The organism is Bradyrhizobium acaciae, from assembly GCF_020889785.1.
GTDB lineage: Bacteria > Pseudomonadota > Alphaproteobacteria > Rhizobiales > Xanthobacteraceae > Bradyrhizobium > Bradyrhizobium acaciae.
In genome coordinates this window covers 1-45155 of sequence record NZ_JACMYK010000056.1, presented here as the reverse complement: position 1 = coordinate 45155, position 45155 = coordinate 1, and the positions used below count along the sequence as shown (strand labels likewise).

43 protein-coding genes, 1 tRNA gene and 1 pseudogene are annotated in these 45155 nt (G+C 64.7%); 22 read left to right on the top strand and 23 right to left on the bottom strand.

The genetic code is table 11. The features are described 5' to 3' along the window. Together H8A92_RS21485 and dnaG are read right to left on the bottom strand one after the other, a co-directional pair. On the bottom strand, window positions 1-724 hold a 724-nt coding region (locus tag H8A92_RS21485; protein WP_274613440.1), incomplete at its 3' end, for an RNA polymerase sigma factor region1.1 domain-containing protein. Window positions 725-975: 251 nt separating this feature from the next. Beyond that, on the bottom strand, window positions 976-2988 hold the full coding sequence (dnaG, locus tag H8A92_RS21480; RefSeq protein WP_229197583.1) for a DNA primase: 2013 nt from the start codon (window positions 2986-2988) through the stop codon (window positions 976-978). 210 nt (window positions 2989-3198) lie between these two features. Here dnaG and H8A92_RS21475 point away from each other — a divergent pair, with 210 nt between their 5' ends. Beyond that, complete coding sequence (locus H8A92_RS21475; RefSeq protein WP_229197582.1) at window positions 3199-3753, top strand: chlorite dismutase family protein; 555 nt, start codon at window positions 3199-3201, stop codon at window positions 3751-3753. 107 nt (window positions 3754-3860) lie between these two features. On the opposite strand, the gene H8A92_RS21470 is transcribed toward H8A92_RS21475, so the two are convergent. From H8A92_RS21470 to H8A92_RS21460, 3 genes are all read right to left on the bottom strand, one after another. Beyond that, window positions 3861-4259 (bottom strand): gamma-glutamylcyclotransferase family protein, encoded by a 399-nt coding sequence (locus tag H8A92_RS21470; RefSeq protein WP_229197581.1) that lies wholly within the window; start codon window positions 4257-4259, stop codon window positions 3861-3863. Window positions 4260-4374: 115 nt separating this feature from the next. Beyond that, window positions 4375-5184 carry a transglutaminase-like domain-containing protein gene (locus H8A92_RS21465; protein WP_163153190.1) on the bottom strand — a complete coding sequence of 270 codons (810 nt, stop codon included), beginning with the start codon at window positions 5182-5184 and terminating at the stop codon, window positions 4375-4377. Window positions 5185-5186: 2 nt separating this feature from the next. Next, window positions 5187-6089 (bottom strand): transglutaminase family protein, encoded by a 903-nt coding sequence (locus H8A92_RS21460; protein WP_229197588.1) that lies wholly within the window; start codon window positions 6087-6089, stop codon window positions 5187-5189. Between the two features lie 104 nt (window positions 6090-6193). Between H8A92_RS21460 and H8A92_RS21455 the strand changes: the two genes are divergently transcribed. After that, window positions 6194-6991, top strand: a complete 798-nt coding sequence (locus H8A92_RS21455) for an N-formylglutamate amidohydrolase (protein WP_229197580.1) — start codon at window positions 6194-6196, stop codon at window positions 6989-6991. Window positions 6992-7043: 52 nt separating this feature from the next. Here H8A92_RS21455 and H8A92_RS21450 read toward each other — a convergent pair whose 3' ends face one another. The 3 genes from H8A92_RS21450 to H8A92_RS21440 all read right to left on the bottom strand — a co-directional run bounded on the left by H8A92_RS21450 (window position 7044) and on the right by H8A92_RS21440 (window position 9037). Continuing rightward, window positions 7044-7226: a hypothetical protein gene (locus tag H8A92_RS21450; protein ID WP_229197579.1), complete on the bottom strand. Its 183-nt coding sequence runs from the start codon at window positions 7224-7226 to the stop codon at window positions 7044-7046. Between the two features lie 7 nt (window positions 7227-7233). Continuing rightward, window positions 7234-8397 carry a PepSY-associated TM helix domain-containing protein gene (locus H8A92_RS21445; protein ID WP_274613437.1) on the bottom strand — a complete coding sequence of 388 codons (1164 nt, stop codon included), beginning with the start codon at window positions 8395-8397 and terminating at the stop codon, window positions 7234-7236. Window positions 8398-8803: 406 nt separating this feature from the next. Further along, on the bottom strand, window positions 8804-9037 hold the full coding sequence (locus tag H8A92_RS21440) for a DUF6894 family protein (RefSeq protein WP_050426421.1): 234 nt from the start codon (window positions 9035-9037) through the stop codon (window positions 8804-8806). Window positions 9038-9207: 170 nt separating this feature from the next. On the opposite strand from H8A92_RS21440, the gene H8A92_RS21435 reads away from it, so the two are divergent. Genes H8A92_RS21435 through H8A92_RS21425 form a run of 3 tightly spaced genes read left to right on the top strand, consistent with a single transcriptional unit; the run spans window position 9208 to window position 13468 of the window. After that, entirely contained in the window at window positions 9208-9870 is a 663-nt protein-coding gene (locus H8A92_RS21435) for a TetR/AcrR family transcriptional regulator (protein WP_274613436.1), read from the top strand. Then, window positions 9867-12548, top strand: coding sequence for a molybdopterin-dependent oxidoreductase (locus H8A92_RS21430; RefSeq protein ID WP_229197578.1), 2682 nt, complete (start codon window positions 9867-9869; stop codon window positions 12546-12548). Before H8A92_RS21435 ends, H8A92_RS21430 begins: the two co-directional genes overlap by 4 nt. Next, window positions 12545-13468 carry an FAD binding domain-containing protein gene (locus tag H8A92_RS21425; RefSeq protein WP_229197577.1) on the top strand — a complete coding sequence of 308 codons (924 nt, stop codon included), beginning with the start codon at window positions 12545-12547 and terminating at the stop codon, window positions 13466-13468. The genes H8A92_RS21430 and H8A92_RS21425 overlap by 4 nt, the downstream gene beginning before the upstream one ends. Window positions 13469-13475: 7 nt before the next feature. Here H8A92_RS21425 and H8A92_RS21420 read toward each other — a convergent pair whose 3' ends face one another. From H8A92_RS21420 to H8A92_RS21410, 3 genes are all read right to left on the bottom strand, one after another. Continuing rightward, entirely contained in the window at window positions 13476-14093 is a 618-nt protein-coding gene (locus H8A92_RS21420) for a LysE family translocator (protein WP_229197576.1), read from the bottom strand. 119 nt (window positions 14094-14212) lie between these two features. Next, window positions 14213-14755 (bottom strand): hypothetical protein, encoded by a 543-nt coding sequence (locus H8A92_RS21415; RefSeq protein ID WP_229197575.1) that lies wholly within the window; start codon window positions 14753-14755, stop codon window positions 14213-14215. A 7-nt stretch (window positions 14756-14762) separates the two neighbouring features. Beyond that, window positions 14763-16205, bottom strand: a complete 1443-nt coding sequence (locus H8A92_RS21410) for an LVIVD repeat-containing protein (RefSeq protein ID WP_229197574.1) — start codon at window positions 16203-16205, stop codon at window positions 14763-14765. 121 nt (window positions 16206-16326) lie between these two features. Between H8A92_RS21410 and H8A92_RS21405 the strand changes: the two genes are divergently transcribed. From H8A92_RS21405 to H8A92_RS21390, 4 genes are read left to right on the top strand one after another with little or no spacing between them, the layout of a single operon-like run. Next, window positions 16327-16641 carry an ArsR/SmtB family transcription factor gene (locus H8A92_RS21405; protein WP_229197573.1) on the top strand — a complete coding sequence of 105 codons (315 nt, stop codon included), beginning with the start codon at window positions 16327-16329 and terminating at the stop codon, window positions 16639-16641. Further along, window positions 16634-17098: an SRPBCC family protein gene (locus tag H8A92_RS21400; protein ID WP_229197572.1), complete on the top strand. Its 465-nt coding sequence runs from the start codon at window positions 16634-16636 to the stop codon at window positions 17096-17098. The genes H8A92_RS21405 and H8A92_RS21400 overlap by 8 nt, the downstream gene beginning before the upstream one ends. Further along, on the top strand, window positions 17091-17555 hold the full coding sequence (locus H8A92_RS21395; protein WP_229197571.1) for an SRPBCC family protein: 465 nt from the start codon (window positions 17091-17093) through the stop codon (window positions 17553-17555). The genes H8A92_RS21400 and H8A92_RS21395 overlap by 8 nt, the downstream gene beginning before the upstream one ends. A gap of 34 nt (window positions 17556-17589) precedes the next feature. Then, window positions 17590-18105 carry an SRPBCC family protein gene (locus H8A92_RS21390; protein WP_229197570.1) on the top strand — a complete coding sequence of 172 codons (516 nt, stop codon included), beginning with the start codon at window positions 17590-17592 and terminating at the stop codon, window positions 18103-18105. Window positions 18106-18107: 2 nt separating this feature from the next. On the opposite strand, the gene H8A92_RS21385 is transcribed toward H8A92_RS21390, so the two are convergent. From H8A92_RS21385 to H8A92_RS21360, 6 genes are all read right to left on the bottom strand, one after another. Next, window positions 18108-18911, bottom strand: coding sequence for a DUF2189 domain-containing protein (locus H8A92_RS21385; RefSeq protein ID WP_229197569.1), 804 nt, complete (start codon window positions 18909-18911; stop codon window positions 18108-18110). Window positions 18912-18993: 82 nt separating this feature from the next. After that, window positions 18994-20604 carry an acyl-CoA synthetase gene (locus H8A92_RS21380; RefSeq protein ID WP_229197568.1) on the bottom strand — a complete coding sequence of 537 codons (1611 nt, stop codon included), beginning with the start codon at window positions 20602-20604 and terminating at the stop codon, window positions 18994-18996. A gap of 57 nt (window positions 20605-20661) precedes the next feature. Next, window positions 20662-22182, bottom strand: a complete 1521-nt coding sequence (locus H8A92_RS21375; RefSeq protein ID WP_229197567.1) for an FAD-dependent oxidoreductase — start codon at window positions 22180-22182, stop codon at window positions 20662-20664. Between the two features lie 93 nt (window positions 22183-22275). Further along, window positions 22276-22743 carry a hypothetical protein gene (locus H8A92_RS21370; protein ID WP_229197566.1) on the bottom strand — a complete coding sequence of 156 codons (468 nt, stop codon included), beginning with the start codon at window positions 22741-22743 and terminating at the stop codon, window positions 22276-22278. 14 nt (window positions 22744-22757) lie between these two features. Further along, window positions 22758-23213: a GatB/YqeY domain-containing protein gene (locus H8A92_RS21365; RefSeq protein WP_229197565.1), complete on the bottom strand. Its 456-nt coding sequence runs from the start codon at window positions 23211-23213 to the stop codon at window positions 22758-22760. A gap of 157 nt (window positions 23214-23370) precedes the next feature. Further along, window positions 23371-24687: a serine hydrolase domain-containing protein gene (locus tag H8A92_RS21360; RefSeq protein WP_420831351.1), complete on the bottom strand. Its 1317-nt coding sequence runs from the start codon at window positions 24685-24687 to the stop codon at window positions 23371-23373. A gap of 98 nt (window positions 24688-24785) precedes the next feature. On the opposite strand from H8A92_RS21360, the gene H8A92_RS21355 reads away from it, so the two are divergent. After that, entirely contained in the window at window positions 24786-25733 is a 948-nt protein-coding gene (locus H8A92_RS21355) for a LysR family transcriptional regulator (protein WP_229197564.1), read from the top strand. 41 nt (window positions 25734-25774) lie between these two features. On the opposite strand, the gene H8A92_RS21350 is transcribed toward H8A92_RS21355, so the two are convergent. Beyond that, window positions 25775-26476: an alpha/beta fold hydrolase gene (locus tag H8A92_RS21350; RefSeq protein ID WP_229197563.1), complete on the bottom strand. Its 702-nt coding sequence runs from the start codon at window positions 26474-26476 to the stop codon at window positions 25775-25777. Between the two features lie 161 nt (window positions 26477-26637). Here H8A92_RS21350 and carA point away from each other — a divergent pair, with 161 nt between their 5' ends. From carA to H8A92_RS21335, 3 genes are all read left to right on the top strand, one after another. Next, a complete protein-coding gene (gene carA, locus H8A92_RS21345) occupies window positions 26638-27831 on the top strand; it encodes a glutamine-hydrolyzing carbamoyl-phosphate synthase small subunit (RefSeq protein WP_229197562.1) in 1194 nt (397 codons plus the stop codon). Between the two features lie 134 nt (window positions 27832-27965). Further along, window positions 27966-28463, top strand: coding sequence for a PaaI family thioesterase (locus H8A92_RS21340; protein ID WP_229197561.1), 498 nt, complete (start codon window positions 27966-27968; stop codon window positions 28461-28463). A 100-nt stretch (window positions 28464-28563) separates the two neighbouring features. Beyond that, complete coding sequence (locus tag H8A92_RS21335) at window positions 28564-29085, top strand: cupin domain-containing protein (RefSeq protein WP_229197560.1); 522 nt, start codon at window positions 28564-28566, stop codon at window positions 29083-29085. A gap of 116 nt (window positions 29086-29201) precedes the next feature. Here H8A92_RS21335 and H8A92_RS21330 read toward each other — a convergent pair. Then, window positions 29202-29740 (bottom strand): annotated as a pseudogene (locus H8A92_RS21330) (Dps family protein). Window positions 29741-29864: 124 nt separating this feature from the next. Here H8A92_RS21330 and H8A92_RS21325 point away from each other — a divergent pair. From H8A92_RS21325 to H8A92_RS21305, 5 genes are all read left to right on the top strand, one after another. Then, window positions 29865-30554: a class I SAM-dependent methyltransferase gene (locus H8A92_RS21325; RefSeq protein WP_163153166.1), complete on the top strand. Its 690-nt coding sequence runs from the start codon at window positions 29865-29867 to the stop codon at window positions 30552-30554. 77 nt (window positions 30555-30631) lie between these two features. Continuing rightward, window positions 30632-30707, top strand: a tRNA-OTHER gene (locus H8A92_RS21320). Window positions 30708-31013: 306 nt separating this feature from the next. Beyond that, window positions 31014-34478 (top strand): carbamoyl-phosphate synthase large subunit, encoded by a 3465-nt coding sequence (gene carB, locus H8A92_RS21315; RefSeq protein WP_229197559.1) that lies wholly within the window; start codon window positions 31014-31016, stop codon window positions 34476-34478. Between the two features lie 197 nt (window positions 34479-34675). Then, window positions 34676-35149: a transcription elongation factor GreA gene (gene greA / locus H8A92_RS21310; RefSeq protein ID WP_089025704.1), complete on the top strand. Its 474-nt coding sequence runs from the start codon at window positions 34676-34678 to the stop codon at window positions 35147-35149. 353 nt (window positions 35150-35502) lie between these two features. Further along, entirely contained in the window at window positions 35503-35898 is a 396-nt protein-coding gene (locus H8A92_RS21305) for a DoxX family protein (protein ID WP_163155164.1), read from the top strand. Between the two features lie 148 nt (window positions 35899-36046). On the opposite strand, the gene H8A92_RS21300 is transcribed toward H8A92_RS21305, so the two are convergent. Beyond that, window positions 36047-36526 (bottom strand): Lrp/AsnC family transcriptional regulator, encoded by a 480-nt coding sequence (locus H8A92_RS21300; protein WP_029081984.1) that lies wholly within the window; start codon window positions 36524-36526, stop codon window positions 36047-36049. Window positions 36527-36809: 283 nt separating this feature from the next. Here H8A92_RS21300 and trxB point away from each other — a divergent pair, with 283 nt between their 5' ends. From trxB to dapA, 3 genes are all read left to right on the top strand, one after another. Continuing rightward, window positions 36810-37775 (top strand): thioredoxin-disulfide reductase, encoded by a 966-nt coding sequence (gene trxB / locus H8A92_RS21295; protein WP_229197558.1) that lies wholly within the window; start codon window positions 36810-36812, stop codon window positions 37773-37775. Window positions 37776-37777: 2 nt separating this feature from the next. Beyond that, window positions 37778-38698 carry a LysR family transcriptional regulator gene (locus H8A92_RS21290; protein ID WP_029081982.1) on the top strand — a complete coding sequence of 307 codons (921 nt, stop codon included), beginning with the start codon at window positions 37778-37780 and terminating at the stop codon, window positions 38696-38698. A 528-nt stretch (window positions 38699-39226) separates the two neighbouring features. Further along, window positions 39227-40141: a 4-hydroxy-tetrahydrodipicolinate synthase gene (dapA, locus tag H8A92_RS21285; protein ID WP_229197557.1), complete on the top strand. Its 915-nt coding sequence runs from the start codon at window positions 39227-39229 to the stop codon at window positions 40139-40141. Between the two features lie 163 nt (window positions 40142-40304). Here dapA and H8A92_RS21280 read toward each other — a convergent pair whose 3' ends face one another. Further along, window positions 40305-42698, bottom strand: coding sequence for a heavy metal translocating P-type ATPase (locus H8A92_RS21280; protein ID WP_420831350.1), 2394 nt, complete (start codon window positions 42696-42698; stop codon window positions 40305-40307). A 65-nt stretch (window positions 42699-42763) separates the two neighbouring features. Here H8A92_RS21280 and H8A92_RS21275 point away from each other — a divergent pair, with 65 nt between their 5' ends. After that, entirely contained in the window at window positions 42764-43039 is a 276-nt protein-coding gene (locus H8A92_RS21275) for a metal-sensitive transcriptional regulator (protein ID WP_229197556.1), read from the top strand. A gap of 226 nt (window positions 43040-43265) precedes the next feature. Here the strand turns inward: H8A92_RS21275 and ychF are convergent, their stop codons facing one another. Continuing rightward, window positions 43266-44363, bottom strand: coding sequence for a redox-regulated ATPase YchF (ychF, locus tag H8A92_RS21270; RefSeq protein WP_229197555.1), 1098 nt, complete (start codon window positions 44361-44363; stop codon window positions 43266-43268). 59 nt (window positions 44364-44422) lie between these two features. Beyond that, window positions 44423-45037, bottom strand: coding sequence for an aminoacyl-tRNA hydrolase (gene pth / locus H8A92_RS21265; RefSeq protein ID WP_229197554.1), 615 nt, complete (start codon window positions 45035-45037; stop codon window positions 44423-44425). Window positions 45038-45155: the final 118 nt, after the last annotated feature.

Below are 45155 nucleotides of genomic sequence, written 5' to 3'. Positions count from 1 at the left end.
GCCGGCGCGCGGCCTGCACGTCACCGCCATTGCCTTCAGCGGCGGCGCCCTCGGCACCGTTGTTGCCGATCAGGTTCGGATTGATGCCGCCCTTCGACTCCGGGCCGGCATAGGTGGCTTCGAGATCGATGATGTCGCGGAGGAAGATCTTTCCTTCGTTGAGCTCGTCGCGCCAGATGATGATGGCCTGGAAGGTCAGCGGGCTTTCGCAGAGGCCCGCGATCATCGCCTCGCGGCCGGCCTCGATGCGCTTGGCGATCGCGATTTCGCCCTCGCGCGACAGCAGCTCGACGGTGCCCATCTCGCGCAGATACATGCGCACGGGATCGTCGGTGCGCTCGCCGGGCTCCGACTTCTTGACCTCGGTGACGGCCTTCTGCGTGACCTCGACGAGCTCGTTGTCGGTCTCGTCGTCGCCGTCGTCCTTCTCGTCCTCGCCTTCGCTATCGTCGGCTTCGGTGACGTTGATGCCCATGTCGGAGAGCATCGACATGATGTCTTCGATCTGTTCGGGCGACGTCGTGTCGGAAGGCAGCACTTCGTTGAGCTGATCGAAGGTCACGAAGCCGCGCTTCTTGGCCTGCTTGATCATCTTCTTCACCGCGGCATCCGACAGGTCGAGCAACGGCGACGGCGCGTCAGCGGCATCCTTCTCAGGAGCATCCGCTGCCTTGTCGTCTTTTTCCTTGTCCTTAACCTGCAGCGTCTTTGCCTTGGTGGCCATTCACTAAGCTCCCGAAACGCGGTCATGCAAAATGGCGCCACGCGCGCACTTCGCACAATTTCACCTGATCAACTCTCGACGCGCAAAGGGCGGCGCAATTTTCGCCACCCCTTTGAGCCGTCTCGACGGTTTCCATTCTGAAATAGCCGCGAGGCTATTAAGTTTCGCTTAACCCTGTTTTTGCAGCCAAACCATGGATTTGGCGAGTCTTTTTGCGGGTTCGGCCAGCGCCGTCCGCAGCATTTTTGTTATCAGACATTACGCTGGAACCGGCCCGATAATTCGCCGAACCCTTCAATCAGGGCTTCGGTCCCATCGGCTTCTGCCATCCGGGCCTGGATATCCTGCAACCATGCCAGATTGGCCTCGCTGGAGTCTTCAGCCAAGGCCGCTTCCGCATCTTTTCTTTCCCTAAGTAAGGCGTGGGTTTTCTGATGCAAGGCAACGAGTTGGCGCCAGGTCGATAAAACATCCTCGCGCGCGGCGCCGATCTGCGCCCCCCACACCGCCTGGGTTGTGATCGCCTTCTCAACCCGTTGAAGAATCTGCGATAATCCGCCCGCCTCGAGGTCGGCGCGCATCTTCTCGGCCTGCTCCTCGACGTCAGGGGAATGGTGATGGTCGTGGGCAAAGGCCGCGATAATGGCGGCCCTGAGCTTGTGCGCCTCGGGATGGGCAAGCTCAAGCGCGGCCACTTCCTCGAGATGGTCGTGCAGCAGCCAGGGGTGATTGATCAGGGATTGCAGGATCAGGGCCTCGCGGCGCGAGATCGCGCTGCGCTGGCCGCGCATGATCGGGCTGTTGGCGAGCTGAGGGCTCGCGGCCTGATAGGGACCCCGTGAAATCCCGGGGGTGGCGCCGCCCTTGGCGCCAAACCGGCCACCTTGGGCCGGCCCGCGGGGGACAAAGTGGCGGGGTGATTCGCCGCCACGGCCGCCGCCGAAATTGCCCCTGCCGTAGCCGCCACCGCGGCCGTAACCGCCGCGGCCGCCCTCCGGGGCGAAGTTGCGTTGCAGCCGCTCCTGCAAATCCTGCCGGTAATAGCGGCGCACCACCTCGTCGCGGATGCCGTTGGTCATCTCGCCGATCCGCGCCTCCAGCGCGGCGCGGCGCTCGGGCGTGTCGAAATTGCCGCCCTCGATCTCGCGCGACCAGATCATGTCGGCGAGCGGACGCGCCGCCGAGATCACCTCCTCGATCGCCCCGCGGCCGCCGGAGCGGGCGAGATCGTCGGGATCCTGGCCTTCCGGCAGCAGCGCGATACGCAGGCTCTTGCCCGGCTTGAGCTGCGGCAATGCAAGGTCGGCAGCACGATAGGCAGCCTTCTGCCCGGCGCGGTCGCCGTCGAAGCAGAGGATCGGCTCGTCCACCATCTTCCAGAGCAGGCCGAGCTGGTTCTCGGTCAGCGCGGTGCCGAGCGGCGCGACGGCGCCGGGAAAGCCCGATGTCACCATCGCAATGACATCGACATAGCCCTCGACGACGATCAGCTGCGCGCCGTCATGCGCGGCCTGGCGCGCGGTGAACAGGTTGTAGAGATTGTCGCCCTTGTGAAACAGCGTGGTTTCCGGCGAATTCAGGTACTTCGCGGGGACGTCCTTCTCCAGCGCGCGACCGCCGAACGCGATGACGCGACCGCGGCCGTCCGTGATCGGAAACATGACGCGGTCGCGGAAGCGATCGAACGGCACCGGCTTGTCCTCGCCGGACACCAGAAGCCCCGCCTCCACCATGTCCTCGGTCGAGATGCCTAACGCGCCCAGATGCTCCTTCAGCGCGAAGCGATCCGGCGGTGCGTAGCCCATCCGGAACTGGAGCTGGGTCGCCGGCGAGATGCTGCGGTCGGCGAGATAGCCGCGCGCCTTGGCACCGTTGCGCGAGGCCAGCGTGTCGGCGAAGAATTTTGTCGCCAGTTCCATCACGTCATGCAGGGTGCGGCGATGCTGCTCGTGCCGCGCCGCATCGGGCGTCACGGCCGGCAGCGACACGCCCGCCATCGCCGCCAGGCGTTCCACCGCCTCGGGGAAGGTCACGCCCTCGGTCTTCATCAGGAAGTCGAAGATGTTGCCGTTCAGCCCGGAGGAGAAGTCGAACCAGGCCTGCTTCTGGTCGTTGACGAAAAACGACGGCGTCTTCTCCTGCTGGAACGGTGACAGACCCTTCCACTCCCGCCCGGCCTTCTTGAGCTTGACGCGCCTGCCCACGACTTCCGAGACCGGAAGCCGGGCGCGCAGTTCATCAAGGAATTCGGGCGTGAAACGCATCAGTTAGGATTCTGGGCTCGGGCGGCGAATCGCGGACAACCGGTTAGCCATATAGCGGCACGACCAAGCATGCCGAACAATGTGGGGCTTTTCCGGGCTATTCACAGGCCCGGTCTGTCATGGCTCCGTCGAGCGGGCTACCCCCGAATCCACGGTGGAGAGCTTGCGCGGCAAGCTTGCTCCCTTCCCGCTTCCGGGATTGGATAGGCCATGTTCACGACGTTCCGAGGCGGACAGAGCGGTGGCTGGCAGGTCACGTCCATCACGCGGGTGAAGGGCGAGACGCTGCCGAAGGTTGCCGCGCTGTCGATCGTTGCGAGCGAGGCGATCGCGCTGCCGCTGCTGCCGGCGCAGACCTCCTGGCGGCTTGCCGGCGTTGCCAGCCATCTGCGCTACACCGAGAAGGAGGAGCGCGAGAAACTCGCCGCCGTGCAGGCCGGGCTCGGCCGCAGCGAGGCAACGCACGCGGCGCTGATCCCGATCCGGAAATCGGCGGCCTGGTGGGAGCTGACGCAGGAGGAGCGCCGCAAGATCTTCGAGGACAAGTCGCACCACATCGCCGGCACCCTGAAATTCCTCCCCGCCATCGCCCGCCAGCTGTTTCACGCCCGCGACCTCGGCATGCCCTTCGACTTCCTGACCTGGTTCGAATTCGCGCCAGACCATGCCAGCCTGTTCGACGAGCTGGTCGCCATGCTGCGCGCGACCGAGGAATGGAGCTTCGTCGAGCGCGAGGTCGACATCCGCGTCGAGCGGGAAGTGTGATGTCCCTTTCGTCATGGCCGGGCTTGACCCGGCCATCCATCAAAGGAAGGACGCTTTGCGAAGCGAGATGGATGCCCGGGTCAAGCCCGGGCACGACAAAGTGTGCTTTAGTGCTCCAGAAACTTTCCTGACACGATCCGCGGCAGTTCGGTGACCGGCCAGTTGTAGAGATAGGTCCACGCCTGGCTCGCGCTGCCGTCGGCGCGCGTGACCTCGCGCAGTTCGCGGAGATATTCGGTCGGCGGCGGAAAGCCTTCACCGCAGGCTTCGTACATGTCGAATTCACGCAGCATGGCCTCGCGCTCGCGCAGGCGGAACAATTCGCCATGCACGATGTCGGCGGGATCGTCCGACACGACGAGGCCCGGATAGTGCTTCACGAGGTAGAGCCGGCCACGACACTGCGCCGGCCCGAGGAATTCGGCGTTGCCTGCGAGCAGTTTCGCCATCGGATGGTCGAAACCGCGCATCAGCGTGCCGTAGACGAAGAGGAGGTCGGAGGTCATGGGAATTTGTACAGCCGTCATTGCGAGGAGCGAAGCGACGATGCAATCCATACTTCGGTTCGCCCCTGCGGCTCAATGGATTGCTTCGCTTCGTTCGCAATGACGAGGAACCAGTTCAGGCCACCACCTCATCCGTCACCACGACGAACTTCGCCAGCGTCATGCGGCCGAAGCTCGTGGTGAGCGCAACGTCGGCAGCGTCGCGGCCGGTCGCCATCAGGATGCGGCCGATCCGCGGCGTGTTGTGGCGGGCATCGAAGGTGTACCACTGACCCGACAGATAGACCTCGAACCAGCCGGAAAAGTCCATCGGCGCGGGATCCGGCGGCACGCCGATATCGCCGAGATAGCCGGTGCAGTAGCGCGCCGGAATGCCCATGCAGCGGCAGAAGGTGAGCGCCAGATGCGCGAAGTCGCGGCAAACGCCGGTGCGGCTTTCATAGACGTCGTGCGCCGACTTCATGTGATGGGCATGCTGGTAGCCGAACGTCACATGGTGATGCACGAAATCGGTGATCGCCTGCACCCGCGCCCAGCCGGGCTGCGAGTTGCCGAACAGCGACCAGGCGATGTCGGTCAGCTTGTCGGTCTCGCAATAGCGGCTCGGCATCAGATAGAGCAGCATGTCATCGGGCAACTGCTCGACCGGCAGCTGCTGCGCCGCCGGATTGACGATGTCGGGCAATCCGGAATCGCGCACCAGCGCGTTGCCGCGGAAAGTGACGCCGCCGGCTGGCGCAACCAGACGCCCACAGACGTTGCCAAAGCCGTCGCGATAGAGGCCGATCGGGACATCCGGCTCGGTCGAAATGCTCTCGGTGCCGACGATGTCGGCGTAGCGCGAGGGATGGATCGACAGCATGATCACCATCGGGGTCGGCTGCGCCGCCGTGTATGTGATCTCGAAGCCGACCCTGATCTGCATCGTCAGGCCGTCTCCCGCTCCGCCACGCTCTCGCCGACCGAGACGACCTTGATGTCGACATCCATCGCGAGATAAGCATCCGCGGCGCCGAGATAGACGCCATGCAGCGGAACCGCCTGGCGCGGATCGCGCGCGACCGCGACGCGAATCAGATCGCGGGTGCCGACGATGCCGTTGGTCGGATCGAACTCGATCCAGCCTGCGCTCGGCAGATAGACCTGCACCCAGGCGTGGGTCGAGCCGCCACCGACATAGCCATGCGCGCTGCCGGGGGGCATCGCGAGATAGCCGGAGACGAAGCGCGCGGCGATTCCGAGCCGGCGCAGCGCCTCGATCATGAACAGCGCATAGTCGCGGCAGGTGCCGGACTTCGTGCGCAGCGTATCGAGCGGATGCTGGGTGCCCTGCTCATAACGCTTGCGATAGCTGAACGCCTCGCGAATGCCATGGGTCATTTCGCTGAGGATCTTGAAAGTCAGCGTCGGCGCCTCGACATCGAGGAAGCTCCGCGCCCAAGCCGACAGCTCGCCGTTCGGGTCGCCATATTGCGGCGTGATGAACTGCTGCAGGTCGGGGAATTCCTCATCGTCGTAGAGAAACGGATAAAAGTAGGCAGGATCGTCCGGCGTCAGCGCGAACGTATCGGCCGGATTGTGCTCCACCGTCGCGGTCGAGACAAAGGACAGCGTGTCGGCGCGCTCGTCGAAGGCGGCGATCGCCACGCTGTTGCCGAACACATCGTGGATCCAGCGCAGCGACATCGGCTGCGGATCGATCACAAGCGCGCTGTCGAGCACGCGCAGATCGTGGCCGTCGCGGGGGCGCAGCATGATGCGGTGTTCGCCGAACGCCACCGGGCGCGCGTAGCGATAAACGGTCTTGTGATGGATGGTCAGGAGCGGCATCTTCAAACAATCATCGTGATTTCGGACCGTATAATCTATAGAGAAAGCTGCTCGATTCCAAACCAGCATGCCGCTTGAATAGGCAAAGTTGAGGAAAAAGGCCCTTGAATTACGGCGGCGGTCCATCGTTTCTGCTCGCAAGCACCGATGTTTCACCGGTTCTTGAACGTAACCCTGCCGGCGGCTCGCCGTTCCTATTCACCTGCGACCACTACGGCCGGCTGATTCCCTCGCCGCTCGGCGATCTCGGCCTGCCCGAAACCGAGTTCGAGCGGCACATCGCCTGGGACATCGGTATCGCCGGCGTCGCAACCCAGCTCTCCGACCTGCTCGGCGCGCATCTGATCGCGCAGCGCTACTCGCGGCTCGTGATCGACTGCAACCGTCCACCCCATGTCGCAAGCTCGGTGCCGCTGATCAGCGAAGCCACCACGGTGCCGGGCAATGAAGGCCTGTCGCGCGAAGCCGCCGAGATGCGGCGCGCGCAGATCTTCGATCCCTATCATCAGCGCATCGAAGAGGTCATCGACGAACGTGCGCGGCAAGGCATGCCGACGGTGCTGGTGTCGCTGCACAGCTTCACACCGATCTATGCCGGCATCACCCGCCCCTGGCACATCGGCACACTCTACCACCGCGACACGATGCTGCCGCCGCGGCTGCTGAAGCATCTGCGCAGCGAAGGCGATCTCGTGGTCGGCGACAACGAGCCTTATGCGGTCAGCGACGAGACCGACTACACGATCCCCGTGCATGGCGAGAAACGCGGCCTGATGAATTCGGGCATCGAGATCCGCCAGGACCTGATCTCCGACCAGGCCGGCGAGACGGCGTGGGCCGAGCGGCTGGCGCGCATCCTCGGCGAGATCGAGACGACCTTGCGCGCAGAAGCGCTGATCTAGGGCATACGACGGCCTCCGCTTCACCTCGCCCCGCGTGCGGGGAAAGGCAGCGTCAGTTCGGCCGGCGCCGCCAGATGAAAAGCAGATAGAGCAGCACCGGCAGGCCGAGCGCCACCCAGGACACGGCATCCCACCAGCCGTCGCCGACCAGCGCGCTGATCAATCCCACCGTGCTCACGATCGCAATGACGAGCGGAGCGGCGAATATCCGGGTCAATGAACGATGTACGACCATGCCGATGTCACGACGTGAGTGCGGGGTTGTCGATGGAGGCGGCGTTGGCGATGGCGCGCTCCTGGCTCACGCCCGTTCTGCGGCGGCGCATCCACAAATACACGCCGGTCACCAGGATGAAGATGGTGAGGATGTCGAGCAGCGCCCAGACGATCTTGAGCGGCATGCCGCCGTAATCGCCGAAATGCAGCGGCTGCGAGACATACAGTGTCGACACATACCAGGGCATGTCGCGGCTGTCGGTCAGCGTGCCGGTTTCGGCATCGATCAATGCAGGCTTCAGCAGCCGCGAGGTCAGAGGCGTATCGCCGTGCAGGAACACCGCGTAATGGCTCTTGCTGCTGAACAGAGTTCCCGGGAAGGCGACGAAGCTCGGCGTCATTCCGGGCACCGCGTGCCTCGCCACTTCAACCGCGTCGTTCAGCGAGGTCAGCTTCGAGGGCACCGGCCGGTCCTTGTACTGCGCGGTCATCTCGGCGAGCTGGCCGAATTGCCACATCTTGAGCACGAGATCGGCCCAGGTGTTGATGACGCCGGTGAAGCCGACAACGAGTGTCCAGGCGACCAGCAGGATGCCTGCGAGATTGTGGACGTCGAGCCAGCGCACGGCACGTGTCCGTTGGGCGCGGTAGGCGCCGAAACGCAGCTTCCGCATCGACGGCGCATAGACCACGATGCCGGAAATGATCGCGACGCAGAACAGGATCCCCATCAAGCCGAGAAACAGCTTTCCGGGTAGCCCCGCGAACATGTCGGTGTGCAGCTTCAGCATGATGTAGGTGAAGCGGCCGGTCACGTCGGGGGAATCGAGATAGGCGCCGGTATGCGTATCCATTCGGATAAGCAGGTTGTTGGTCGGATCTGCATCGATCGTCGGACCGACGCTGACCCACATCGCGCCGGGCTCGTCACGATCCCAGATCAGGAAGTGCGGCACCTTGCCCGGCGCCTGAGCGAGCGCGCTGGCGAGCAGATGGTCGAGATTGGCCGGAGGCGTGCCTGCCGGCGCCTCGGCCGGTTTGACCTGGTTGTGCAGGAGATCATCGATCTCGTCGTGGAAGATCAGCGGCAGGCCGGTGATGCACAACAGCAGCATGAACAATGTGCAGATCAGGCTGGTCCATTTATGGACGGCGCCCCATCGCCGCAGGGATTTGGTCGTCGCAGTCAACTTCGCTACCTGATTTCAGAGACTCCATTGTTGCCGTCACTAACACGGTGAAAGATGCGCGCGGCCGCACAGCGCTTAGAACCCGTCCAGCCTTGGACGTATCGTTGCGCGTGTTGCGATCACGCAACGAGCGGCTGCGGGAACTGCGACGATGCGCCTCGGCTGCAGCAGAATTCTTAGGGCCGTTCTAAATGGAATCGCGGCGATCGGGTCTGCGTCAACCAGCCGGTGCGGCCTGAACGGGATGCTTCGCATGCCATCTGGGGCCCGGCCCGCGCATATAGTGCAGCTCGGGCCGGTAGGGATCGCGAACTCGCTCGATGAAATTCCGCCAGCCGGTCGCGATCGCATTCATGCAACGGCGAGGTGATGACAATGGCGGCTGCAATGACGGCATGGCTCGCCCTCAGTGCGCTTTGCCGAGCACGAATGCGAAGGGCAGGATCACGATCTCCTCGCCGTCCTCGTCGCTGACATGCACAGCCCAGTCGCGCCAGTCTTCCAGACTGACCGTTGCGACCAGCGAGCGCATCATGGAGGTCGCCGCCTCGCAGGCCTCGGTGAGGCTCGTCACCGAGGTGCCGCGGCGATCCATCAGCACCCCGCGCGTATTCGAGCAATGGAAGTAGACCTGTGTCATCTCCGTGTCCTCGCAAGCTCCGGGCGAGCAGGCTCGCCACTGCACGACGAAGCTTTACGCAGCCTGCGCACGACCATCCGTGATGCGGCTCACACAGGCGCGGGCGGGGCGGCGACCCGCCTCACCAAATCGCGATTTGACAGTTCTCCTGAATTTGTCAAAATCGTCAAATGGGACCAAAAACCCGCATTCTCGATGCCACCATGCTGGTGTTCCGCCGGCACGGCTTTCGCCGCTCCTCGATCGAGCAGGTCGCCGAGGCGGCCGGCCTGACGCGGCAGGCGCTCTATCACCATTTCGAGTCCAAGGAAGCGCTGTTTCGCGCCGTGATCGAGCGCATCCATGAATCCGCGATCGCGGCGGAGGAGACGGCCGTTGCCGAGGCGGAAACCGCGGGCGGCAATCTCGGCGACATTCTTGCCGCGGGGATGACCGCGCGGATGTCGACCATGATCGCCTCGCTGGACGGCTCGCCGCACCTCGAGGAATTGTATTCCGAACACCTCGTGCACGCCCGCGACCTCTACCAGACCTATGCCGCGCGCTACGCGGAGCGCATGGTCGCGACCATCGCGCGGATCGAGCGCAAGCAGCAGCTTGCGCTGCCGCAGGGCCTCTCGCCGGTCGAATTCGCGCGGCTGGTCGAAATGTCGATGTACGCAGCGAAGTCGCAGTATCCGGCGATGCAGCCGGCCGATGCGTTCCTGAAGGACATGGCGATCATGGTGCGGACCCTCTGCGCCGGCGCACTACCGAAATCCGAGAAGCCGTCCGTCAAGAAGGCAGCGCCCCCGAGAAAGCCGACACGCAGGACAGCTGGAGGACAGCCATGACCACGACGACCATCAACGGCCGCGTCGAATCCTTGCCCGACGATCCCGATGCGCTCCTGATCGACATCGTGCGCGACCAGCTCAAGCTCACCGGCACCAAGCTCGTGTGCGGCGCCGGCGTCTGCGGCGCCTGCACCGTGCTGGTCGACGGCGCGCCGGTCGCAAGCTGCCTGATGCCGGCGCAAGCCGCCGCCGGCAAGGCCGTGACGACGGTGGAAGGCATCGGCGCGGCGCAGCTGCATCCGGTACAGAAGGCGTTCATGGCACATGACGCCCTGCAATGCGGCTTCTGCACGCCGGGCTTCATCGTGGAAGCGACCGCGTTCTGCGACCAATGGCGCGCGACCAAGGGGACGGCGGTGCCTTCACGCGAGGAGATCGGCGCGGCACTGTCGGGCCATCTCTGCCGCTGCGGCGCCTATGACGGAATTTTCCGCGCGGTGGCGGACGCCTGCGCCGGCCGTTTCGACGTCGACAACGTCGCAGCCCCTCGCATCGAGGCGCGCGACAAGGTGACGGGCGCGGCGAAATACACCGTCGACATCAACCATGATGGCCAGCTCGAAGGCCTGATCCTGCGCTCGCGCGACGCGCATGCGCGCATCACCATGCTCGATCTCGCGCCGGCCCGCGCCCTGGCCGGCGCCGTCGCAGTATCGCTACTCGGCGACGACAAGATCGTGCGTTACGTCGGCGAGCCGATTGCGGCGGTCGCAGCGAGCGATCGCAAGTCCGCACTGGCTGCGCTGGCCGCGATCAAGGTAAGCAGCGAAAAGCTGCCCGCGGTGGTCGGGCTCGACGCCGGACGCAAGGACGGCGCGCCCGTGGTGTTCGACAAAGCGAGCCGCAAGCGCGCCGGCAACGTCTCGGAGGCGGCCGGCGGACCGGCGCCCTGGAAGCAGAACATCCGCGGGCCCACCGCGGTGTTCTCGACCCGCGCCAAGAAAGCCCGCAGCTGGGTGGATGAGGCACGCCAGGCGAACAACCGGCTGCTGGTCGAAGCAACCTTCCGAACCGCCACGCAACAGCATGCATGCCTCGAGCCGCACGCCGCGGTGGCGCGCTTCGACGGCGACCGGCTGACCCTGCACGCCTCGACCCAGCAGGTGTTCCACCTGAAGGAGCAGATCGCGAAACGCTACAAGATCGATCACGACAAGGTCCGCGTGATCGCCGACCACGTCGGCGGCGGCTTCGGATCGAAGGCCAGCCTCGGCACCGAGACGATCGCAGCCATTGAGCTCGCGCGCGAGGCGAAAGCGCCGGTGCGCGTCGCCTATGATCGGCAAGAGGAGCTCTCGGTCGCAGGTTACCGGCCGGCCGCCGAGCTGAAGGTCGCGCTGCTCGCTTCCGACCAGGGCGGCCTGAAAGCGCTCTCCGTCACCGCGCATGCCGATACGGGGGCCGCCACCAACTCGACCATCGCGGGGCTGGCGCGGCTGATCTATCCGGCCGAGGCGAAGGACCTTTCGGATTTCGACGTCATCAGCAATCTGCCGCCCGGCGCCGCCTTCCGCGGCCCCGGCGGTCCACCGATGGCGTTCGCGGTCGAGCAATCGATCGACGAGGCCGCGCTGCGGCTCAGGGTCGATCCGATCGCCCTGCGCAAGCGCTGGGATCCCGATCCCAACCGCCAGCGGCTCTACGACTGGGCGTCAGGGCTCGATATCTGGCGCAATCGCAAACCGCAGCAAAACGGGCGCTATCGCCGAGGCATCGGGGTCGCGACCGGTTACTGGCTCTATCTCTGGCAGCCCAACGTGAAGGTCGAGGTCGCGGTCAAAGGCGGCCGCATCGTCGCCAGCACCGCGACGCAGGACATCGGCACCGGCACCCGCAGCGTGCTGGCGGACACCATCGCGCGCGAGTTCGATCTCGAACCGTCTGACATCGATGTGCGGATCGGCGATTCCTCGCTGCCCGAAGGGCCCGGCTCGGGAGGCAGCCGCGTCACGGCTTCGGTGATGCCGCCGACGCTGCAGGCGGTGCGGAAACTGAAGGCCGCGATCCTCGAACAGGCCACGCGAAAACCCGCGCCCGGCTCGAACGCGCCCTGGCGCGAGCTGATCGCGCGCTCGCCCGACATCGCGGTGACGGAGGCGCGCGGCGAAGACGGCAAGAACACCGCGCCCGGCATTCGCTCGCCGCTGCGCGAAGTCGGCCTGATCGGCATGGTGTTCGGCTGGATGATGCGGCGCTTCTCGAATATCGCGGTCGGCGCCGGCGTGCCGAGTTCGGTGCAGGTGATCGAGGTCGAAGTCGACACCTGGCTCGGCCATGTCCGCGTGCTCAACGTGCATACCGGGATTGCGGTCGGCAAGATCGCTTCGCCCGCCCTGGCGCGGAGCCAGGCTTGCGGCGCGGTGATCCAGGGCCTCGGCTACGCGCTCTACGAGGCGCGTGAACTCGATCCGAACAGCGGCGACGTCCTGACCGCCGGGATGGAGGATTATCGCATCCCCGGCATTGCCGACACGCCCGAGATCAATGTGCATTTCGACGAAGCCGGCTTCGACCACGTGCTCGGCAACAGCGTCGGGATCGGCGAGGCATCGACGGTGCCGACCTCGGCCGCCGTCGCCAACGCGATCTACGACGCGATCGGCGTCCGCCTTACTGAAATTCCAATCCGGCCCGACCGCATCGTCGCCGCGCTGAAGGGGAGGACCGCCGCATGAGCGTCGCAACCGGAGAGGTCATCACCGCGCCCGAATTCCGCGCCGCCGGCACCGACCTGTCGGAACGCCGCCGCAGCGGCCTGTCATGCGGATCGATCATCGATCTCACCGCAAGTCCCGATACGATCGGTATCGCGTGGAGCACGGATGGCGCGGCACGCATCGGCGCCTTGACCGCAATCGCCGCGGTCGCATCGGATGCGCGGCTCGCCCAGGCGTATCCCGGCATCACTGCCGCCGCGCAGGGCCTCGCCACGCCGCAGATCCGGCACATGGCGACCATCGGCGGCAATCTCGCACAGCGCTCGCGCTGCTGGTACTTCCGCAATCCGCAGATCGCCTGCCTCAAGAAGGGTGGCTCCGACTGTCCGGCGCGATCGGGCAACCATCTCTACCACGTCGCGTTCGATCTCGGCCCCTGCGTGGCACCGCATCCGTCGACGATCGCGATGGCGCTGATGGCCTATGATGCCAAGGTCACCACGGACCGGCGCAGCGGATTGTCGATCTCCGACCTGCTCGGCGACGGCAGCAACGGCGCAACCGACAATTTGCTCGCGTCCGGCGAACGGATCGAACGGATCGAGCTCCCCGCTCCGCTTGCCGGCGAGCGCGCGCTGTACAAACGCGCCATCAGCCGCTCCTATGCGGAATGGCCGCTGGTCGAGATCTGCGTGCGGGCCATGGTAACCGGCGGCATATTCCAGCAGGTCCGCATCACGGCGGGCGGCATCGCCCCGGTGCCGCTGCGCCTTGCGGCAAGTGAGGCGGCGCTGAAGGGTGAGCCAGCCAATGCGGCGACTATCGCGCAAGCCGCCGAGCTGGCGACATCGGGGGCAAAACCGCTGCCGATGACCGGCTACAAGCTCGAGCTGCTGACGGGCCTGGTGCGCGACGTGGTGGAGCGGATCGTCGTGTAGCTGAGCCTCACCGCGCCCGCGTCAACGCCAGCCAGATGCCGCCGCCGATCATGAAGCCGCCGGAGACGCGCGACATCAGCCGCGTCCGCTCCTTGGAGAAGAATTTTCGGGCGCGACCTGCGGCCAGCGCGTAGGCGGCGTCGGTCAGCACGGCGGTCGCCATGAAGGTAACGCCGAGCAGCGCCACCTGCGGCAGGTGCGGCTTGTCCATGTCCATGAACTGCGGGATGAAGGCGCCGAAGAACACCAGCACCTTCGGGTTCGAGAGCAGCACCAGAAAGCCTTGCAGGAAGAAGCCGCCGCGCGGCGGCGGCGGCTTGTCGTCGGTGCCGACACCTTCGACCGGCGAGCGAATCAGCTTGATGCCGAGCCAGACCAGATAGGCGGCGCCGGCGAAGCGCACCCAATTGAACCAGTAACCCATGGTGGCCATCAGCGAGGTCAGGCCGACCGCGACAATGCCGATCACGATCGCAAGCCCGACCTGCGCGCCCAGCACATTGGTCAGCGCGGCGCGCGTGCCGTAGCGCAGCCCGTTCGCGATCACCATCGTGACGATCGGACCAGGCAACAGCGCCAGCGCAATGCAGGCGGCGACGAAGGCGAAATAGGCTTGCAGGGACATGATCGAAATCCGGCTTGAGCGTTCGTCATGGCCGGGCTCGTCCCGGCCATCCACGTCTTATGGTAGCGCACTGGATCATAAAGACGTGGATGCCCGGGACAAGCCCGGGCATGACGGACCTATCGATCATTTAGAGCGGACCTCATCCACCGCTCGATCACTCGCGACCCCAGAAACGTCAGCACCATCGGCTGCACCTTTGCAGCCTCTCCCCTGCCCTGCGCCGCCACCGCCATCAGATCGCAGCGATGCGACACTGCGATCCCGATCGCTGTACGCATGCCGCCGCGCATCTCGACTTCATAAGCCCTGATCCGTCCCGGCATGCCGGCGACATCAATGACATCGCCCGCCTTCAGCGGCGCAAAGCGCGGGGTGATCATGTCGACATCGGAAACCCGATCGACCTCGTCATCATCGGCGACGCCGCCGTCGCAGTTGCAGAAGCCGAGCTTCGGCCTGAGATAGACCTCGACATCAATGCCGCACTCCGCAGCGCCGCAACGGAAGGCACGGCCGGCCGGCCAGCCGTCGCGCGGGAACGGCCAGGCGATTTCGTGCCACTGCGCGGCGCGCGGCGGCGCCATCTCGTAGCCGGCCACGGCCGACAGGCCGCCGAGCGCCAGGAACATCGCCGCGATGACCGGCCACGAGCGCATCATCGCGTGCTCACGGCAGGCCGGCAACGGCACGCGCCGCGCCGGTCAGTTCGAGAATATGCAGCCCGGTGTTGGCGCGATCGACCGCGTAGATGTAGCCGCGATCGTCGGTCTCGACATTGTTGGTCTGGATCGCGATCTTGCAGCGGTCACGGCCGTCGATCGTGACACAGCGCTTGTCGGTCGCCGCCGTGATGGAGGGAATGAAGTAGCCGACTTCCTTGGGGTGATAGGGATCGCGGATATCGAGCGCGCGGACACCGGCGTTGAAGAAGGCGATGAAGGCCAGTTTCTTGTAGTAGACCGGCGCCATGCTCTCATTCGACGAATGCGAGCCGAACCGGCCGCCGCGCTCGCAGAATGAGCCGGAGGCCTCGGGCACGGTGTAGCTCGAGATCATCATCGGCCGCGTCTCGGTGGTGACATCGGCGAACCACACCATCTGCCGCGCCTCGCCGCATTCGTTGAGGATCGCCTCGTCGACGATCATCACGATGTCGCGGCTCTTGCCGTCCTTGTCGTGAACGAACTCCGCGATCGGCATGCCCGGCATCGGAAACACCGTGTGCGCGCCGTTCATCGCCGACAGCGGCATCCGCGCGATCTCCGGGAATGTCAGATTGTCCGGCGTCGGCTCCTTCGGCCCGTTCAAGAGCTTGTCGCGGTCGACGATCTGCAGGAAGCCGCCCTTGTTGGTGCCGTAGCCGAAATAGACGCGGTTGCCCTTCGGCCCGGTCGAGATCGGCCCGTGCAGCTCGGTCGGCACCGCGCCGGTCGCGCCCGGCTCCTGCCCCGGCAGGCCGAAATCCCTGATCTTCACAGGATGGGCGGGATCGGAGAGATCGTAGATCTGCGTCATGCGCCGGGTGCGCCAATCCGGTGCGCCCGATACCAGGAAGGCGATGCCGGTGCTGCACTCCCAGAAATTCTTGTGCGTGTCCTTCAACCCGCCGATCCGGGTGACGAGCACGGGATTGGCGGGATCGGCCACGTTCCAGATCTCATGCGCTTCGCTGCCGAAGGTGCGCAGCATGTAGACCGTGTTGCGGTCGCCCTTCGGCAGATCCTTGCCGTCACAGATCCGCACCATCTGCGCGCCGCCGGATTCATACTTGCCTTCCTGTCCGGGAATGTGCCGCAGATATCTGGGATGCGCGGGATCGGTGACGTCGACGATCGAGGTGCCGTTCGGCTCGGCTTTGCCGGTCATCGGATTGACGGGATCGGGAATGTCGTCGGTGCCGCCGTGATGGCCGATATAGGCGATCCAGCGGTCGCCCTGATGATGAATGGTCGGCTGATAGGCGCTGCGCGCCTGCAGATCGTTGGTTCCAACCAGCCGCATGTTGGACGCTTCGGGCGGGTCGCCGATCTTCGGCTGCTGGGCGCTCGCACCATTTGCGAGCAGGACGAGAAGAAACGTGCAGCAAACTGCCGTAACGCGACCACCCATGCGCACCACCCCATGTTCCGCGCCAATCTGCGTTGGCTGCACGGAACGCTAGCACGGCGATGCCGGTGCTCCAAACACACGCTCTTGACATGCAACCATCTGGTTGCCTATTATCCGACCCATGGATGAAGTCTTCAAAGCTCTCGCGGATGCCTCACGGCGGACGCTGCTTGACCGGCTTCACGAACAGAACGGGCAGACGCTCGGTGAGCTCTGCGACGGCCTCGACATGACGCGTCAGGCCGTCACCAAGCACCTTGGGATTCTCGAGGAGGCCAACCTCGTCACCACGATCAGGCATGGCCGCGAGAAGCTGCATTACCTCAACCCGGTTCCGATCCATCAGATCGGCGAGCGGTGGATCAGGAAGTTCGAGCGCGGGAAACTCGCCGCGCTCAGCGAATTGAAACGACAATTGGAGAAGCGTGATGAGTAAGCCGGACTACGTCTACGTCACCTATATCGAGACCACGGCCGAGAAGCTGTGGCACGCGCTGACATCGAGCGAGTTCACCGAGCGCTTCTGGTTCGGCTATCGCGCCAGCTCCGAGTGGAAGGTCGGCTCGCTTTATCATTTCGCCAAGAACGGCAGCCGCGCCGTGCAAGGCGAGGTGCTGATCGCCGATCCGCCGAACAGGCTCGCCTATAGTTGGGACGTCGTGAAGGAAGGCGTCGAGCGCGAGCAGGTCTCGCGCGTGACGTTCGACATCGAACCCCACGGCGGGGTCGTCAAGCTGACTGTGACGCACGACAACCTCGGTCCGAAGACGCTGCGCGACATCTCCGGCGGCTGGCCGATGGTCATCGCCAGCCTGAAGAGCTTCCTCGAGACCGGGCGCGAACTGCCGGCCGACCTGCTCACCAGCGGCGCCAGGGAGGCCTCCCATGCCTAAGCCCGAATTCGTCTACGTCACCTACATCGAGACCACGCCGGAGAAGCTGTGGGATGCCCTGACATCGAGCGAGTTCACGCAGCAATACTGGTTCGACACCGAGCTCAGGTCGAACTGGACCGTCGGCGCGCCGGTGGCGCTGGTGATGAACGGCAAGGTCACCGACACCGGCGAGATCCTCGAGTTCGACCGGCCGCGCCGCCTCGCCTACAGCTTCAAGCACCAACTGGATACCGAGATGGGCAAGGAGCCGCCGACCAGAGTCGTCTTCACGATCGAGCCCGTCGGCAACGTGGTCAAGCTGACCGTCACGCATGACGGCTTCGGCGTCGGCAGCAAGCTGTATGAGGGCATCGCCAAGGGCTGGCCTGCGATCCTGTCCGGACTCAAGAGCCTGCTCGAGACCGGCAAGGCATTCAAGATTCCGGTCGAAGCGCTCGGCGTCGACTGCCACTAGAGCCATGAAAATCTATCGACGGACGCGAACAGACATGAACATCGAGAAATTCAAGCCGGCGATCGTCTATGCGATCTACATCGCCTCGACACCCGAGAAGGTGTGGCAGGCGCTGACGAACGCCGAATTCAGCCGGCAGTATTTCTCCGGCAACGCGGTCGAGGTCGATCTCCGGGTCGGTGGCGCCTACATCGTACGCACGCCCAACGGCGCGCTGCACATCTCCGGCGAGGTGATCGAGTGCGATCCCCGGAAGCGGCTGACCGTCACCTTCAACGTCAACTGGCCGCAGCTCGTCGAAAAGCTCGGACCGACGCTCGTCACTTACGAGATCGAGCCAGCCGGCGACGGCGTGAAGCTGACGATGTTGCAGTCGCATGACCGCCCGATCAGCGACGACATCCTGTCCGGCGGCAGGACCGGCTGGCCGGCGATCCTCTCCAGCCTGAAGAGCCTGCTGGAGACCGGCAAAGCCATGGTGATCCCGATGGAGCCGCCGCTGCGCATGCTGGCCGCGCTGAGGGAATTGGGAATCCCGATGCCAACATAGATTTACTCCCTTCGCAGCATCGGGTCGGCAAAGGAGCCGAGCGGGACCACGATGCGGCGGTAGAGATGCCAGGTCGTGTGCCCCAGCACCGGAATTGTCACGAGAAGGCCGAGGAAATAGGGGATCGCCGAGACGATCAACAGCACGACGATCACCGCCGCCCATCCGATCATGGGCAGCGGGCTCGTCACGACCGCGCGCACGCTCGTGATCATAGCGGTGACGAAGTCGACCTCGCGATCCAGCAGCAGCGGGAACGAAATCACCGTCAGCGAGAAGAGGATCAGAGACAACGCCGCCCCGTCGACATTGCCGATCGCCAGGAACAGCAGGCCCTCATTGGTGGTCAATACCACTGTGATGAACTCGCGAAGGCTGGAAAAGGATACGTTGAGCCCGAGCAGGAGCGCGAGCAGCAGCCTCACCTGGTACATCCAGATCACGAACACGAACAGCGTGACGAACGCCATCCAGCCGATTTCGCCCCGCGAGCGCAGCTTCGACCAGATCGCACCGAGCGAGATCGGCTCGCCCGTTTCGCGACGCCTGCTGACCTCGTACAGACCGATCGCGACGAACGGGCCGATCAAGGCAAACCCTGCTGCGAGCGGATAGGCCAGATAGACCATGCCGAGCGCGGTCAGGCAGAGCAGGATCGCATTGCCGCCGAGCATGTAGATCGCGCCGAACATCAATCCATAGAGCGGCACCGCCTGGAAATCGCGCAACCCCTGCCCCAGTGCCTCCGCGATATCAGCCACGCGGATCTTGCGCACCACCGGATCGAACTTGCCAGAGACCGACATCAGCCTTGCCGCGAATGAATGAGCGGGCATCGATGCAGGCGACAGCGAGGCCCGCATTGACACGGATCAATGTCAGTGCCGGCTAGCCCAGCGCCCTTAGCTCCCGCCGCAGCACCTTGCCGGTCGCCGTCATCGGCAGGCTGTCGGCGAACTGCACGAAACGCGGATATTCGTGGGCGGCGAGCTGGACCTTGACGAACTCCTGGATCTCGCGCGCCAAGGCGTCGCTCGGCGCATGGCCGGGGCGCAGCACGATCCAGGCCTTGATCGATTCGGTGCGGATCGGATCGGGGATGCCGACCACCGCCGACATCGCGACCGCCGGATGCTTCATCAACGTGTGCTCGATCTCGGACGGGCCGACGCGATAGCCGGCGGTGGTGATGACATCGTCCTCGCGGCTGACGTACCAGAAATAGCCGTCCTCATCCTGCACGCCGAGATCGCCGGTCAAAAGGAATTCGCCGGCATACTTCTTCGCGGTGGCCTCGGGATTGCGCCAGTACTCGAGCATGGTGCAAGGGCACGGCTGGCGCACGCCGATGATGCCGCGCTGTCCGCGCGGCAGCTCCTCGCCCTTGTCGTTGACGATGCGGACGTCGAAGCCCGGCGTGGCCCGGCCCATCGAGCCCGGCCGGATCGGAAACAGGTTGGAGTTAGAGCCGATCACGAGATTGCATTCGGTCTGGCCGAACACCTCATGGGCATCGATGCCGAAGGTCTCGCGCACCCAGCCGAGCAATTCGCCGCCGAGCGACTCGCCGCCGGTGAAGATGCTGCGCAGCTTGACGCCTGAGTTCTTCACATCGGCCTGCCGCATCAGCTTCAGCGCGGTCGGCGGCAGGAACACGTTGCGGATGCCGAGCTCGGCCATCATCTGCATTGCCGCCTGCGGCTCGAACTTGCGGGCGCGGTGACCGACCATCGGAATGCCGTGGTACCAGAACGCGAACAGGCCGTTGATCAGGCCGCCGATCCAGGCCCAATCGGCCGGCGTCCACATCAGATCGCCCGGCCTGGGAAGGAAGTTGTGGCACATCTCGACATTGGGCAGGTGGCCGAGCACGACGCGATGCGCATGCAGCGCGCCTTTTGGATTACCGGTGGTGCCGGAGGTGTAGATGATCAGCGCGGGATCGTCGGCCGACGTATCGACCGTGGCAAATTCCGGAGACGCCGATTTGATCGCGCCCCAGAACGGCTTGGTACCGGCCGGCGTCTTCTCGCCGACGATATAGACGTTCTTCAAGTCGGGCAGGCGATCGCGGATCTTCGCGATCTTCTCCCAGCCGGCCTCGTCGGTGATGACGGCCTTGGCGGCCGAGTTGGACAGGCGGAATTCGAGCGCGTCCTCGCCGAACAGCGCGAACAGCGGGATCGAGATCATCCCTGCCCGGAACGCCGCAAGATGCGCGACCGGCAATTCGAGCGATTGCGACAGGAACACCGCGACGCGGTCACCGCGCACCAGGCCGTCGGCGGTCAGGACATTGGCGAAGCGGCGCGAGGCATCCGCGACCTCGTCGAACGAGGTCCGCGTGGTGCCGCCATCCTCGTCGACATAGATCAGCGCAAGCCGGCCGGTGCCGTCGGCATGGCGGTCGCAGCACGCGTTGGCCATGTTGAAGCGCGCCGGAATGTCCCAGCGGAAGTTGCGGTAGAGCTCGTCGTAGGTCTTGGCTTCCTGAAGCATGGCCGCAGATTAGAGCATTGCCGTCAGACCACAAACCCCTGCCTGAGGCGAAAGCGGTCAGGCCGCCGCCCGCTGCATCGCGACCTCGGCCTTGAGGCTTTGGAGGTCGCGATAGATCGACGCGACCGCAAGCACGCGCCCGCCGCGCTTGTAGCGGAGCATGCAATCCCTGCCGGCAATGCTGCCGTCCACCGCGATCTCATCCCACTGCTCGGCGTGGCCGACATAATTGATCGGCACGTCGTAATGCTGGCTCCAGAAGAACGGCACCGCATCGAACACCTCGCGATGCCCAAGCATATTCCGCGCGACGGTCTGGCCCTGGCGCTCGGCCACCACCCAATGCTCGACCCGGATGTTCTCGCCGCTGTGCGGATCGGGCCAGCGCGCAATGTCGCCGGCTGCGTAGATGCCGGGCTCGCTGGTCTCGAGATAGGCGTCCACCTTCACCCCGCGATCGATCGCGAGCCCGGCCCCTTCCGCCAGCGCCAGGCGCGGCTTCACGCCGACACCGAGCACGACGAAATCGGCGTCGAGCACGGGCCCGCTCTTCAGGTGCGCGCGCTTGCCTTCGATCGCGGTTACGGTGTCACCGAGATGGAAGACCACGCCATGCTCCTCGTGCAGCGCACGGACGAAATCGCCCATCACAGGCCCAAGCACGCGCTCCAGCGGCCGCTGCTCCAGCCCGACCACGTGAACCCCGATCTCCCGGGCGCGCAACGAGGCCGCAACTTCGAGCCCGATGAAGCTTGCACCGATCACAACCGCGCGGCGCGCGCCGTCGGCCGAGGCGATGATCGCCCGGCAATCGTCGAAGGTGCGCAACACATGGACGTGGGGCTGGTCCGCCCCCGGGATCGGCAGCCGCGCCGGCTCCGCGCCGGTCGCCAGCAGCAGTCGGTCATAGCGGAGCGCTTCGCCGCCGGCGAGTACGACATTGCGCCGGCCGGTGTCGATCGACTTGACCTCGGTCTTGAGTCTCAGATCGATCGCCGCGTCCGTGTAGAAATTATCCGGCTTCAGCGGCAGCCAGTCTTCCGGCGCGCTGCCGGCGAGGAAGTCCTTTGACAGGTTCGGCCGATCCACCGGCGGCGCGTCCTCGCCGCTCAGCATCACGATGCTGCCGCGATAGTCCTGCCGTCGCAGCATCTCGGCGGCGGCAAAGCCCGCCGCGCCGCCGCCGACAATCACGATCCTGCCGGGCGCATCGACCGGGCCTTTGACGCGTGGCTTCGGCTGCTCGCGCTTCTCACGCACGATGATGCGATCGCCCTCGCGCTCGACCTTCCAGACCGAGAGCGGATTGAAGGCGGGCGCGGCGACCGCTTCGCCGGTGCGAATGTCGAAGCAGGCGTGATGCCACGGACAATGGACCGTCTCGCCCTCGACCAGGCCGTCGGCAAGCGGGCCGTGGTAGTGGCTGCAATGTGCGTCGATCGCGAAGATATCCGCCCCCGAACGCACCAGCAGCACGTCCTCGTCACCGACATGGCCGAGCAACATCGTGCCCGGGAATTCGGCGAGTGCGATACCTTGTGTCAGATCCGGACCGGAAGGAGCTTGCTGATCGGCCATGGCCTGTCTCCAGTTTATCCAGAACCTCATCCCGAGAGCGCCGCCTGCGCGCAGCCTTGCACGGGTCCTCGGCGTCTCCTAGGCAGACTGATCTCAGCTGCCCTGCATATAGCGGACCGGGTTCTCCTGATCCGCCTTGAAGATATCGGCGGCCTCGGCGAACAGCGCCGTCACCGCAGACGCCTTCAGATCAACAAACGTCTCGAAGCTGAAATTGTTGCCGCCCGCCCGCAATTCGCCGAGCGTGCCGGCGTAGCAGGACACCAGCGGCTTGCCGCCGCGGGTCACGGCGACATAGACGCTGATGTAGTTCTTCTGCAGCGCCAGCCCGATCACGGGCCAGACCGCCGTCTTGCCGGACTTGATGGCGTAGCGAAACTGGCCGTAGCCGATCATGTTCATGCGCATGCCGGCCTCACCGGCCGGCGAGCCCGCATGGAAGTGGCGCTTGAGCGACGGTGCCGTCTTTCGCATCACCGCATGCACTTGTTCGAGATCCGCGGTGCGGGCCGGATCAAAGGCGAGGTAAGCTTCCAGACTGTCCGCGGCGACACGAAACATGGAAGCCTCCGCTGCTATCCCGCCAGCGCCGCCTTCACGAGGCCGCTGGCCTTGCCGAAATCCATCTGGCCGGCATATTTCGCCTTCAGGGCGCCGATCACCTTGCCCATGTCCTTGATCCCGGCCGCATTGGTCTCGGCGATAACAGCCGCGATCGCGGCCTTCACGTCGTCATCCGACATTTGCTTCGGCAGGTAAGCGGTGATCACGGCGATCTCCGCGCGCTCCTGGTCGGCCAGCTCGGCGCGGCCGCCCTTGTCGTAGAGCTCGACCGATTCCTGGCGCTGCTTGATCATCTTCTGCAAGAGGCCGAGCAGATCGGCATCCGAGAGTGGCGGCTTGCCCTGCCCGCGCGCGTCGATGTCGGCGTTCTTGATGGTCGAATTGACCATGCGCAGCGTGGAGAGCTTGCGCTCATCCTTCGCCTTCATCGCTTCCTTGACCGCAGTGTTGATGTCGTCGCGCAGCATCCTGATATCCTCTCGTCTCACAGGATGCTGATCTAAGCCCTTCGCCCGGCCAGAACAACAGCTAAGCCCCGGTTCAGGCCTCCCCAGAACCGGGGCCCGGGCCGGCCTCCGGCCGGCATTGGCGCCGGCGCGCGGTCCGCCGGCGAACCGGGCAACGTCACTGCATCAGATGCCTGGCCAGCGCATCGAATGCCGGCAGCGTCGTCGGATCGTTGAACGCGTTGGCCGCGAGCGGGTGCGAGCCGAAGCGGGCAATCACCATCCCGGCCCTGGGATCGACGTAAATCGCCTGGCCGTTGACGCCACGCGCCATGAAGGCGCCGTGCTCATTGTGGCTAACCCACCACATGTCGCGGTAGCTCCAGCCCGGAAGCGTCTTGTAGCCGGCCTTCTCGAAATCGGATTTCCTGCCGCCATTGCGGATATCGTCGACGACGGCCTTCGGCACGATCTGTTGGCCGTTGTAGGCGCCGTCAAGCCGCATCATCTCGCCAAAACGTGCCAGATCCCGGACGGTCGCATTCAGCCCGCCACCGGCGAATTCCGTTCCCTCGCTGTCGATCAGCATGTAGGCATCCTGCTCCATGCCGAGTTTCTGCCAGATGCGCTCGGAAAGCAGTTCGCCTACGGTCTTGCCGGACCCCCGACGGATCAGCCAGCCGAGCACGTCGCTGTTGACGGTCTTGTAGGCGAATGCCTCGCCGTGCTGACCTTCCTTCTTCAACGTCTTGAGGAAGCCGTAGAAGCTGGTCGGCCCGCTATAGCCGGGCGGCCGCGGCACGAGACCGCCGGCTCGCACATGGTCGAATATCTCGGCCTTGGGATCGGCGTAGTTCTCGGAATATTTGACGCCGACAGTCATATCCAGGACCTGCCGCACGGTCGCATCGCCGTAGGCGGTGTCCTTGAGCTCCGGAATATATTGCGAAACCAGCGCCTTTTCGTCGAGCTTGCCCTCGGCAACCAAGGTGGCGCCGAGCGTGCCGAAGAAGGACTTGGTCACCGACATCGCGATGTGCGTGGCATGCGGGCTCATCACGCCGAAATAGCGCTCGTAGACGATCTTGCCCCTGTGGAGCACGACGATCGCGTCGGTGTAGTTGGCCGCGAGCGATTCCGCCCACGTCATGGTCCCGGATTGGCCGAACGGCTGAAAGGTCACGGCGTCGATGTCGGACCGTTCGGCGCGCGGCAGCGGCGATGCGGCACCGTCGCCGCGCCAGACGTTGCTCGTCGGCAAAAAACGGCGGAAATTCGTGAACGACCAGCGCGTCTGCGGAAAGCTGAAGTGCGAGCCGTTGGAAAACTGGATGAGCTTGTCTGCGGGCGGCGGCGAGCCGATCATCCATCCCATCTTCACGGGATCGGAATCTGCGGCACTCAGCGGCGGCTGCTGTTGCGCCAGCGCGGCGTCGGTGCCGAGCCCCATCGTCGCGGCCATCACAATGCCGACCATCGTTGAACGTCCGGTCATCGAAACTCCCTCCCTGGATGAGTTGGTTTCGCCCGCGGTAGCGCTCGGGCTCGATATATGTCAAATTCATAATATTACTCATCATATGAGTATATTTCATGCCGACGCTCCGACAGATTCAGATGGTTCGCGCCCTGGCCGAGCACCGTCATTTCACGCGCGCCGCGAACGTCCTCGGCGTGACGCAATCCGCCCTGACCAAGAGTGTGCAGGCGCTGGAGGACGAACTCGGGGTACGCCTATTCGATCGCGGCGCCGGCACGCTGGAGCCAACCATGTTCGGCGCGATCGTGCTGGCACAGGGCCGGACAGTCATGCAGGAGATGTCCGAGTTGGTCAGGGAGATCGATCTCGCACGAGGCCTCGAAACCGGCGGGATCACGGTCAGCGCAAGCGTGTTTCCGGCGGAGTTGTGGGCGCCGCAGGCGCTGGGGCGGCTGGCGGGAGCGCACCCCAAGCTCAAATGCGTGCTGCGCACACTCGACAGCAAGCGGGCGGTCGACGATGTATCGGAGGGACTATCCGACATCGCCATTGCCGACGCTGCGGAGGCCGAGGGACGAGACAATCTGGACAGCGAGATTCTGGCCACGACACCGATGTCCCTGTTCTGCCGGAGTACGCATCCGCTGGCGCGGCGTCGTGGCGTCAAACCGGAAGACTTCCTCGGTTATCCATTCGCCGGCCCGCCGCTCTCCAGAGCGCTTGCCCGCCGCAATCTCGGAAAGTTCGGCAAGATCGCGTTGAGCGTCTCGCCGGACCAAGAGCTTATGCCGCGCGTTTCGGTCGGAAGCTTCTCGGCAATGGTGCAGGCGGTGCTTCACAGCGATGCGGTCGGCTGGGCGCCCGACGCGCTGCTCGCTCGCCATACCGAGGACAGCGGCCTCACGGTGCTCAGGATCCGGGACCTGGCCATTAGCGCGACCTTCGCATTGTATGCGCGGCGCCATCGCACGCTGTCGCCCGCGACGGTCGAATTCATCAAGCTCGTGCGGGCCATGCAGCCATCAGGGGCGGCGCCGACAACCTCTCGGCTGGTACCGTGACGCGGCCGGCATGCGCCCGCTATCCACTCAGTGCCGGCTCCTTAATTCCGCAGCCACTCAACCAGCGCATCGGCGCAGGCCACAGGCTGCTCCAGCTGCGGCAGGTGACCGCAATCGGCGAGCACCACGAGCTTTGCCCCGGGAATGCCGTTGGCCATCTCGTCGGACAATGAATTCGGAACGGTGTTGTCGGCATCTGACGTCAGCACCAGGGTCGGGCACTTGATCCAGGCCATGCTCGGCCGCGAATCCGGCCGGCTGAGCACCGCGTTCTGCTGGCGGATGAAGGCCTCGGCGCCGACGTCCTCGCTCATATCATAAACAACCTGGCGCAGGCCTGCATCGCCCTGTCGCGACGGATGCACGAAGCCCGGAAACAGCTCGTCGACCACGCTGCGATATTGACCACTCTTGGCGCGCTCGATCATGCCGCGGCGGCGTGCGGTTGCCTCGGGCGTGTCGGCCCGCGCCTGGGTGCTCATCAGCGCCAGTTTCGCGACCCGCTCGGGCGCCTGCCGCATGATCTCGAAGGCGATGTAGCCGCCCATCGAATGCCCGGCGAGCGCAAAACGCGGCGGCGCCTCGGCCAGGATCCGGCGGGCGATCGCCCCCATATTGTCGTCCCTGACATGGTTGGCGACCGTGACCGGCCCGCATCGCCACAGCGCCGGGATGACCGGGGCGAAAATCCGCGGCGAGCAGATGACGCCCGGGACGAGCAGGATCGGCATCGAATTGTCCATGCGGGAGCTCCGGACCGGGTCATTTTCGGCAAGCAAACGGCCGCTTCAAGGAACTTTAGATTAAAAGGCCGTTCCGGCCTGTCAAATCGACCGGGATTGCCGTGTGAATCCGTACCCTTTCGCTTTGACGCCGCAGGGTGCGGCGACTATTTAAAGGGCTCATGACAACCCCCGAAAACGCTCCCGCCTGGCCGGACCACAAACCGACCGCGCTCCTTGTGCTCGCCGATGGTACCGTGCTGGAAGGCTTCGGTCTCGGCGCGGAAGGCCACGCCGTCGGCGAGGTCTGCTTCAACACCGCGATGACCGGCTATGAGGAGATCCTCACCGATCCGTCCTATGCCGGCCAGATCATCACCTTCACCTTCCCGCATATCGGCAATGTCGGTACCAACGAGGAAGACATCGAGACGGTGAACATGGCCGCGACGCCAGGCGCGCGCGGCGTGATCCTGCGCTCGGCGATCACGGATCCGTCGAACTACCGCGCCACCCGCCACCTCGACCAATGGTTGAGGGCACGCGGCATCATCGGCCTTTCCGGGATCGACACCCGCGCGCTGACCGCGCTGATCCGCTCCAAGGGCATGCCCAACGCAGTGATCGCGCACGCGAAAAGCGGTGAGTTCGACCTGCACGGCCTGAAGGAAGAGGCCCGCGAATGGCCCGGCCTCGAGGGCATGGACCTGGTGCCGATGGTCACCTCCGGTCAGCGTTTCACCTGGGATGAGACGCCCTGGGCGTGGGGCACGGGCTTCGGCCGGCAGACCGCGCCGGAATTCAACGTGGTCGCGATCGACTACGGCATCAAGCGCAACATCCTGCGCCTGCTCGCCGGCGTCGGCGCCAAGGTGACCGTGGTGCCGGCAACGACCGCGGCCGAGGACATCCTGGCGATGAAGCCCGACGGCGTATTCCTGTCGAACGGCCCCGGCGACCCCGCCGCCACCGGCAAATATGCCGTGCCCGTCATCCAGGAGGTGATCGCTTCGGGGACGCCGACCTTCGGCATCTGCCTCGGCCATCAGATGCTCGGCCTCGCCGTCGGCGCCAAGACCATGAAGATGCATCAGGGCCATCACGGCGCCAATCATCCGGTCAAGGACGAGACCACCGGCAAGGTCGAGATCACCTCGATGAACCACGGCTTTGCGGTGGACCAGGCGACACTGCCCGCCGGCGCGACCCAGACCCATATCTCGCTGTTCGACGGCTCCAATTGCGGTATCGCGCTCGACGGCAAACCGGTGTTCTCGGTGCAGTACCACCCCGAGGCCTCGCCCGGCCCGCGCGACTCGCACTATCTGTTCCAGCGCTTCGCCGACCTGATGCGGCAGAAGAAGAGCGCGGCCTAACACTCCGTCATTGCGAGGAAGCTCGTGACAAAATTGCAAAAGCAATTTTGCACTGAAGCGACGAAGCAATCCATCTATCCCCGCATGGAGCGATGGATTGCTTCGCTCCACTCGCAATGACGGAGATTTTACCAATGACCGACAGCGCCGCCCCGAAACCCACCTACGGCGTCTCCTCGCTGGCGGTGATGGCGTCGATGCCGGGGCTCGACTTCGTGCGCGGCATCTTCGCCCGCACCCTGCCGGAGCCGCCGATCATGGAGACGGTCGAACCGTTCGACTGCTCAGCCGAGACCGGCCATGTGGTGATCCACAGCATCCCCGGCCTGCGACACTACAACCCGATCGGCTCCGTGCATGGCGGCTACGCCGCGATCCTGCTGGATTCCGCGATGGGGCTCGCGGTGCAGACCACGCTGCCGAAGGGTTTCGGCTATACCACGCTGGAGTTCAAGATCTCCTTCGTCCGCGGCATGAGCCAGGACACCGGCACGATCCGCACCGAAGGCCACGTCCTCAACGCCGGCCGCCGTGTTGCAACCGCCGAAGCACGCATCACCGACGACAAGGGCAAGCTGCTCGCGCATGCGACCACCACCTGCCTGGTGTTCGAGCTGCCCAAAGGAACCTGATGAGGACGAGCTGGAGCTCGACCGTTTCAGGAGGAACGCGGCACGCTGACAACGGGTTGCTGCACGGATAATCTTTCGTTCACACGCGCCGGAGGGTCACATGTCCGCAGTCAAAGCCGGGGCCGAGCCGCTTGCCATCGTCTTCGAGGACGACGGGCTGGTGCCGAACAATCCGATGCCGTTCCTGGTTTACAAGGGCACGGTCGATGTCGGCAAAAATCCCGAGGCCACGATCGAGCAGTTGTTCGGCAAGCATGGCTGGGGCGCGATGTGGCGCAACGGCGTCTACGACTTCCCGCATTACCACGCCACCGTGCACGAGGTGCTTGGCGTCGCCCGCGGCAGCGCGCGCGTGCAATTCGGCGGCGAGCACGGGCGAGCACTCGAGATCACGGCCGGCGACGTCGCGATCCTGCCGGCCGGCACCGGGCATCAATGCCTCTCGGCGAGCGACGATTTTTCCGTGGTCGGCGCCTATCCGCCGGGTCCGCCGATGGACCTGCAACGGCCGACGCCGGAGAACTACGTCAAGGCGCTGAAGACGATCCCGCTGGTCGCGATCCCGGCGACCGATCCGGTGATGGGCAAAGACGGGCCTCTGGTGCGGCTGTGGAAGCGCTGACGTTCTGGCGTGCTGCCTCTTTCCCTTCTCCCCTCGTGGGACAAGGTGGCTCGCATCGACAGATGCGAGCCGATCCCATCGAAGCCCCCCTCTTCCACAAGGGGAGAGGGTGAAATTCAGGCCGCGTTGCTGCCTTCCTGGCGGCTGGCCTCGAACAGGAACCAGGTGCGGCGCTCGGTTTCATCGATGAAGGTTTCGAGCAGGCCGGCAGTGCCGGAATCCTCATGGTCGTCGGCGAGCTTGTGCGCCTTGCGCATCGCAGCCGCGATGTGCTTGTTGTCTTCCATCAACTCGCGCAGCATTTCGCGCGGCGGGACATAGTCCTCGTCATTGTCCTTGATGGTCTGACGCTTGGCGATGTCGCCGATCGACCTCAGCGTCGCGCCGCCGAGCTTGCGCACCCGTTCGGCGATCTGGTCGGTGGTCGCGAAGATCGCGTCCGACTGTTCGTCCAGCAGCAATGGTAATCATGGAAGTGCCGGCCGCTGACATGCCAATGAAAATTCTTGGTCTTCAAATAAAGCGCAAAGGCATCGGCCAGAAGCGTGTTGAGCGAGGCCGAGATCGTCTCCACCGCAGCCTGCGGCAGATCGCTCGGCGTGTCGAGATCGGGCGAGATCTTGTCGGTCCTGGTGTCACTCTTGGCTTTGCTCACGGTAAACCTTCCTGTTAGGAACCCCGTATTTCGGCGCATTGAACATTGGCCGCCGGACCGCTAACGCATCATCAGCCCACCCGTTCCTGAGGCCAGGAACACGTTCTGCCGGATACCAAACGCGATGGATGAATGGATCGATTATTACGATTCCACACATACGATTTATGCGAGCCGACTGCACCGCGACCTGCATTTCCAGGTCATCGCAAACGACATCATCGGCTACATCACCTCGCCTGACGCCGTGGTGCTCGACTATGCGTGCGGCGAGGCGTTGTCGGCGGCGAAGGTCGCCAATGCCTGCACCCAGCTCTATCTGGCGGAGCCCGCGCCCGGCGTACGTGGCCGCCTGGTCGCGCGCTTTGCACCCGATACCAGGATCCGCGTCCGCTCGCTCGATGATCTGAAGCACATGGACGCCGACTCGATCGACCTCGTGGTGATGAATTCGGTGGCGCAATACATGACGCCGCAGGAGCTCGACAACGCATTCGACGTGATCCATCGCCTGCTGAAACCCTCGGGCCGTTTCGTGCTCGGCGATATCCTGCGGCCCGAAGTCGGCATGATCAGGGACGTCATCGCACTGCTGCGCTTTGCGGCGGCCCACGGCTTCCTGCGCGATGCGCTGGTCGGGCTCGCCTCGACGGCATTGTCCGATTACCGGCAGCTGCGCACCAAGATCGGATTACAGCGCTACCGCGAGGACGAGATGATCAAAAAGCTCGGCGCCGCCGGCTTCAGCGCCACGCGCGCGCCGCGCAACATCGGGCACAATCCGTGGCGGATGACATTCGTGGCGCACCATTGATCAGGGGTTGTACAAGATATTAGGGTTAACCAAAAGTAAACGTGGCGGACGCTGAAATAATCAGCAATGATCCACTCGGCCCGGTGGCGGAAGCGTCGACGCGGCAGTGGTGCAACACTGTTTATCCTGGTTCAAATCCAGGCCGGGCCTCCAGCCTTCGCTGCCCACGCAGCTTCGGCTCGGCAAGCCGTCTCGTAGCGAATGCTGCCGCGGCGTAGCCCGCAGGGCGAAGCCGGGCCCGGCCAACCACATCCCCGCCCCTGAGCACCCCCAAACCAAGCATACGCCGAATGCGGATTTTCCCCCAGAATCACGGTTGATTGGGTGTTTTTGGGGGTTTCGCGGGTGCGGAAACTGGTCTAAAGACCACCCGCGCGCGAGGGATCGCGCTCCTAGGCCCGAGGGACGCGCGACCAGCGCGCCCTTTTTTTGTGCCCAAATTCCAGTCCGCGAGAGCTGATGCCCAAAAGAACCGACATCTCCACCATCCTGATCATCGGCGCCGGTCCCATCGTGATCGGCCAAGCCTGCGAATTCGACTATTCCGGCACGCAGGCGGTGAAGGCTCTGAAGGAGGAGGGTTACCGCGTCGTCCTCGTCAATTCCAATCCGGCCACCATCATGACCGATCCGGAACTGGCGGACGCGACCTATATCGAACCGATCACACCCGAAATCGTCGGCAAGATCATCGAGAAGGAGCGCAACGTCATGCCGGGCGGCTTTGCGCTGTTGCCGACCATGGGGGGCCAGACCGCGCTGAACTGCGCGCTGTCGTTGCGCCGTCAGGGCACGCTCGACAAGTTCGACGTCGAGATGATCGGCGCAACCGCTGACGCCATCGACAAGGCCGAGGACCGCCAGCTGTTCCGCGAGGCCATGACCAAGATCGGGCTCGAGACGCCGAAATCGCGGCTCGCCAACGCCTCGGCGCTGAAGAAAACCTACCGCGACAAATACCTCGCTGAACGCGAGAAACTGTCCGGCGCTGCGCTGGAGGAACTCGAGCGGCAGTGGACGCTCGGCGAGAACGACCGCCGCAAACGCTATCAGGAGCACGCCTTCGGCGAGGCGCTGATGGCGCTGTCCGAGATCGGCCTGCCCGCGATCATCCGTCCCTCCTTCACCATGGGCGGCACCGGCGGCGGCATTGCCTACAACAAGGAAGAATTCCTCGACATCATCGAGCGCGGGCTCGACGCCTCTCCGACCAACGAGGTGCTGATCGAGGAAAGCGTGCTCGGCTGGAAAGAGTACGAGATGGAGGTGGTGCGCGATAAGAAGGACAATTGCATCATCATCTGCTCGATCGAGAACCTCGATCCGATGGGCGTGCACACCGGCGATTCCATCACCATCGCGCCGGCGCTGACCTTGACCGACAAGGAATACCAGGTCATGCGCGATGCCTCGCTGGCGGTGCTGCGCGAGATCGGGGTAGAGACCGGCGGCTCCAACGTCCAGTTCGGCATCAACCCGGTCGACGGCCGCATGGTCGTGATCGAGATGAATCCGCGCGTGTCGCGTTCCTCGGCACTGGCGTCGAAGGCCACCGGCTTCCCGATCGCCAAGGTCGCGGCCAAGCTCGCGGTCGGCTACACGCTCGACGAAATCGCCAACGACATTACCGGCGGCGCCACCCCCGCCTCGTTCGAGCCGACCATCGATTACGTCGTCACCAAGATTCCGCGCTTTGCGTTCGAGAAATTCCCCGGCGCCTCCTCCACGCTGACGACCTCGATGAAGTCGGTCGGCGAAGTGATGGCGATCGGCCGCACCTTCCAGGAAAGCCTGCAGAAGGCCCTGCGCGGGCTCGAGACCGGGCTGACCGGCCTCGACGAGATCGAGATCGAAGGGCTCGGCCGCGGCGACGACAAGAACGCGATCCGCGCTGCGCTCGGCACGCCGACGCCGAACCGCATCCTGCAGGTCGCGCAGGCGATGCGGCTCGGCTGGACCGACGAGGAGATCTTCAACTCCTGCAAGATCGACCCCTGGTTCCTCGCGGAGATGCGCGCCATCGTCGAGATGGAGGACAAGGTCCGCAACAACGGCCTGCCGCCGAATGCGTTCGGAATGCGGACGCTGAAGGCGATGGGCTTCTCCGATGCACGGCTCGCCGTGCTGACGGAGAGCACCGAGGCCGACGTTACCGCCAAGCGCCATGCGCTCGGGGTGCGCCCGGTGTTCAAGCGCATCGACACCTGCGCGGCGGAGTTCGCTTCGCCCACCGCCTACATGTATTCGACCTATGAGCGGCCGTTCGCCGGCGAGCTCGCCGACGAGAGCGCGCCGTCGGACCGCAAGAAGGTGATCATTCTCGGCGGCGGGCCGAACCGGATCGGTCAGGGCATCGAGTTCGACTATTGCTGCTGCCACGCCTGCTTCGCGCTCGAGGACGCCGGCTACGAAACCATCATGGTCAACTGCAATCCGGAGACGGTGTCGACCGACTACGACACCGCCAATCGGCTGTATTTCGAGCCGCTCACCGCCGAGGACGTGCTGGAGATCATCGCGACCGAGCGCAAGAACGGCACCCTGCACGGCGTGATCGTGCAGTTCGGCGGCCAGACGCCGCTGAAGCTTGCTCGCGCGCTCGAAGCCGCCGACGTGCCGATCCTCGGCACCTCGCCTGACGCGATCGACCTCGCCGAGGACCGCGACCGCTTCAAGCGCGTGCTCGACAAGCTCCGTCTCAAGCAGCCGAAGAACGGCATCGCCTATTCGGTCGAGCAGGCCCGCCTGGTCGCCGCCGATCTCGATTTGCCGCTGGTGGTGCGTCCGTCCTACGTGCTCGGCGGCCGCGCGATGCAGATCATCCGCGAGGAGACCCAGCTCAACGACTACCTGCTGGGAACGCTGCCTGAGCTCGTGCCCGCCGACGTCAAGGCACGCTATCCGAACGACAAGACCGGGCAGATCAACACCGTGCTCGGCAAGAACCCGCTGCTGTTCGACCGCTATCTGTCCGATGCGACCGAAGTCGACGTCGACTGCCTCTGCGACGGCAAGGACACCTTCATCGTCGGCATCATGGAGCACATCGAGGAGGCCGGCATCCACTCCGGCGACTCCGCCTGCTCGCTGCCGCCGCATTCGCTCGACGCGCAGACCATCGAGGAACTGGAGCGGCAGACCCGCGAGCTTGCGCTCGGCCTCGACGTGGTCGGCCTGATGAATGTGCAATACGCCATCAAGGACGGCGAGATCTACGTGCTCGAGGTCAACCCGCGCGCGTCACGCACCGTGCCGTTCGTCGCCAAGGTGATCGGCACCCCGGTCGCCAAGATCGCGGCGCGGATCATGGCCGGCGAGAAGCTCGCCGACTTCAAGCTGAAGAAGAAGAAGCTCGACCATGTCGGCGTGAAGGAATCGGTGTTCCCGTTCGCCCGCTTCCCCGGCGTCGACACCGTGCTCGGGCCGGAGATGCGTTCGACCGGCGAAGTGATGGGCCTCGACCGCTCCTTCGAGGTGGCGTTCGCCAAGAGCCAGCTCGGCGGCGGCACGCGCGTGCCGCGGCAGGGCACGGTGTTCGTCTCGGTGCGCGGCGACGACAAGATGCGCATCGCGGATGCGGTGCGGCTGTTGCACTCGCTCGGCTTCAAGGTGATGGCAACCTCGGGGACGCAGCGCTATCTCAGCGACAACGGCGTGCCGACGGAAAAGGTCAACAAGGTGCTCGAAGGCCGTCCGCACATCGTCGACGCCATCACCAATGGCGACGTCCAGCTGGTCTTCAATACCACCGAAGGTCCGCAGGCACTGGCCGACAGCCGTTCGCTGCGGCGGGCTGCCCTCTTGCATAAAGTGCCATATTACACCACTCTTTCAGGCGCGGTGGCGGCCGCACGGGGGATCCGGGCCTATCGGGACGGGGACCTTGAGGTCCGCACGCTTCAGAGTTACTTTTCCGAAAACTGACCGCTGCCTGGGCTAAAGGCCCGGCGCGGTCAATTAGCCGAATGGCTGGAACTCACCGCGCGCTTGGATGTTGTCACGGCCCTTAGCGGGGCCGAAAATCACTGGGCTTCCGGGCGCGCTTGCGTCCTGATTCCTGCGTTAGCTGAACTGGATATTCGTGCACGGCTGCCGGGCGCGCACGATGAAGGACGAAGATGATGGATAAGGTTCCGATGACCGCGGGCGGATACGCCGCGCTGACGGACGAGTTGAAGCGACGCCAGTCGGAGGATCGTCCGCGCATCATCGAACACATTGCGGAAGCGCGCTCGCATGGCGATCTCTCGGAGAACGCCGAGTATCACGCCGCCAAGGAAGAGCAGTCGCACAATGAAGGCCGCATCGCCGAGCTCGAGGACAAGCTCGCGCGCGCCGACATCATCGACATTTCGAAACTGTCCGGCGACACCATCAAGTTCGGCGCGACCGTGACGCTGATCGACGAGGACACCGAGAAGAAGGCGGTGTGGCAGATCGTCGGCGAGGTCGAGGCCGACGCCAAGAAGGGCCGCATCTCCATCACCTCGCCGCTGGCGCGCGCGCTGATCGGCAAGAAGAAGGGCACCACCGTCGAGGTGATGGCGCCGGGCGGCGCCAAGGCCTACGAGATCACCAAGGTCGAGTGGCGGTAGTTACTTCCATGTGACTGGTGCAAAAAGGCCGCGTCCTGCACGCGGCTTTTTTTGTGCCCGCGTTTTCCCCGCGTCTGACAGCAATGTGAGTGGAGAGCGGGTACGCGGCATACTAGTGAGGCCGTGACATGTTTATGCAGTATAATCATGTCGGGGGACGGCACTCGGGTCGGATGATTGCGTCGCAACATGCATCGCTGCGCGTCACCGTGTCACCGTCGCATTCCTTCGCGACGGCCATCGCGCGAGGAATGATTCCGGACGCAAGGTGTTGACATCACACTCGGGTGGCGGACACCGTGTGTTTCTGCATCGTGCAACGTTCCAGCATGTCAAACAGGGGGTAAATGACAATGGACCAGACACTATCCAAGCTTCAGCCGCTGGCGCTCAGCCTGTTTCGATTCATCACAGGGCTGCTGCTGTTTCAGTTCGGCGTCGCCAAGCTTTTCAAATTCCCGCCCGGAACGATGTTCGAAAAAGTCGAACTGTTCTCATTGATCGGAGCAGCCGGCACGCTCGAACTGATCCTGGGCGGGCTGCTGATGATCGGCCTCTTCTCGCGGATCGTGGCCTTCATCCTGGCGGGCGAAATGGCCTTCGCCTACTTCATGGGCCATTTCCCCAAAGGGTTCTATCCGCTGCTCAACAACGGCAGCCTTGCAATCGCATTCTGCTTTGCTTGCCTGTATCTCGCGACCTCGGGCCCGGGCCCGATCAGCGTCGATGCTGCAATGGGCAAGAGGTAACGACTCCAAGCGAGCCTCACCTAACGGACAACAACGACGTCATTCCGGTCTGGTGCGCAAGCGCCAGACCTCAGATGCGCGCATCGGGGAATCTCGAGATTCCGGATTCGATGCCGACGCATCGCTCCGGAATGACGGGCTCCGCCCGTCAGCCCGCAGCCTTCAGTCCGAGCGGCACCGCGGCTTCATATTTCGAATTGTGCAGCACCAGCGACGTCCTGACATTGCGCACATGCGGCGCGGCCGTCAGATGGGTGACGAAGTCCTGGAACGTCGCCATGTCAGGGGCGACGCATTTGAGGATGAAATCGACCTCGCCCGACAACATCCAGCATTCTCGCACCAGCGGCTCGGCGCGCACGAAATTCTCGAAGGCACGCAGGTCGGCGTCGGCCTGGCTCGACAGGTGCACCGAGGCGAACACCGTGACGTCGTAGCCGAGGCGGCGCGGATCGAGCAGGCCGCGGTATCCCTGGATGTAGCCTTCCTCTTCCAGCGCCCGGACCCTGCGCAGGCAGGGCGGCGGCGAGATCCCGACGCGTTTGGCGAGTTCCACATTGGTGATTCGGCCATCGGCCTGGATCTCGGCGAGGATTTTGAGGTCGATCTCGTCAAGGTTCTTCGACACGCGACTACAGTTCCCTGGGGTTTGGAAGGTTCGGCAAGTTCTGCCGGCAACTCTCATAGCCCAGCCAGCCGGCATTGCGCAATTTTATTGCGCGTGCAGCGCACGATTTCGCGAATGTGACTTCAGTTCCGGGGAAAAATCGCTGCCATGGATTGCAATTCTTGCATAGCTATCCAGATATCCTAGACTTGGATTTGACACTTTTGGCGCCGCCGTGACCTGCTTCCGGGGCGCTTCCCGCACAAGTCCTTGATCAAAATCCCCAAAAGAGAGGGATCTCAAAATGCCCGCGCCTACCCATGCCAAGGTCGTCATCATCGGGTCCGGCCCCGCCGGTTACACCGCAGCGATCTACGCGGCGCGCGCGATGCTCGAACCGATCCTGATCCAGGGCATTCAGCCGGGCGGGCAGCTCACCATCACCACCGACGTGGAGAACTATCCCGGCTTCGCCGACGTGATCCAGGGCCCCTGGCTGATGGAGCAGATGGAGAAGCAGGCGGCCCATGTCGGCACCAAGATCGTCACCGATCTCGTCACCAAGCTGGAACTCGGCCAGCGGCCGTTCCGCCTGACCTGCGATTCCGGCGACGTCTATCTCGCCGAGTCGGTCATCCTCGCCACCGGCGCCCAGGCGCGCTGGCTCGGTCTTCCGTCGGAAGAGAAGTTCCAGGGCGGTGGCGTCTCGGCCTGCGCGACCTGCGACGGCTTCTTCTACCGCGGCAAGGAAGTCGTGGTGGTCGGCGGCGGCAACACGGCGGTCGAGGAAGCGCTGTACCTCACCAACCACGCCTCCCAGGTCACCATCGTACATCGCCGCGATCATTTCCGTGCCGAGCGCATCCTGCAGGAGCGGCTGTTCAAGCATCCCAAGATCAAGGTGGTGTGGGATTCCGCCATCGACGAGATCTGCGGATCGGAGAACCCGAACAAGGTCACCCATGTGCGGCTGAAGAACGTCAAGACAGGTGCACTGACGGACCTCAAGACCGACGGCGTCTTCATCGCGATCGGCCATGCGCCGGCGACGGAGCTCGTCAAAGGCCAGATCAAGCTGAAATCGTCGGGCTATGTCGAGGTGGCGCCGAACTCCACGGCGACCTCGGTGCCCGGCCTGTTCGCCGCGGGCGACGTGGCGGATGAAACCTTTCGGCAGGCGGTCACTGCCGCCGGCCTCGGCTGCATGGCGGCGCTCGAGGCCGAACGCTTCCTGGCTCTTCGCGCGAGCGATCGCGCAGCGGCGGAATAATCATGGCACGATCTCGCGACGGATTTACGGACATGGATTGGGACAAGCTGAAGGTCTTTCACGCAGCGGCGGAGGCTGGCAGCTTCACGCATGCCGGCGAGCAGCTTGGCCTGTCGCAGTCGGCGGTCTCCCGCCAGGTCAGCGCGCTGGAGCAGGAGCTCTCGGTCTCACTGTTTCACCGCCACGCCCGCGGCCTGATCCTCACCGAGCAGGGCGACCTGCTGTTCCGCACCGCGCATGACGTGTTCATGCAGTTGCAGGCGGCGCGCGCCAAGCTCACCGACAGCCGCGAGCGGCCGAGCGGCGACCTCAAGATCACGACGCCGCCGGCGCTCGGCATCAACTGGCTGATCCCGCGACTCGACGAGTTCGTTGCGCTCTATCCGGACATCCGGATCTCGCTGATCGTCACCGACGAGGATCTCGATTTGTCGATGCGCGAGGCCGACGTCGCGATCCGCACCCGCAAGCCGACCCAGCCGGACCTGATCCAGCGCAAGCTGTTCTCGATCGGCTTCCACGCCTATTGCTCGCCGGAATACATCAAGCGCTTCGGCACGCCGCGGACGCTCGACGATCTCGACTCGCACCGCATCATCATGCTCGGCGACTCTCAGGTGCCGCCGCATCTGCAGAACCGCAGCTGGTTGATCGATGCCGGCCGCAACGGCTCTGGTCCGCGCGAACCCTACTTCAAGGTCAACAACATCCTCGGCCTCGTGCGCGCCTGCCAGCAGGGCCTCGGTATCGCCGCGCTGCCGGACTATCTGGTCGAACAGAACAACCTCGTGCAGCTGTTCGGCGAGTCCGACTCGATCGCGCTCGACACCTACTTCGTCTATCCGGAAGAGCTGAAGACAGTGGCCCGGGTGCAGGTGTTCCGCGACTTCGTGGTCAGCAAGGCGCAGCGCTGGCCGTCCTGATTAAGCGGGCCTTATGGGGCGCGTTTATAGGGATATCGGTGCTGCCCCCGGTCTCCGCATGACTGACATGCGACCTGGATAGTTGCTGCATGCCATCGATGAGGATCATAGTGCTTACATGCTGAGCGGTCGCGTCGCGCATATGTCCCCCTCCTCCAGTGGCGCGGAAGTTCAGTAATCCCTCTTGGAAGGTGATTGTGTCGGCCTCACGTGGCCAATACCTTAAGCCGGGCTCACTCGAGCCCGGCTTTTTTTCATCCGCATGTCTTTTCACCCCCATGTCATGCAAAAACGTGCCGCACGCCCCGGTCAGCATGTGCATTGACAACAACCTCGCAGCGCAGCATCATTCGCCCATGATCACGACTTCGTGCGCCGCTCTCTCGTCGAAAAAAGCTCCCCTCCCGGGGACACGAGATCGCGCGCGATAAGATCACCTTCGCATTCAAACCGATCCCGAAACCCCGCCGCCTGGACGGGGTTTTTTGTTGGTCCCGTCTCCGGCTTTGCCTTCCCAGGAGATGGAACATGACCGACCTACACCAGCAATTGCAGGGCCTCTGGCTGCCCCTGATCACGCCGTTCCGCGGCGGCGAGCTCGATGCCACATCGCTGCGCCGCCTCGTGCGGCACTATTCCAGCGGTCCTGTCGACGGGTTCATCCTCGGTGCAACCTCCGGTGAAGGCATGGCGCTGAGCACCGATGAGCTGGAGGGGCTGGTCAGCGTCGTGCTCGACGAGCTCAGTGCCAACTCCCGCCATCTGCCGGTCTGTCTCGGGCTCTCCGGCGCTTCGACCGCCCGGATGAAGGAAGCGCTGGACGACACGGCCGACTGGCCGATCAACGGCTATCTGATCGCAAGCCCTTATTACACCAGACCCTCGCAGCGCGGCCTCGTGCAGCACTTCAACGCACTGGCCGATCACGCGTCGTGGCCGATCGTGCTCTACAACATTCCCTATCGCACGGCGGTGAACCTGACCAACGAGACGCTGCTGGCGCTCGCGGAACATCCGAACATCGCAGGCATGAAGGATTGCAGCGCCGACCGCGCCCAGTCGATCGACTTCCTCAACCGCCGGCCGGAAGGCTTCCGCGTGCTGACGGGTGAGGATGCGCAGACCTTCGATGCACTCTCGGACGGCGCCGACGGCGCGATCCTGCTGTCCGCGCATCTGGAGACAGAGACGTTCGCTTCGATCCGCATGCTGCTGCGGCAAGGCAAGCGCGACGCGGCGCTGGCCGCCTGGCAGAGCGTCGTCGGCCTGACCCGGCTGCTGTTCGCCGAACCGAGCCCGGCGCCTGCCAAGCACTGGCTGTGGCGACAGGGGCTGATCGACAGCCCCGAGGTGCGGCTGCCGATGGTCGAGGTGAGCGAGGATCTCGCAACCTGGCTCGATGCCGAGATGGAGCGGCGCGCGCAGCTGTTGCTGCCGGCGTGACACCTATTCTCCCTCGCCCCGTTCTTACGGGGAGAGGGTCGGGGTGAGGGGCTGCTTCCGCAATCATGGTGAGAGATAGACCCTTGGTCCCCTCACCCGGATCGCATTTCGCTTCGCTCCATGCGATCCGACCTCTCTTCGCACGCGGGGCGAGGTAAGAAGCTCAGTCGAGCTTCACCCTCGACAGCCGCAGCGCGTTGCCGATCACGCTGACCGAGGACAGCGCCATCGCAGCCGCGCCGACCATCGGCGACAGCAGGATGCCGAACAGCGGATACAGCACGCCGGCCGCGATCGGCACGCCGGCTGCATTGTAGACGAACGCGAACGCCAGGTTCTGGCGGATGTTGCGCATGGTCGCGACCGACAATCGCCGCGCGCGGACCAGGCCCATCAGGTCGCCGGTGAGCAGCGTGATCCCGGCGCTCTCGATCGCAACGTCGGTGCCGCCGCCCATCGCAATGCCGACATCGGCCGCGGCAAGCGCCGGCGCATCGTTGACGCCGTCGCCGGCCATCGCGACGGTACGGCCCTCGCCGCGCAGCCGTTGCACGACCTCGCTCTTGCGCTCCGGCAGCACGCCGGCCTCGACCTCGTCGATGTCAAGCGTCTTCGCCACCGCGCGCGCGGTGGTCTCATTGTCGCCGGTCAGCATCACGATGCGCAGGCCTTCGGCGCGCAGCGCCTGCAGCGCGCTGGCCGCAGACGGCTTGACCGGATCGGCGATCGCGATCACGCCGGCGACACGGCTATCGACGCCGACGTAGATCGCCGTCGCACCGTCGCGCCGCGCAGCCTCGGCGGCCTGATCCAGCTCCGATGTGGCAATCTTCAACTCAATCATCAGCAGCGCGTTGCCGAGCGCAACCTGCTTGCCGTCGACCATGCCGGTCGCGCCCTTGCCCGATGGCGAGGCAAAGTTGCTGACGGCGGAAGATGCGAGCTTGCGCTCCTTCGCAGCTGCGATGATCGCCTGCGCCAGCGGATGCTCGCTGCCCTGCTCCACGCCGGCGGCAAGGCGCAGCAGATCGCTCTCGTCGACGCCTTCGGCAGCGATGATGCGCACGACCTTCGGCTTGCCCACAGTGAGCGTACCGGTCTTGTCGATGACAAGCGTGTCGATCGCCTCCATCCGCTCCAGCGCCTGCGCGTCGCGGATCAGGATGCCGGAATGTGCGCCGCGGCCGACACCGACCATGATCGACATCGGTGTGGCCAGCCCGAGCGCGCAGGGGCAGGCAATGATCAGCACGGTGACGGCGGCGACCAATGCAAAGGTCAGGCGCGGCTCGGGGCCGAACACCGACCAGGCGATGAAGGCGAGCACGGCGGCGGCGATCACCGCCGGCACGAACCAGCCGGCGACGCGATCGGCGAGCCGCTGGATCGGCGCGCGCGAGCGCTGCGCCTTCGCCACCATGTCGACGATGCGCGACAGCATGGTGTCGCGGCCGACCTTCTCGGCGCGCATCACGAGGCCGCCGCTTTGATTGACGGTACCGCCGATCACGTTCGCGCCCTCGGCCTTCGTGACCGGCATCGATTCTCCCGTGACCATGGATTCATCGATGACGGCGCTGCCCTCGATGACGACGCCGTCGACCGGAACCTTCTCGCCGGGGCGCACGCGCAGCCGATCGCCGACCTTGATCGCGTCGATGTCGATATCCTCGTCGCCATGTTCGGTGATGCGCCGCGCGGTCTTGGGCGCAAGCCCGAGCAGCGCGCGGATCGCGCCCGAGGTCTGTGCGCGGGCACGCAGTTCCAGCACCTGGCCGAGCAGCACCAGCACCGTGATCACGGCGGCCGCCTCGAAATACACCGCGACGGCGCCATGCATGTCGCGGAATGCCGACGGGAACAGCTGCGGCGCCAAGGTCGCAACCACGCTGTAGACATAGGCAACGCCGGTGCCCATCGCGATCAGCGTGAACATGTTGAGATTGCGGGTGACGAGCGACTGCCCGCCGCGCACGAAGAACGGCGCGCCGGCCCACAGCACGACCGGCGTCGCCAGCACGAACGAGATCCAGTTCGACCAGCCCATCGGCACCAGCTGCATCAGCCCGAGATGACTGCCCATCTCGAGCACGAACACCGGCAAGGTCAGCGCAACCCCGATCCAGAATCGCCGCGTCATGTCGACCAGTTCAGGATCGGGTCCATCGTCGAGCGAGACCTGCTCGGGCTCCAGCGCCATGCCGCAGATCGGGCAGCTGCCGGGGCCGACCTGGCGCACCTCGGGGTGCATCGGGCAGGTGTAGATCGTGCCCGCAGGCGCCGGCGGCTCCGGCTCGCGCGGCTTGAGGTACTTGTCCGGCTCGGCCTCGAAGCGCTCGCGGCAACGGCCGCTGCAGAACAGGTACTCCCCGCCCTTGTAGCTGAAGCGATGCTTGGCGGTCACCGGATTGACCTTCATGCCGCAGACCGGATCGATGGCGAACGCTGCTTCCGCCGGCGTCGTCTCGTGATCATGCTTGCCGCCGCAGCAGAAATGCGCGGCCGCGCCATGATGGTGATGATCCGCGTGCGAATGGTCGTGCTTTGCCTGTGCCACGAAACTCTTCCCGGCCGGTATTCCGGCCTCTTGATTTGCATACCCTATGGGGGTATATGAGACCTATGAGAGACGAGGTCAAGACATCCTGTTTAAAACGCCTCAAACGGATCGAGGGCCAGATCCGCGGGTTGGGCACCATGGTCGAGGAAGACCGCTATTGCATCGACGTGGTGACGCAGATCGCGGCCGCGCGCGCGGCGCTCCGCCGCGTCGAGGAGGAGGTCCTGCGCGATCATGTGGCTCATTGCGTCGAGCATGCGATCTCGTCCGGCGACAAGGCCGACCAGCGGCGCAAGATCGCCGAGCTGATGGATGTGATCGGGCGGGCGGATCGCTAATTGCTTCCAACGGAAGCGAGAGCGGCGTCGCATACTCGGTGTCGTCCCTGCGAAAGCAGGCACCCATAGCCACAGAACGTTGGGATGGAACGAGCTGGGGCCACAGGGCCGCGCAGCAACTGCACCCTGTGGTTATGGGTCCCGAGTCGCGCTTCGCTTGCCCGGGACGACGTGGAGAGAGCGGCGTCTAATTCGCGGCCGCGCTATGCGCGGCCGAACAGTACGATCAATTATTGAACCTGAAATGCATCACGTCGCCGTCCGCGACGACGTAATCCTTGCCTTCAAGCCGCAGCTTGCCGGCATCGCGCGCGCCGGCTTCGCCGTTGCCGGTGACATAGTCCTCATACGCGATGGTCTCGGCGCGGATGAAGCCCTTCTCGAAATCGGTATGGATCACACCGGCGGCGGCGGGCGCCTTGGTGCCGCGGTCGATGGTCCAGGCGCGGGCTTCCTTCGGGCCGACGGTGAAATAGGTGATGAGGTCGAGCAGCTGGTAGCCGGCGCGGATCAGCCGGTCGAGCCCGGCCTCTTCAAGCCCCAGCGTCTCCAGGAAATCGACACGCTCCTCGCGCGACAGCGTCGCGATCTCGGATTCGATCTTGGCGGAGATCACGACCGCGACCGCGCCCTCTTCCTTGGCGCGTTCGAACACCGCCTTGGAGAAATTGTTGCCGTCCCTGGCCGAGCCTTCCTCGACGTTGCAGACATAGAGCACGGGCTTCGAGGTCAGGAGCCCGAGCATGCGGAACGCACGCTCCTCCTCCGGCTTGCGCTCCATCCCGCGGGCCGGCTTGCCGTCACGCAGCAAGGCAAGCGCACGGTTGACGAGCTCGAGCTGCTCCTTGGCTTCCTTGTCGTTGCCCTTGGCCTTCTTGGTGAGATTGTCGACGCGCTTCTCGAGGCTGTCGAGATCGGACAGCATCAGCTCGGTCTCGATCGTCTCGATGTCGGCGAGCGGCGCGATCTTGCCTTCGACATGGGTGATGTCGGAATCCTCGAAGCAGCGCACCACATGGGCGATGGCGTCGACCTCGCGGATGTTGGCAAGGAACTGGTTGCCGAGGCCTTCGCCCTGCGACGCGCCGCGCACCAGGCCCGCGATGTCGACGAAGGTCAGCCGGGTCGGAATGATCTGCGCGGATTTCGCGACCGCCGCGAGCTTCTCCAGCCTCGGATCGGGTACTGCCACCTCGCCGACATTCGGCTCGATGGTGCAGAACGGATAGTTCGCCGCCTGGGCGGCCGCCGTCTCGGTCAGCGCATTGAACAGCGTCGACTTGCCGACGTTGGGCAGCCCGACGATCCCGCATTTGAATCCCATGTCTTCCTCTGTCCAGTTTGGTCATGCCCGGCCTCGTGCCGGACGCGACCACAAGGGGATCAGGCCGACTTCTCGCCGCCGTTCTCACCCTTGTCGAAAAATCCCTTGGCCTGCATCGTCAGATGCACCTTGTTGGCGAACGACGCGTCGTGCCCCGCAGCCAGCAGGCCGGCATTGTCGGCGACGGCCTGGCACAAGGCCTCCACCCACGCCCGGTCGCTCTTGGCGAAGTCCGACAGCACGTGGCTGTGCACGAGCTCCTTGACGCCGGGATGACCGATCCCGAGCCGCACCCGCCGATATTCGTTGCCGATATGCGCGGAGATCGAGCGCAGCCCGTTATGGCCGGCGATGCCGCCGCCGACCTTGACCCGCACCTTGGCGGGCGGCAGCTCGAGTTCGTCCTGGAACACGGTGATGTCGGCGGGCGCGAGCTTGAAGAAGTTCGCCGCCTCCTGCACCGCGCGCCCGGACTCGTTCATGAAGGTGGTCGGCTTGAGCAGAACGACCTTCTCACGATCGACGACGCCTTCGGAGGTCTCGCCCTGAAAGCGACGGCGCCATGGTGCGAAACCATGACGCCGTGCAATCTCGTCGACCGCCAGAAAACCGATATTGTGCCGGTTGCTGGCGTATTTCGCGCCGGGATTACCGAGACCGACAAAAAGGCGCATGGCGCGGCATCCCGAATCGGCGCGCCATCAGAGGATCGCGCGCCGACCTGATCGATTACTTCTTCTTGTCGCCACCGCCGGCGGGAGCCTTGGCACCCGCGGCCGGAGCCGCAGCGCC

Excerpts from the sequence above, each read along its gene's own strand:
- dnaG (WP_229197583.1), bottom strand. The coding sequence starts at position 2,988 with ATGCGTTTCACGCCCGAATTCCTTGATGAACTGCGCGCCCGGCTTCCG.
- carA (WP_229197562.1), top strand. The coding sequence starts at position 26,638 with ATGACAACCCCCGAAAACGCTCCCGCCTGGCCGGACCACAAACCGACC.
- H8A92_RS21355 (WP_229197564.1), top strand. The coding sequence starts at position 24,786 with ATGCCGACGCTCCGACAGATTCAGATGGTTCGCGCCCTGGCCGAGCAC.
- H8A92_RS21440 (WP_050426421.1), bottom strand. The coding sequence starts at position 9,037 with ATGACACAGGTCTACTTCCATTGCTCGAATACGCGCGGGGTGCTGATG.
- H8A92_RS21325 (WP_163153166.1), top strand. The coding sequence starts at position 29,865 with ATGGATGAATGGATCGATTATTACGATTCCACACATACGATTTATGCG.
- trxB (WP_229197558.1), top strand. The coding sequence starts at position 36,810 with ATGCCCGCGCCTACCCATGCCAAGGTCGTCATCATCGGGTCCGGCCCC.
- H8A92_RS21450 (WP_229197579.1), bottom strand. The coding sequence starts at position 7,226 with ATGGTCGTACATCGTTCATTGACCCGGATATTCGCCGCTCCGCTCGTC.
- H8A92_RS21385 (WP_229197569.1), bottom strand. The coding sequence starts at position 18,911 with ATGTCGGTCTCTGGCAAGTTCGATCCGGTGGTGCGCAAGATCCGCGTG.
- H8A92_RS21400 (WP_229197572.1), top strand. The coding sequence starts at position 16,634 with ATGAGTAAGCCGGACTACGTCTACGTCACCTATATCGAGACCACGGCC.
- H8A92_RS21410 (WP_229197574.1), bottom strand. The coding sequence starts at position 16,205 with ATGGGTGGTCGCGTTACGGCAGTTTGCTGCACGTTTCTTCTCGTCCTG.
- greA (WP_089025704.1), top strand. The coding sequence starts at position 34,676 with ATGGATAAGGTTCCGATGACCGCGGGCGGATACGCCGCGCTGACGGAC.
- H8A92_RS21380 (WP_229197568.1), bottom strand. The coding sequence starts at position 20,604 with ATGCTTCAGGAAGCCAAGACCTACGACGAGCTCTACCGCAACTTCCGC.
- H8A92_RS21275 (WP_229197556.1), top strand. The coding sequence starts at position 42,764 with ATGAGAGACGAGGTCAAGACATCCTGTTTAAAACGCCTCAAACGGATC.
- carB (WP_229197559.1), top strand. The coding sequence starts at position 31,014 with ATGCCCAAAAGAACCGACATCTCCACCATCCTGATCATCGGCGCCGGT.
- H8A92_RS21430 (WP_229197578.1), top strand. The coding sequence starts at position 9,867 with ATGACCACGACGACCATCAACGGCCGCGTCGAATCCTTGCCCGACGAT.
- H8A92_RS21460 (WP_229197588.1), bottom strand. The coding sequence starts at position 6,089 with ATGCCGCTCCTGACCATCCATCACAAGACCGTTTATCGCTACGCGCGC.
- H8A92_RS21425 (WP_229197577.1), top strand. The coding sequence starts at position 12,545 with ATGAGCGTCGCAACCGGAGAGGTCATCACCGCGCCCGAATTCCGCGCC.
- H8A92_RS21365 (WP_229197565.1), bottom strand. The coding sequence starts at position 23,213 with ATGCTGCGCGACGACATCAACACTGCGGTCAAGGAAGCGATGAAGGCG.
- H8A92_RS21335 (WP_229197560.1), top strand. The coding sequence starts at position 28,564 with ATGTCCGCAGTCAAAGCCGGGGCCGAGCCGCTTGCCATCGTCTTCGAG.
- H8A92_RS21465 (WP_163153190.1), bottom strand. The coding sequence starts at position 5,184 with ATGCAGATCAGGGTCGGCTTCGAGATCACATACACGGCGGCGCAGCCG.
- H8A92_RS21375 (WP_229197567.1), bottom strand. The coding sequence starts at position 22,182 with ATGGCCGATCAGCAAGCTCCTTCCGGTCCGGATCTGACACAAGGTATC.
- H8A92_RS21370 (WP_229197566.1), bottom strand. The coding sequence starts at position 22,743 with ATGTTTCGTGTCGCCGCGGACAGTCTGGAAGCTTACCTCGCCTTTGAT.
- H8A92_RS21290 (WP_029081982.1), top strand. The coding sequence starts at position 37,778 with ATGGCACGATCTCGCGACGGATTTACGGACATGGATTGGGACAAGCTG.
- H8A92_RS21395 (WP_229197571.1), top strand. The coding sequence starts at position 17,091 with ATGCCTAAGCCCGAATTCGTCTACGTCACCTACATCGAGACCACGCCG.
- H8A92_RS21415 (WP_229197575.1), bottom strand. The coding sequence starts at position 14,755 with ATGATGCGCTCGTGGCCGGTCATCGCGGCGATGTTCCTGGCGCTCGGC.
- H8A92_RS21470 (WP_229197581.1), bottom strand. The coding sequence starts at position 4,259 with ATGACCTCCGACCTCCTCTTCGTCTACGGCACGCTGATGCGCGGTTTC.
- H8A92_RS21350 (WP_229197563.1), bottom strand. The coding sequence starts at position 26,476 with ATGGACAATTCGATGCCGATCCTGCTCGTCCCGGGCGTCATCTGCTCG.
- H8A92_RS21435 (WP_274613436.1), top strand. The coding sequence starts at position 9,208 with ATGGGACCAAAAACCCGCATTCTCGATGCCACCATGCTGGTGTTCCGC.
- ychF (WP_229197555.1), bottom strand. The coding sequence starts at position 44,363 with ATGGGATTCAAATGCGGGATCGTCGGGCTGCCCAACGTCGGCAAGTCG.
- dapA (WP_229197557.1), top strand. The coding sequence starts at position 39,227 with ATGACCGACCTACACCAGCAATTGCAGGGCCTCTGGCTGCCCCTGATC.
- H8A92_RS21405 (WP_229197573.1), top strand. The coding sequence starts at position 16,327 with ATGGATGAAGTCTTCAAAGCTCTCGCGGATGCCTCACGGCGGACGCTG.
- H8A92_RS21340 (WP_229197561.1), top strand. The coding sequence starts at position 27,966 with ATGACCGACAGCGCCGCCCCGAAACCCACCTACGGCGTCTCCTCGCTG.
- H8A92_RS21360 (WP_420831351.1), bottom strand. The coding sequence starts at position 24,687 with ATGACCGGACGTTCAACGATGGTCGGCATTGTGATGGCCGCGACGATG.
- H8A92_RS21305 (WP_163155164.1), top strand. The coding sequence starts at position 35,503 with ATGGACCAGACACTATCCAAGCTTCAGCCGCTGGCGCTCAGCCTGTTT.
- H8A92_RS21420 (WP_229197576.1), bottom strand. The coding sequence starts at position 14,093 with ATGTCCCTGCAAGCCTATTTCGCCTTCGTCGCCGCCTGCATTGCGCTG.
- pth (WP_229197554.1), bottom strand. The coding sequence starts at position 45,037 with ATGCGCCTTTTTGTCGGTCTCGGTAATCCCGGCGCGAAATACGCCAGC.
- H8A92_RS21475 (WP_229197582.1), top strand. The coding sequence starts at position 3,199 with ATGTTCACGACGTTCCGAGGCGGACAGAGCGGTGGCTGGCAGGTCACG.
- H8A92_RS21390 (WP_229197570.1), top strand. The coding sequence starts at position 17,590 with ATGAACATCGAGAAATTCAAGCCGGCGATCGTCTATGCGATCTACATC.